This is a genomic window from Streptomyces sp. GS7 (assembly GCF_009834125.1).
Lineage (GTDB): Bacteria > Actinomycetota > Actinomycetes > Streptomycetales > Streptomycetaceae > Streptomyces.
This window is the reverse complement of sequence record NZ_CP047146.1, coordinates 5,892,204-5,949,051: the sequence shown is the minus strand read 5'-3', so window position 1 is coordinate 5,949,051 and position 56,848 is coordinate 5,892,204. Positions and strand designations below refer to the sequence as shown.

At 72.0% G+C, this 56,848-nt stretch carries 48 protein-coding genes and 1 riboswitch (2 of these 49 only partly in view); of the genes, 21 read left to right on the top strand and 27 right to left on the bottom strand.

All coding sequences use genetic code 11. The annotated features are described in order from the left end of the window. Window positions 1-129: the 5' portion of a hypothetical protein gene (locus GR130_RS25950; protein WP_159506950.1), read on the bottom strand. Its footprint begins 42 nt before the window's first position; only the first 129 of its 171 coding nucleotides appear in the window; its start codon is at window positions 127-129; the stop codon falls past the left edge of the window. Between the two features lie 730 nt (window positions 130-859). On the opposite strand from GR130_RS25950, the gene GR130_RS25945 reads away from it, so the two are divergent. The 3 genes from GR130_RS25945 (at window position 860) to GR130_RS25935 (ending at window position 2,553) form a co-directional block, all read left to right on the top strand. Beyond that, on the top strand, window positions 860-1,282 hold the full coding sequence (locus GR130_RS25945) for a YjbQ family protein (RefSeq protein WP_159506949.1): 423 nt from the start codon (window positions 860-862) through the stop codon (window positions 1,280-1,282). A 303-nt stretch (window positions 1,283-1,585) separates the two neighbouring features. Then, a complete protein-coding gene (locus GR130_RS25940; protein WP_328707567.1) occupies window positions 1,586-2,266 on the top strand; it encodes a ParA family protein in 681 nt (226 codons plus the stop codon). After that, entirely contained in the window at window positions 2,263-2,553 is a 291-nt protein-coding gene (locus GR130_RS25935; protein ID WP_159506948.1) for a hypothetical protein, read from the top strand. Before GR130_RS25940 ends, GR130_RS25935 begins: the two co-directional genes overlap by 4 nt. A gap of 114 nt (window positions 2,554-2,667) precedes the next feature. Here the strand turns inward: GR130_RS25935 and GR130_RS25930 are convergent, their stop codons facing one another. Next, on the bottom strand, window positions 2,668-3,720 hold the full coding sequence (locus tag GR130_RS25930) for a chitinase (protein WP_159510218.1): 1,053 nt from the start codon (window positions 3,718-3,720) through the stop codon (window positions 2,668-2,670). A gap of 306 nt (window positions 3,721-4,026) precedes the next feature. After that, complete coding sequence (locus GR130_RS25925; RefSeq protein ID WP_159506947.1) at window positions 4,027-4,410, bottom strand: DUF5997 family protein; 384 nt, start codon at window positions 4,408-4,410, stop codon at window positions 4,027-4,029. 58 nt (window positions 4,411-4,468) lie between these two features. Here GR130_RS25925 and GR130_RS25920 point away from each other — a divergent pair, with 58 nt between their 5' ends. Next, entirely contained in the window at window positions 4,469-5,278 is an 810-nt protein-coding gene (locus GR130_RS25920) for a LysR family substrate-binding domain-containing protein (protein ID WP_159506946.1), read from the top strand. 77 nt (window positions 5,279-5,355) lie between these two features. Here GR130_RS25920 and GR130_RS25915 read toward each other — a convergent pair whose 3' ends face one another. From GR130_RS25915 to GR130_RS25905, 3 genes are all read right to left on the bottom strand, one after another. After that, window positions 5,356-5,796 carry a thiol-disulfide oxidoreductase DCC family protein gene (locus GR130_RS25915; RefSeq protein ID WP_236573491.1) on the bottom strand — a complete coding sequence of 147 codons (441 nt, stop codon included), beginning with the start codon at window positions 5,794-5,796 and terminating at the stop codon, window positions 5,356-5,358. Window positions 5,797-5,951: 155 nt separating this feature from the next. Beyond that, window positions 5,952-6,515: a GNAT family N-acetyltransferase gene (locus GR130_RS25910; protein ID WP_159506945.1), complete on the bottom strand. Its 564-nt coding sequence runs from the start codon at window positions 6,513-6,515 to the stop codon at window positions 5,952-5,954. A gap of 114 nt (window positions 6,516-6,629) precedes the next feature. Further along, entirely contained in the window at window positions 6,630-7,868 is a 1,239-nt protein-coding gene (locus tag GR130_RS25905; protein WP_159506944.1) for a M20 metallopeptidase family protein, read from the bottom strand. A 144-nt stretch (window positions 7,869-8,012) separates the two neighbouring features. On the opposite strand from GR130_RS25905, the gene GR130_RS25900 reads away from it, so the two are divergent. Next, window positions 8,013-9,068, top strand: coding sequence for an Lrp/AsnC family transcriptional regulator (locus GR130_RS25900; protein ID WP_201304999.1), 1,056 nt, complete (start codon window positions 8,013-8,015; stop codon window positions 9,066-9,068). Window positions 9,069-9,093: 25 nt separating this feature from the next. On the opposite strand, the gene GR130_RS25895 is transcribed toward GR130_RS25900, so the two are convergent. Together GR130_RS25895 and GR130_RS25890 are read right to left on the bottom strand one after the other, a co-directional pair. Continuing rightward, on the bottom strand, window positions 9,094-10,383 hold the full coding sequence (locus tag GR130_RS25895) for a cytochrome P450 family protein (RefSeq protein ID WP_159506943.1): 1,290 nt from the start codon (window positions 10,381-10,383) through the stop codon (window positions 9,094-9,096). 32 nt (window positions 10,384-10,415) lie between these two features. After that, complete coding sequence (locus GR130_RS25890) at window positions 10,416-11,111, bottom strand: TetR/AcrR family transcriptional regulator (protein ID WP_159506942.1); 696 nt, start codon at window positions 11,109-11,111, stop codon at window positions 10,416-10,418. 578 nt (window positions 11,112-11,689) lie between these two features. Here GR130_RS25890 and GR130_RS25880 point away from each other — a divergent pair. Next, window positions 11,690-12,841, top strand: a complete 1,152-nt coding sequence (locus tag GR130_RS25880) for a PP2C family protein-serine/threonine phosphatase (protein ID WP_159506941.1) — start codon at window positions 11,690-11,692, stop codon at window positions 12,839-12,841. A 127-nt stretch (window positions 12,842-12,968) separates the two neighbouring features. Further along, on the top strand, window positions 12,969-13,409 hold the full coding sequence (locus tag GR130_RS25875) for an SRPBCC family protein (protein WP_159506940.1): 441 nt from the start codon (window positions 12,969-12,971) through the stop codon (window positions 13,407-13,409). A 94-nt stretch (window positions 13,410-13,503) separates the two neighbouring features. On the opposite strand, the gene GR130_RS25870 is transcribed toward GR130_RS25875, so the two are convergent. Continuing rightward, on the bottom strand, window positions 13,504-13,791 hold the full coding sequence (locus tag GR130_RS25870; protein WP_159506939.1) for a hypothetical protein: 288 nt from the start codon (window positions 13,789-13,791) through the stop codon (window positions 13,504-13,506). A gap of 250 nt (window positions 13,792-14,041) precedes the next feature. Between GR130_RS25870 and GR130_RS25865 the strand changes: the two genes are divergently transcribed. After that, window positions 14,042-15,178, top strand: coding sequence for a site-2 protease family protein (locus GR130_RS25865; RefSeq protein WP_159506938.1), 1,137 nt, complete (start codon window positions 14,042-14,044; stop codon window positions 15,176-15,178). 46 nt (window positions 15,179-15,224) lie between these two features. After that, window positions 15,225-15,965: a PP2C family protein-serine/threonine phosphatase gene (locus GR130_RS25860; RefSeq protein WP_159506937.1), complete on the top strand. Its 741-nt coding sequence runs from the start codon at window positions 15,225-15,227 to the stop codon at window positions 15,963-15,965. Window positions 15,966-16,086: 121 nt separating this feature from the next. Here GR130_RS25860 and GR130_RS25855 read toward each other — a convergent pair whose 3' ends face one another. After that, a complete protein-coding gene (locus GR130_RS25855) occupies window positions 16,087-16,974 on the bottom strand; it encodes a phenylalanine 4-monooxygenase (RefSeq protein WP_159506936.1) in 888 nt (295 codons plus the stop codon). A gap of 262 nt (window positions 16,975-17,236) precedes the next feature. On the opposite strand from GR130_RS25855, the gene GR130_RS25850 reads away from it, so the two are divergent. Next, window positions 17,237-18,310 (top strand): sugar ABC transporter substrate-binding protein, encoded by a 1,074-nt coding sequence (locus GR130_RS25850; protein ID WP_159510215.1) that lies wholly within the window; start codon window positions 17,237-17,239, stop codon window positions 18,308-18,310. An 11-nt stretch (window positions 18,311-18,321) separates the two neighbouring features. Here GR130_RS25850 and GR130_RS25845 read toward each other — a convergent pair whose 3' ends face one another. Both GR130_RS25845 and GR130_RS25840 read right to left on the bottom strand, forming a co-directional pair. Next, on the bottom strand, window positions 18,322-19,059 hold the full coding sequence (locus GR130_RS25845; RefSeq protein WP_159506935.1) for an HAD family hydrolase: 738 nt from the start codon (window positions 19,057-19,059) through the stop codon (window positions 18,322-18,324). A 66-nt stretch (window positions 19,060-19,125) separates the two neighbouring features. Further along, complete coding sequence (locus tag GR130_RS25840; protein ID WP_159506934.1) at window positions 19,126-19,614, bottom strand: Lrp/AsnC family transcriptional regulator; 489 nt, start codon at window positions 19,612-19,614, stop codon at window positions 19,126-19,128. Window positions 19,615-19,817: 203 nt separating this feature from the next. Between GR130_RS25840 and GR130_RS25835 the strand changes: the two genes are divergently transcribed. Next, window positions 19,818-20,348: a DUF6624 domain-containing protein gene (locus GR130_RS25835; RefSeq protein WP_159506933.1), complete on the top strand. Its 531-nt coding sequence runs from the start codon at window positions 19,818-19,820 to the stop codon at window positions 20,346-20,348. Window positions 20,349-20,355: 7 nt separating this feature from the next. Here the strand turns inward: GR130_RS25835 and GR130_RS25830 are convergent, their stop codons facing one another. After that, window positions 20,356-22,662 (bottom strand): glycoside hydrolase family 3 N-terminal domain-containing protein, encoded by a 2,307-nt coding sequence (locus GR130_RS25830; protein ID WP_159506932.1) that lies wholly within the window; start codon window positions 22,660-22,662, stop codon window positions 20,356-20,358. Between the two features lie 208 nt (window positions 22,663-22,870). Here GR130_RS25830 and GR130_RS25825 point away from each other — a divergent pair, with 208 nt between their 5' ends. Then, entirely contained in the window at window positions 22,871-23,404 is a 534-nt protein-coding gene (locus GR130_RS25825; RefSeq protein WP_159506931.1) for a GNAT family N-acetyltransferase, read from the top strand. A gap of 117 nt (window positions 23,405-23,521) precedes the next feature. Here the strand turns inward: GR130_RS25825 and GR130_RS25820 are convergent, their stop codons facing one another. Both GR130_RS25820 and GR130_RS25815 read right to left on the bottom strand, forming a co-directional pair. Beyond that, the gene (locus tag GR130_RS25820; RefSeq protein WP_159506930.1) at window positions 23,522-27,349 is read right to left on the bottom strand and encodes a non-ribosomal peptide synthetase family protein; all 3,828 of its coding nucleotides are present in this window, start codon (window positions 27,347-27,349) and stop codon (window positions 23,522-23,524) included. Between the two features lie 728 nt (window positions 27,350-28,077). Further along, on the bottom strand, window positions 28,078-29,952 hold the full coding sequence (locus tag GR130_RS25815) for a right-handed parallel beta-helix repeat-containing protein (protein WP_159506929.1): 1,875 nt from the start codon (window positions 29,950-29,952) through the stop codon (window positions 28,078-28,080). A gap of 98 nt (window positions 29,953-30,050) precedes the next feature. On the opposite strand from GR130_RS25815, the gene GR130_RS25810 reads away from it, so the two are divergent. The 3 genes from GR130_RS25810 (at window position 30,051) to GR130_RS25800 (ending at window position 34,180) form a co-directional block, all read left to right on the top strand. After that, window positions 30,051-30,995, top strand: coding sequence for a TetR/AcrR family transcriptional regulator (locus GR130_RS25810; RefSeq protein ID WP_159506928.1), 945 nt, complete (start codon window positions 30,051-30,053; stop codon window positions 30,993-30,995). A gap of 358 nt (window positions 30,996-31,353) precedes the next feature. Then, the gene (locus GR130_RS25805) at window positions 31,354-32,871 is read left to right on the top strand and encodes an FUSC family protein (RefSeq protein WP_159510214.1); all 1,518 of its coding nucleotides are present in this window, start codon (window positions 31,354-31,356) and stop codon (window positions 32,869-32,871) included. Window positions 32,872-33,022: 151 nt separating this feature from the next. Continuing rightward, window positions 33,023-34,180, top strand: a complete 1,158-nt coding sequence (locus GR130_RS25800; RefSeq protein ID WP_159506927.1) for a lactonase family protein — start codon at window positions 33,023-33,025, stop codon at window positions 34,178-34,180. Between the two features lie 57 nt (window positions 34,181-34,237). Here the strand turns inward: GR130_RS25800 and GR130_RS25795 are convergent, their stop codons facing one another. The 7 genes from GR130_RS25795 to GR130_RS25765 form a co-directional block, all read right to left on the bottom strand. Continuing rightward, complete coding sequence (locus GR130_RS25795; protein ID WP_159506926.1) at window positions 34,238-34,588, bottom strand: nuclear transport factor 2 family protein; 351 nt, start codon at window positions 34,586-34,588, stop codon at window positions 34,238-34,240. 355 nt (window positions 34,589-34,943) lie between these two features. Next, window positions 34,944-35,900, bottom strand: a complete 957-nt coding sequence (locus tag GR130_RS25790) for a sirohydrochlorin chelatase (RefSeq protein WP_443043659.1) — start codon at window positions 35,898-35,900, stop codon at window positions 34,944-34,946. Between the two features lie 93 nt (window positions 35,901-35,993). Next, on the bottom strand, window positions 35,994-37,088 hold the full coding sequence (locus GR130_RS25785) for a BadF/BadG/BcrA/BcrD ATPase family protein (RefSeq protein ID WP_201304998.1): 1,095 nt from the start codon (window positions 37,086-37,088) through the stop codon (window positions 35,994-35,996). After that, window positions 37,081-37,974, bottom strand: a complete 894-nt coding sequence (locus GR130_RS25780; RefSeq protein ID WP_159506924.1) for a phospholipid scramblase-related protein — start codon at window positions 37,972-37,974, stop codon at window positions 37,081-37,083. Before GR130_RS25780 ends, GR130_RS25785 begins: the two co-directional genes overlap by 8 nt. Before the next feature lie 40 nt (window positions 37,975-38,014). Continuing rightward, window positions 38,015-38,692, bottom strand: coding sequence for a uracil-DNA glycosylase (locus GR130_RS25775; protein ID WP_159506923.1), 678 nt, complete (start codon window positions 38,690-38,692; stop codon window positions 38,015-38,017). A gap of 162 nt (window positions 38,693-38,854) precedes the next feature. Further along, window positions 38,855-39,940, bottom strand: coding sequence for a WD40/YVTN/BNR-like repeat-containing protein (locus GR130_RS25770; protein ID WP_159506922.1), 1,086 nt, complete (start codon window positions 39,938-39,940; stop codon window positions 38,855-38,857). Window positions 39,941-40,031: 91 nt separating this feature from the next. Continuing rightward, a complete protein-coding gene (locus GR130_RS25765) occupies window positions 40,032-41,135 on the bottom strand; it encodes an NADH:flavin oxidoreductase/NADH oxidase (protein WP_159506921.1) in 1,104 nt (367 codons plus the stop codon). Between the two features lie 198 nt (window positions 41,136-41,333). On the opposite strand from GR130_RS25765, the gene GR130_RS25760 reads away from it, so the two are divergent. Further along, complete coding sequence (locus tag GR130_RS25760; protein ID WP_159506920.1) at window positions 41,334-41,705, top strand: ArsR/SmtB family transcription factor; 372 nt, start codon at window positions 41,334-41,336, stop codon at window positions 41,703-41,705. 16 nt (window positions 41,706-41,721) lie between these two features. On the opposite strand, the gene GR130_RS25755 is transcribed toward GR130_RS25760, so the two are convergent. Continuing rightward, a complete protein-coding gene (locus tag GR130_RS25755) occupies window positions 41,722-43,095 on the bottom strand; it encodes an FAD-dependent oxidoreductase (RefSeq protein ID WP_236573488.1) in 1,374 nt (457 codons plus the stop codon). 195 nt (window positions 43,096-43,290) lie between these two features. On the opposite strand from GR130_RS25755, the gene GR130_RS25750 reads away from it, so the two are divergent. After that, entirely contained in the window at window positions 43,291-44,052 is a 762-nt protein-coding gene (locus GR130_RS25750; RefSeq protein WP_443043658.1) for a DUF6214 family protein, read from the top strand. A 35-nt stretch (window positions 44,053-44,087) separates the two neighbouring features. On the opposite strand, the gene GR130_RS25745 is transcribed toward GR130_RS25750, so the two are convergent. After that, on the bottom strand, window positions 44,088-44,729 hold the full coding sequence (locus tag GR130_RS25745) for a TetR/AcrR family transcriptional regulator (protein WP_159506918.1): 642 nt from the start codon (window positions 44,727-44,729) through the stop codon (window positions 44,088-44,090). Window positions 44,730-45,340: 611 nt separating this feature from the next. Here GR130_RS25745 and GR130_RS25740 point away from each other — a divergent pair. Then, a complete protein-coding gene (locus GR130_RS25740; RefSeq protein WP_159506917.1) occupies window positions 45,341-46,642 on the top strand; it encodes a phage tail sheath family protein in 1,302 nt (433 codons plus the stop codon). Between the two features lie 133 nt (window positions 46,643-46,775). Here GR130_RS25740 and GR130_RS25735 read toward each other — a convergent pair whose 3' ends face one another. Both GR130_RS25735 and GR130_RS25730 read right to left on the bottom strand, forming a co-directional pair. Further along, window positions 46,776-47,507, bottom strand: coding sequence for an MgtC/SapB family protein (locus GR130_RS25735; RefSeq protein WP_159506916.1), 732 nt, complete (start codon window positions 47,505-47,507; stop codon window positions 46,776-46,778). 88 nt (window positions 47,508-47,595) lie between these two features. Then, window positions 47,596-49,251 carry an NRAMP family divalent metal transporter gene (locus GR130_RS25730; RefSeq protein WP_159506915.1) on the bottom strand — a complete coding sequence of 552 codons (1,656 nt, stop codon included), beginning with the start codon at window positions 49,249-49,251 and terminating at the stop codon, window positions 47,596-47,598. A gap of 303 nt (window positions 49,252-49,554) precedes the next feature. Continuing rightward, a riboswitch (M-box (ykoK) riboswitch) is annotated at window positions 49,555-49,728 on the bottom strand. Window positions 49,729-49,874: 146 nt separating this feature from the next. Here GR130_RS25730 and GR130_RS25725 point away from each other — a divergent pair. The 3 genes from GR130_RS25725 (at window position 49,875) to GR130_RS25715 (ending at window position 56,445) form a co-directional block, all read left to right on the top strand. Then, the gene (locus tag GR130_RS25725) at window positions 49,875-50,648 is read left to right on the top strand and encodes a hypothetical protein (protein ID WP_159506914.1); all 774 of its coding nucleotides are present in this window, start codon (window positions 49,875-49,877) and stop codon (window positions 50,646-50,648) included. 437 nt (window positions 50,649-51,085) lie between these two features. Further along, on the top strand, window positions 51,086-55,042 hold the full coding sequence (gene pls / locus GR130_RS25720; RefSeq protein ID WP_159506913.1) for an epsilon-poly-L-lysine synthase Pls: 3,957 nt from the start codon (window positions 51,086-51,088) through the stop codon (window positions 55,040-55,042). Beyond that, entirely contained in the window at window positions 55,039-56,445 is a 1,407-nt protein-coding gene (locus GR130_RS25715) for a M1 family metallopeptidase (RefSeq protein ID WP_159506912.1), read from the top strand. Before pls ends, GR130_RS25715 begins: the two co-directional genes overlap by 4 nt. A 64-nt stretch (window positions 56,446-56,509) precedes the next feature. On the opposite strand, the gene GR130_RS25710 is transcribed toward GR130_RS25715, so the two are convergent. After that, window positions 56,510-56,848: the 3' portion of a class I SAM-dependent methyltransferase gene (locus tag GR130_RS25710; RefSeq protein WP_159506911.1), read on the bottom strand. 315 nt of this gene lie beyond the right edge of the window; the window shows 339 of its 654 coding nt (coding positions 316-654); its start codon lies beyond the right edge, outside the window; it ends in the stop codon at window positions 56,510-56,512.

Sequence of the window (56,848 nt, the reverse complement as noted above, 5' to 3'; positions counted from 1 at the left end):
GTGGGCGTGGTGGTGATGGTGATGGTGCCCGTCGTCCCTGAGGGGCTGCGCATGGGCGGGCGCGATGAGCCCAAGGGTGAGGAGTGCACTTGCCGCCGCGATGGTCGTTATTCGGCGAAGACGCGTCATGGCTTGTTCCTCCTTGGCGGAATTCAGCGGCACCTGCAGAAAGGCGCGCTAGGGGCTACGCATTCACACAAAGGTACCCGTTTGGCGGATGTTGCCGTCAAAAGGCTGGTCCGTTCGCGTGAATCGCACACACCCTCAGCTGCGCTCCCGTTGGCGATGCGGCCCCCCTCGCGGGGCTCAGGGGTTGCTTACGGGCATGAGAGAGCCCCGGCGGGGGGCTGGCCGAGGGGGATTGGCCACAAAGGCAGCTTGTTCGACCCTGCGGGTGTTTGTCGCGGGTCCCGGTCGATGCCGGTGTAAGCGACTGAGTGTGGCCCTTGGTGGCCGGTGAGCGGGACGAGAGACCCGTGGCATCACTGAACACGGCCGGTTGGTCCGGGAGCGGGTTCCACGTGGACTCCCAGAGCGGCGCCAAGGGGCACGGCGTGACCTGACTTCCGTCCTGTCCGTGATCCCGAAGGGATTCCGTCGGTCCCGGGCGGCCAGGGAAGTGTCCACGGCGGCCGTGGACAACAGCGGCTCCCTGGTGGGCGCGGCAACGAACGACCGAGCCGGCGCCATCGACTCTCGCGGGGATTGACGGTGAAGCTGTCTGCATGGCAGGTGCGACGAATTCGTACTGGGTGGCGTCAGCTCCTGGTGTCAGGACCGTGGTGTCGGCGCACCTGCGGGGCCCCGCGGAGCCGCGTGGGTATCAGGTTGTGCTGGTCCGCTCTGGGAAGATCAACCCATGGCTGAAAGCTTCGCGACACGGGAGATCGACGTCAGGACCGGGTCACAGGAGACGGTCTACGACCTGACGCGAGAGTGCGAGTCCTTCTTGCGGGGCGTCGCCCAGGGCCGGGACGGACTGCTGAACGTCTTCGCGCCTCACGCCACTATGGGCGTGGCGCTCCTGGAGACCGGAGCGGGCAGTGACGAAGACCTGTTGTCCGCCCTCCACGATCTGCTTCCGGCGGATGACCGTTGGCGACACAAGCACGGCAGTCCCGGTCACGGTCGTGACCACGTCCTTCCCGCGCTCGTGCCTCCGCATGCCACGCTCCCGGTGATCGGGGGCGAACTCGCCCTTGGCACCTGGCAGTCGGTGTGTCTGGTGGACACCAACATCGATAATGCCAACCGTCGGGTGCGGTTGAGCTTCCTGGGCTGAAGAGCTTTGACCGCGAGGGTTATGGGCGAAGTCGAGGCCGTTCTGATGACGAAGGCCAGATTCAACTGGTCAGTGCGTCACCCGCGAGTCACGCGGGCTCGACCGCTGCCCGGCATCGTTGGCTTCATCGGCTGAGACGGGTCCAGCGCCCGCACGTGTGCGGCCACGCCGAGTTCCGGCGTCTGATGCGAGGAGCGAGCGCGCGTTCGAGGGGGCGTTGCCCTTCAGGCTTGCGGGTCGCCGTCTCCTGGGTGAGCCGATCGTTTCTCACTGCTTGCGGGTGAACCACGAAGCCACGCCCTCGTGGCGACCGAAACTGGACGATCGCGCCCGTTATTGTCAGTTCTTGTGCCGTTGAGCTGTGCGTTTGTGAACCTCAAGCCCGGCGTCGGAAAGACGACGAGTGCTGTGTGGCTGGCCCACGCGCTTCATGAGTCGGGTATGTCGCCGCTGCTGGTCGACGGTGACCCGGCCGCTTCCGCGCTGCGCTGGAGCGAGCTGGCCAGTGGCTTTCCGTTTCCGGTGATCGCCCTGCCGGTGGGGGACGTCCACCGTCGCGTGAACGACTTCCTCGGCAACCGGCAGGCCGTCGTGCTCGACGCGCCCCAGCTGGAGGACCATCCCCGCATCGCCCGCAGCATCATGAGGTACGCCGGCGAGTGGATCGTGCCCGTGACCCCCGCCCCCATCGAACTGGACCGGATGGCACCCATCCGTGGCGAGATGGCGGACGTGCAGTCCCTGCGTGCCGAGCCGGCTCGCTCGGCGGTCCTGCTCAATCGCACCAACCGTCCCGACGCCACGCGCACCGGGCCCGATGCGGACGCCCGCGAGGCACTCACCGAGCGGGGTTTCGACGTGCTGGACACCCAGATCGCGCGGCTCGACCTCTACGCCCAGTCTTTCGGGAGCCCGGTCCAGGCCAAGGGTTCGGCGTACATGGACTTCGCGGAGGAACTGATGAAGCGTCAGGACGAGGCATGAGCCAGCGCAAGGACAGCTACCGCGCCGCATTGCGGCGCGAGCAGGATGTCTCGGCACCCCGGTCCACCAAAGTCGCCAGGCTGAAGAGCAGGTACATCCGGGTGACCGTCGAGCTCGATCCCGACCTGCGAGGCGACCTGACGCGATGGATGGTACGGCCGGTCTCCTCGGTCGTGCTCGCCGGCGCGACCGTCCTGCGTACCCTGGCCGCCACCGCCGGCTGGGTGGCTCGGCCCGGAGACCAGGCTGCGTCCGTCCCGCGCGAGGTTCCGGATTCGGGTCGCTGACCAGGTGGCTCGCATGGCAGGGCGGCCCTGCCTGAGGCAGTCGTCAGGGCGCTGCGGCGGTGCCGCACTCAGGCGACGGGCGTCGGCCACGCCGGCAGTCCTCAACTCCGGTCCTCAACGCCCCTGCAGAGCTTTGACGTTGTCGCCGAAGGTCCAGTTCTTGGAGCCGTCCCAGTTCAGGGACCAGGTCATCAGGCCCTTCAAGCCACTGTTGTAGGTGTTCCATGCCTGGGTGACCAGGTCCGGTGTCATGTAGCCGCCCCCGGCGCCTGGTTGGGCGGGGATGCCTGGGACCTGCTGGTCGTAGGGGACCCTGATCGTGGTGCCCTGGACGGTCAGGCCCTTGTCGAGGCAGGTCGTCTGCGCGGTGAAGCCCTCGACCGTGCCGGCCTGGTACGAGTCGCCCGAGCAGCCGTACATGCTGCCGTTGTAGTACTGCATGTTCAGCCACCAGAGGCGGCCGTTGTCCGCGTACTTCCTGATGACGGGCAGGTACGCGCCCCAGATCGATCCGTAGGTGACGCTGCCGCCGGTGACATAGGCCGTCTCGGGGGCCATCGTCAGGCCGAAGCCCGGGGGCATCTGGGCGAGGACGCCGTCGATGATGCGTACGAGGTTGGTCTGGGAGGGGGACGGCTGGTTGATGTTCCCGCTGCCGGTGAGGCCGGTTTCGATGTCGATGTCGATCCCGTCGAAGTTGTACTTCTTGAGGATCGGCACGATGGTCTCCACGAAACGGTCGGCCACGGCCGTGGAGTTGAGGTCGATGCCGGCCGAGGCGCCGCCGATGGACATCAGGAGCGTGAGGCCGTCGCTCTTGGCCTGGCACATCTCGGCCGGGGTCGGCACCTTGACCGTGGCGTCCATTCCGTCCTCCCACAGCGCCGTGCCGTCCGAGCGGATGACGGGGAACGCGGTGTTGAGGACGTTGTATCCGTGATCGCGGATACGGGCGTCGGTGATCGGGGTCCAGCCGAAGGGCGGGTGGACGCCGTTCGCCGCGCCGTCCCAGTTCTCCCAATACCCTTGGAGGACCTTCCCGGAGGGGCGCGCCTTCGTGGCGCAGGTGTCGCTCCGGGGAGCGCTCGGGCTCCCGGCGCCCAGCAGGGGCAGAACGCAGGCCGCTGCCAGGCCGATCCTCAGTAGACGCGCTGTCCGACGACCGATCACGCGGTGCTCCCTTCACTTCGTGACGGGACGTCACGAGGAGTGCGGCATGCGGGAGTTCGGCGGATGGCGGGGCCGGCCTCGTCCCGGAGCGGGTGGTGATGCGCCACACCGTAAGTTGGTCCATACCTATGGTCAATAGGTGTGGACCAAACTGGTTGGGGTGGGTGGGAGGGAGGAGGCGGGGGAGGGGTAGCGGGCGCGGGGGGTGGGGGTGTCGGCTTGGGTGTTGCGGTGGGTTACAGCGGGTGAGGCCGGCCGTGCGGTCGGTGGGGCCCGGCCGGGCTCAGGGGGCGCGTCGGCTCGTTACGCGTCCTTCTTCTTGTTCTTCTCCTTGATGCGCGAGGCTTCCTTGCGGACCTCGGCCTGGGTGGCGCGCTCCTTCTGGAGCCACTCGGGGTCCTCCGCCTTCAGGGCGTCGATCTGCTCCGTGGTGAGGGCCTCGGTGATCCCGCCGCGGGCGAGACCGGAGATGGAGACGCCCAGCTTCGCCGCGACCACCGGCCGGGGGTGCGGGCCGTTGCGTCGCAGCTCCCGCAGCCACTCGGGCGGATCCGTCTGAAGGGCGTTGAGCTCGGTACGCGAGACGACGCCGTCCCGGAACTCGGCGGGGGTGGCTTCGAGGTACACACCCAGCTTCTTCGCCGCGGTGGCGGGCTTCATCGTCTGGGCGGTCTGGTGCGACTTCATGCTGTCCAGGGTATCGAGCGTGTGCGCGGTCGCTGACCACGGCCGGTAACCTGGCGGGGTGACAGGCTCGGAAGCATCCCCTTCGTTCCGGCTCGCGTACGTCCCGGGAGTGACGCCCGCCAAGTGGGTGCGGATCTGGAACGAGCGCCTGCCCGACGTCCCGCTGCATCTCGTGCAGGTGTCCGCCGCCGAAGCGGCCGATGCGCTGCGGGACGGGGGTGCCGACGCGGGTCTGCTGCGGTTGCCGACCGACCGGACGGACCTCAGCGCCATCCCCCTCTACACCGAGACGACGGTGGTCGTGGTCCCGAAGGACCACCTCGTGGCCGCGGCCGACGAGGTCACCGCCGAGGATCTTGCCGACGACATCGTGCTGCACCCCCTCGACGACACGCTCGACTGGGAGTGTCCGCCGGGCCGGCCGGCGATCGAGCGGCCCGCCACGACGGCGGACGCCATCGAGCTGGTGGCGGCGGGGGTGGGACTGCTGGTCGTCCCGCAGTCGCTCGCCCGCCTGCACCACCGGCGGGACCTCACCTACCGGCCGGTCACGGGTACCCCGGAATCGCGGGTCGCGCTGTCGTGGCGGGAGGACGGGACCACCGATCTGGTGGAGGACTTCATCGGGATCGTCCGCGGGCGGACGGTCAACAGCACCCGAGGCCGCCGACCGGCCGCATCGGCGGAGCAGAAGGACAAGCGCCCCGAGAAGAGCGGTGGGGGGCGCAAGCCCACGGGCGGCAGGTCGACCGGGAAGGCGGCGGGCAAGCCGGTCGGTAAGTCGGCGGGCAGGGCGACCGGGGGTGCGCGGCGGGGAGCCGGCGGCTCCAAGGGAGGCGGCGGCAAGCGGGGGAAGCCCCGCCGGTAGCCGGTAGCCGGTAGCCGGTAGCCGGTAGGTGGTCGTCCGGGGCGTCCGCGTCGTCGGTGGGGCGGGGCCGTGGACGGTCAACTCGGGGGAGTGGGCCTGTTGTTGGAGGGCAGGGCGCAGGCCGGGGTGCCGCCGGGCATGCGGTGGCGGTTGCGGGCGATGAGCCGGTAGGCGCCGTGGGCGAGCCAGCGCACCGGAGGCAGGGTGAGTACGGCGCCCACGACGGCCCATGGGCCGCCGGTGCGCAGCAGCAGCCTGGCGACGGCCTGGGCGCCGCCGTACACGGTTCCCGTCGGAGTGACCCAGAGCACTTCGTACTCCGACCGCTGCTCGGTGATCCCGAGCGCGTCCAGATCCGCGAACTGCCACGCCGTGACCCGGCAGCGGGGGCGGAGGTGCCGCTCGGCGAAGGCGACCGCGGTGGTGCAGAAGCCGCAGTCGCCGTCGTAGACGAGGACGGGGTCGCTCCGCGCGGGCGTCGGCGGCCGCGCGGCCGTCGTGGGCGTCATCGTCCTCATGCCTCCATGGTGTCGCGCACGCGTGTCGCGACCGTATCCGGTGGTGATGGGGAGGGTGGGGTGATCGGGGTGATCGGTGGGCAGTGGCGCCGAGGGGCCGCCCTGGGGGACTCGTCGGGTCAGGGCCTGTCCGACCCCGGCCCGTCGGACAGGCCCTACCCGGCCTGCCGGCGGGCCGACCACTCCTCGCGGGTCAGTACGTACTCCACGTCCCCGTGCTCGTCGCCCGCGACCGGATAGGGCCACTCCTCGTAGTAGGTGCGGGCGTAGGTGAGGCCGCACTTCTCCATGACACGGCGCGAGCCGGTGTTCACGGACATGGTGTTGGCGGTGATCCGGTCGAAGCCCAGCTCGCCGAACCCCCTCGCTATCAGGGCGAGCGCCCCCTCCGTGGCGAATCCCCTGCGCCACGCCGCCTTCCGCAGCCGGTAGCCGAGGTCGGCGGAGGCCGTCGGGCCGTCGGTGTCGGGGCGGAGGCAGTGCCAGCCGAGGAACTCGCCGGTCTCCCGCAGATGGGTCGCCCAGAAACCGCCGTGCAGCATCCGCGCGAAGGACTCGGCGCGGATCTCGGTCCGTGTCATCGGGCGGCCTCCGGTGATGTACCGCATCACCTCCGGATCGCTGTCGAGTGCCACGACGAGGTCCAGGTCGGCCTCCGTGTCGGCGAAGGGACGCAGGGCGAGGCGCGCTGTGGTGAGGAACGGGTCCGTGGGAGCCATGCGGTGATCCTCGGCACGGGAGCGCGCCCGCGCCAGCCGATTTACGGGACGGGCCGCGGCCCGGCCCCGTGTGTTCCGTGCGGTGTCCGGTGGGCCCGCGATGTCGGGTGGGCGCTACTGGGCGGCGAGTGTTCCGCGGTCCAGTCGTTGCGCCGCCAACGTCGCCAGCAGCGCGGCCTGCCGAGCCAGCACGGCGTCGTCGAACACCGCCTCGGGGGAGTGGTTCATCGGAGCCGTCGCGGGATCGGTCCCCTCGGGGACGGCGCCCACCAGCAGCATCGCACCGGGCACCTGCGCCAGTACGAGCGAGAAGTCCTCCGAGCCGCTGTGCGGCCGCGGGGCCAGCCAGACGTGTGCGTCGCCGAGCAGCGCCCGCGCCGCCTCCAGCGCGAACGCGGTCTCCGCCGGCTCGTTGACGGTGACGGGATACATCACCCGGTAGTCGACCTCGGCCTCCAGGCCGTGCGCCGCGGCGATACCGCGTACCAGCCGCGGCAGCCCCTCGGCCAGCCGCTCCTGGTTGGCCGCCGAATAGCTGCGGACGGTCGCCTCCAAGACGGCGGTCTCCGGAATGACGTTGTGCTGCGCCCCGGCGTGCAGACTGCCCACGGAGACCACCACCGGGTCGAAGATGTCGAAGGTGCGGGAGGTCCAGCCCTGGATGGCCGTGACCATCTCGCAGGCCACCGGCACCGGGTCGAGCGCGGAGTGCGGGGCCGAACCGTGGCCGCCGCGCCCCCGTACCGTCACCTTCAGCACATCCGACGCGGTCATCACCGTGCCGGGGCGGCTGGCCACCATGCCCTGCGGCACCTGGTTGGCGGCGACATGGAGCGCGTACGCGGCGTCCAGCGGCTTCCCGGCCGCCTCCAGCACGCCCTCCGCGATCATCTCGGCGGCCCCGTTGTGCCCCTCCTCGCCGGGCTGGAACATGAACACCACATCGCCCCGGAGCTGCGCCCGCCGCTCGCAGAGCAGCCTGGCGGCCCCCACCAGGCCGGCCGTGTGCAGATCGTGGCCACATGCGTGCATCCGCCCGGCCTGCTGCGAGGCGTATGCGACACCGGACGCCTCCTGCACCGGCAGCGCGTCCATGTCCGCCCGCAGCAGCACCGCTCCTCCCGGTTCGCCGCCGCGCAGTACCGCGGTCACGGAGCTGAGCCCCTTGCCGAGGGTGATCTCCAACGGCAGGCCGTCCAGCGCCGTGAGGACCCGCTCCTGTGTACGGGGCAACTCCAGCCCCAGCTCGGGCTCCCGGTGCAGGGCCCGCCGCAGCGCGACCAGCTCCTCCTGGATCTCTTCTGCGTCCGCCAGCAGTGACGACTCCGTGCCCGTTGTTCCCGTTACCGACATCCGTCTCTCCGATCCTGGCCTGCCGGCCCGGCTGCGGTCCGGCCTGCGCACCCGTCCGCGGTCCGCCTGCGCATGCCCCTACGCTGAAGCTGCCGCGCGCGTCGCGACCAGAAAACGCCGGAAAAACGCAGAGAGGACGCCCCGGTGCAGGATTTCGGCGGACTGGACGAGGTGGACTCGTCCCTCGTCCACGCTCTGCAGATCAGCCCCCGGGCCAGCTGGGCCCGGATCGCCGGGGTCCTCGGACTGGACGCGGTCACCCTCGCCCGCCGCTGGAGCCGGCTCACCGAACAGGGCGCGGCGTGGATCAGCTGCTATCCCGGGCCGGCGCTGGCCGTGTCCGGGCACGGCTGCCTGGCGTTCGTCGAGGTCGACTGCGCCAACGGCCGACTGCTGGAGGTGGCCGAGCAGTTGACGCGGCAGCCGGTGGTCTCGACCGTCGAGCACGTCACCGGCGACCGCGACCTGCTGCTCACCGTCATGACCACCGACCTGGCCGCCCTCTCGTACTGGTCCACGACCGTGCTGGGCGCCCTGCCCGGCGTCACGGCCCGCCGGATCCACCTGGCGGGCGCCATCTACGCCGAGGGCAGCCGCTGGCGCCTGCGCTCGCTGCGTCCCGCTCAGGTCGCCCGGCTCGCCGCGGACCAGCCGTCCCGCGGCCACCGGCCCGGCCCCCTCACCCTGACCGATCTGGACCGCCGGATCATCGTCGCGCTCTCCGCGGACGGACGGGCTCCCTACACCGCTCTCGCCGAGCGCTGCGGGGCGAGCGTCGACACCGTGCGCAGACGGACCCGGCGCCTGCTCGACGAGGGTGCCGTGCACGCCCGCTGCGAGATCGCCCGCCCGCTGTCGAAGCGCCCGGTCGCCGCCGTGCTGTGGGCCGGTGTCCCGGCGGACACCGTCGAGCGGGCGGCCCGCGGTATCGCGGGCATGAGCGACATCCGGCTCTGCGCCGGCATCACCGGCCGGCACAACCTGCTGATCATCGCGTGGGTGCGGTCGGTCGACGACATCCAGCGGCTGGAGAGCCGGGTCACCGAGAAGGTGCCGGGCATCGTCATCGGCGACCGCGCCGTCGCCCTGTGGCCGATGAAGCTGAGCGGCCATCTCCTGGACGAGCACGGCTACCGGCTCGGTACGGTCCCGATCGACGGCTGGAGCACGCGACGGGCCGGCGTACCCGGCAGCGGCTGACCGGCTCGTGCGAGGGACCGCGGTCTCAGCCCAGGCGCAACGGCAGCGACGCCAGCCGCCAGTTGCCCGGCGCCGGCACCCGTTCCAGCTCCTCCGGTGCCACCGCGAGCGACACCTCCGGATAGTGGGCGAGCAGCTTGCCGAAGGCGACCTCCCCCTCCTGGCGGGCCAGTGTGGCGCCCAGGCAGTAGTGCATGCCATGGCCGAAACCGACATGGTTCTCCGCCTGGCCCGCGGGATGGCGGGTCAGATCGAGCCGCGTGGGATCGGCGTAGTGACGGGGATCGTGATTCGCCGACACCAGGATGAGCTGCACGGCGTCGCCCTTCCGGATCCGCGTACCGGCCAGCTCGACGTCCTCGGTGGCGTACCGCAACTGGGTCATCTGCACCGGACCGCACCAGCGCAGCAACTCGTGGACGGCGCGCGGGAGAAGAGCCGGATCGGCCTTGAGCAGGCGCAGCTGGTCGGGGTGGGCGAGCAGCGCCGCCGTGCCGTTGCCTATGAGGTGGGCGGTGGTTTCGTGACCGGCGAGGACGAGGGTCAGGACCAGGGTGACCATTTCGACGTCGCTGAGCCGGCTGCCGTCGTCGTCATGCGTACGGATCAGTTCGCTGAGCAGGTCGTCGGTGAGGGCTTCGCGCCGGGCCCGAATCAGTTCGTGGATATGGTCGATCATCGCGGGGAACGCCTCGGCGAGCTGTCCCGGCTCCCGCGAGACGAGGTCGGCTCCCCATTTCCGCCATTGCGGACGGTACTCCTCGGGAATCCCGACCAGTTCGCAGATGACCGTGATCGGCAGGGGGTAGGCGAAATGCCGGATGAGGTCGACGACGCCGTCCTCGGCGTGCTCGGGGAGCCGGGTCAGCAGGTCGTCCGCGATCTCCTCGACGCGGGTCCGCAGACCGGTGATCTTCCGTGCCGTGAAGGCCCGCGAGACGAGCCGCCGGAGGCGGGTGTGATCGGGGGCGTCCATGGTGAGGATCGAGCGGGCCAGATAGACGCGCAGGTCCTCGGGCAGTCCCAGCATGTCCATGAGCCGTGTCGTGGGCGATCCCTCGCCCGAACTGCCCCGCGCGCAGGCCGGATCGTTGGCGAACCGCTGATCGCGCAGGACCTGCCGGACCTCCTCGAAGCGGGTCACGAACCACACCGGTGTGTCGTCCAGGAAGCGGGCGCGGATGACCGGGCCCTTCTCCCGCAGCTCGCCGTAGCCGGTGAACGGGTCGTGGAGCAGGTCGGGGTCCATGGAGTTCGGCTCGCCGGGGTGTTTGCCGACGTGCTCGGCGAAGGGTGACTTGCCTAATTGCGTCATGGTCTCTTTCTCCTTCGGTGGGAAAAGGTCGCTCAGTCGCGCAGCTGCCGGCGCATCTCCTCCGCGCTGCGCCTCTCGAACTCCTCGTAGAGCGCGATGACTTCGGGCGCGGCGGCAGCGGCCGCGTCAGGGGAGGGCGTCGTCTCCAGCATTCTCCGGACCGACTCGGCGAAGATCCCGCCGCGTATCTCCGGGGTGTCCGGCGCACGGTCGAAGAGCAACGCCTCCGCCGTGAAGAAGCCGGTGGCCGTGGCCATCAGCGCATACTGCTGATGCCGCACATCGGTGTCCGCGTACATCAGGCCGTGCTCGCGCAGCACTTCGAGATGGCGGCGCAGGACGTGGTCGCCCAGGGCCACGAGGTCGGCGAGCTCCTTCTTCGCCGAGTCGTTGAGCCGGCCGAGGACGTCGACGTCGTCGGTGTACAGGGCGCGCAACACCGGCTCGGCCAGGAAGTCGCCGTAGTAGGCGCCCATCATCCGGCTCGGCAGCACCTCCAGCGGATCGGCGCGCATCCGCGTCAAATTCCGCTGCAGGGCACGGGACTTGGCCTTGAGCACGACGGTCAGCAGCAGCGCGTCCTTGGTTTTCCAGTGCAGATAGACCGTCCCCTTGCCGACCTTGGCCCGGCGGGCGATCTCGTCGATCGTCACCCGCCCGTAGCCCCAGGCGAGCAACAGCTCCGCGGCCACCTCCAGGATGCGCTCGCCGCGCTCCGACCGTTCCACGGACCGTCTCCCTCCGCATCCGTCCCGATGTCCGTGACCGGATTTCGAATCCGGTCATGTGGTCAACGCTAGATCCGCCGCTGCCCGGCGATAAGACGGTTTCCGGCCAGCCGGCAGTGATGACGGGGCACCGGACATGCCCGGAGCGTGCTGGGTCCGGGGGCCGCCTTCGGTGCCGTACGGGAGGTGAACGGCCATGGACCACGGCGGCGTTCGTCGAGTCCGTGCCGACCGTGCCGCGGTGGCGGCGGCCCCGAGCCGGGGAGAACACCGGGCTGACGGCCTTCGCCGCCCCCGCGCCGCCGGACCGCCTTCGACGACTTCCCGGCCCGCCGGGCCGCCGACCCGGCGTACACCTTCCGGCAGCAGCAGTAGCTGCGGTGGGCGGGCGCGGTGGTGGAGGAGCGGGGCAGGGAAGAGAAGGGCGGCGGGGCGGCGGATGTGACATGCCGCCGATGGCGTAATCGTCGGGTTGGCTGTTCAGGGGCGTCAGGCTTGAAGGCCGTGGCACGGTCGTGGCAGGAGTCCGTGACAGGAGTCCGTGTGAACAGGTCGCGTGAGTGGATCTTCGAGCTGTGATGAGTCGGCGGGACCGTGGCCGTGAGGCCAACCGGCTCACCGGGCTGGTCGACAGCAACGGGTTCGAGGTTCCGACGGTGCCCACGTGGATGCGCTGGCTGCCGCCCGCCTATTTCGTCTTCGTGCTGCTGCTGGAATTCGTCACGCCCACGCAGTGGGCGGTGAGCTTCCTGCTGATCGCCGTGCCGGTGCTGGCGGCCTTCGCCTTCGGCCCGGTGGGCGTCGCCGTCGTCACGGTATGCGCCGTCGGACTGGAGGCCGTACTGGCGGGGACCCCGTGCTGTACGGGGCACAACATCCACGAGTTATGGGGGAACAACTACGTCGCCGCCTATATCTCCACCGGTGTCGTAGGGGTGCTCGGCGTGGCGCTGGCCGGGCACCGGCAGCGCCAGCGGCGGCAGCTGGTGCGGGCAAACTCGGTGGCCGAGGCGCTGATGCGGACCCTGCTGCGGCCGGTGCCGCACCAGGTCGGATCGCTGCTGGCCGCCGGGCTCTACCGCTCCGGTGAGGTCGGTACGACGGTCGGCGGAGACCTGTACGACATCCACGACACGCCGGCGGGCGAGCGGGCCATCATCGGCGATGTCCGGGGGAAGGGGCTCCAGGCCGTACGCACCGTCGCCGACGTCCTCGGCTGCTTCCGCGAGGCGGTCTACGAACCCGGGGATCTGCTGGAGGTCGCGTCCCGTATGGAGCGGCGGCTGGTGCGCGAGGCGGCGGAGATCCCGGACGACGAGCTGTTCGTGACCGCGGCGCTGATCGAGTACGACGCCGGGGCCCACCAGGTGACGATCATCAACCACGGGCATGTCGAGCCGGTGCTGATCTCCGGCGGCGAGGTGACCGTCCTCTCCGGACCGCCTGCCCTTCCGCTGGGGCTGGGCCGGCTGGCCGCCGAGCGCCCGACCGCGTACACGCACCGCTTCGCACCGGGCGACGTGCTGCTGCTCTGCACCGACGGGCTGGTCGAGGCACGTGATCAGGCAGGGGACTTCTATCCCCTGCTCGAACGGCTCGGCGACCGGTTTGCGGGGCGGCCCGCTCCCGGTCCCGCCGATGTCATCGACTTCCTCGACACCGATCTGCCGCGCCATACCCGTGTGCTCCACGACGATGTCGCGATCCTCGCGATCGCGCCGCGGGGGTAGCGGCGGCGGATCGGCACGCCGCTCGGCAGCGCCCCGCCCCGGAGCGCACTCGGGTCGCCTCCGGCCGTCGCGCGGAGGACTCTGGATACGTAGCGGGGGAGCCGTGAAACGAGCTGTGAGGTGTGCGATGAGCACTCTCGAAGAACACATCGACATCAGTGTTCCGGTCGACAAGGCGTGGGACTGCCTCCATCGCGCGGAGGTCTATCCGCGGTTCGTGAACGGTGTGCGCGGTGCCCGTTCGGCCGGTGAGCGGCGGACCCACCTGGACCTGGACGCCGCCGGCCCGACGCAGGAGCTGGAGGTCGAGATCGTCGACCGCGAGATGGAGAACGTGATGACCTGGCAGACCAGGAGCGGGCCGGATCTCGCCGGTACCTTCTCGCTGCTGCCCATCGACCGGGAGCACACCCGGCTCCAGGCCCGTTTCGAGTACGACCCGGGCACGATCAAGGAGACCTTCGGCGGTCCGAAGGGGTTCGCGCAGGCGGTCGCCATCGAGCGGAGCGTGCGCAGCGACCTGGAGCATTTCAAGGAGCTGGTGGAGACCGAAGCCACGCGCAGGTAGCGGGCGCGGGTGACGGGGGAGGGGAGAGGAGACGGGGAGGAGGACGGAAGTAGGGGCCGGCGTGCGCGGGCGGGACCTCAGGGGGCCGGGGGGCTCAGAGGTCGGGGCGTTCCGGCATGGGGTGTTCCACGCCGTCGAGTTCGAGCGTGCAGCGGGGGGCGACGGGTACGAGGCGGGGTTCGCGGATGCGGACGCGGAAGAGGCGGGCGGGGTCGTCGGGCAGTTCGCCGGTGAGCAGGTTCATGCCCGGGCCATGCTCCTTCTGGTAGGCGATGACCTTGCCGTTGACCAGGAGTTCGATCTCGCCTTCCCGTCCGGGGCCGACGTTCACGGTGATCGAGTGGTGACCCTGGTCGAGATGGAAGTGGTGGCTTCGCCCCATGACGATGCGCCTCCTGTGATGCCGCGCCTCCCGTGACGGCGCCCGTGCTTCCAGGTTAGATCGGCACCCCGCGGGCTCCCGAGGGGCGGCGCACCCGCGGGCCGCGCGCGCCGGACCGGCGGTCGTCGCCCCGACGTGTGCGGTGTCGCGAGCGACAATTGTGGTGAGTGCCGTGCCGGGCGGTTCGCGGAGTGCGGGGCGTCGAGGCCCTGCCCGGGCGAACCGGGTGCCGGGCCGGCAGGAGACGGTGATGAACGGCTCGGTCCGTATCGGACGTGTGGTCGGGGTGCCGCTGCGCATGCACTGGAGCGTGCCGCTGCTGGTGGTGCTCTTCGCGTATGGGCTGGGGCGGCAGACGCTGCCGGCGACGACGCCGGGGCGGTCCGCCGCCGTCTACGCCCTCGCCGGTGTCGTCGGGGCGGCGCTGCTCACCGGCAGTCTGCTGCTGCACGAGACGGCGCATGCCGCGATCGCGCGGCGCAAGCAGATCTCGGTCGAGGACGTGACCCTCTGGGCGTTGGGCGGGATGACGCGGATGGGGCGGCCGAAGACGGCGGCGGCGGCCTTCGCGGTGGCGGTGAGCGGGCCGCTGACCAGCCTGATGATCGGGGGTGTGGCGCTGGGGGCCGGAATCGGGCTGCACGAGCTGTCCCCGCTGTGGGCGGTGCCCGCGGTGGTGCTGGTGTGGCTGGGGTGGGCGAACCTGTTCCTGGGGGTGTTCAACCTGCTGCCGGCCGTGCCGCTCGACGGGGGACGGGTGGTCCAGGCGCTGCTGTGGTGGCGCACCGGCGACCGGGACCGGGCGGATCTGGCGGCGTCCCGCGGCGGGCAGGTCATGGGCGGGCTGATGGTGGCGGTCGGCTGGATCTCCCTGCTGCGCGGGGTCACGGGCGGGCTGTGGCTGGCGTTCATCGGGCTGTTCATCATGGTCGTCGCCGGGGCGGAGCGGCGGAATGCCGCGCTCCAGACGGCGTTGCGGGGCGTGCGGGCCGCGGATGCCATGTCCAGTCCGGTGGTGACCGGTGCGGACTGGCTGAGCGTGCGGCGCTTCATCGACGAGGTGGCGGTGACGGCCGGGCACTCCGCCGTACCGCTGCTGGACTTCGAGGGCCGGCCGAGCGGCATCGTGGAACTCCGCCGGCTTGCCGCGATCCCCGTGCCGCAGCGGGAGGAGCTGCGGGTGCGGGACGTGGCGACGCCGCTGTCCCAGTGCGCGGTGGCCGCCCCGGACGATCTGCTGACCGAGGCGCTGGACAAGCTCAATCTGCGGACCGGGATGCGGATCCTGGTCGTCGACACGGGGCATCTGGTGGGGATCGTCACCGGCAAGGACATCTCCCGGCTGATGCAGCGGCACACGCTGCGAGGTCGGCAGACGGCGGGGTGAGCGCGGGCGGCCCCGGGCCCCGCCCCGAGGAGAGGCGGACACGGCGATGCGGTACATCACGGTGACGGCGCTCAGTCACACGGGGCTGATCCGCGAACACAACGAGGACAGTCTGGTGGTGGGGCCGTGGACGCTGTGCGGCACGGTGACCGAGAATCCGCAGACGCTGGTGTTCCCGCTCGGCAAGCCGCTGGTGGTGGCGGTCGCGGACGGGATCGGAGGGCAGCCGGCCGGTGAGGTGGCCAGTGCGCTGACCGTCCGGCACCTGGCGTCCCTGGGGCCGTCGCTGGACAGCGAGGACGCGGTGCGTGACGCCCTGGTCCGGTGCAATCACGCGGTGTACGCGGCGGCCGACCGGGATCCCGCGCTGACCGCGATGGGCACCACGGTCGCAGGCGCGGTCGTCCTGCCCGACGCGCTGCTGGTCTTCAACGTCGGTGACAGCAGGGTGCTGGAGGCGGACGGGGACGGGGTGCGTCAGGTGAGCGTGGACGACAGCCCGCCGCTGCGGGAGGGGCAGCGCACCACCTCGCTCGTGACCCAGGCGATCGGCGGCGCGACCCGGTTCTGTGCCATCAGCCCGCATGTGACGACCGCGCCGCTCGCCGCGGGCAGCCGGTACGTGGTGTGCACGGACGGGCTGACCGACCCCGTCCTGGACGGCGAGATCGGCGCGCTGCTGCGGGAGTACGACGGCGGCCGGGCCGCCTTCGAGCTGTGGAAGGCGGCCATCGAGGCGGGCGGCCCGGACAACATCACGCTCGCGCTGATCGGCGTGCTGGAGTGAGCGGGGCGGGCCGTTCAGGGGCAGAGCCCGCGCGGGCGGCCCGCACCCGCTCCGCCGCGCCCGTGCCGGCCGCCTGAACCCCGCGTGAATCGGCCGTACTTCCCCGCCGCGCCGGGCGGTGTCATCTCCGGTTGCCGGGGAGTGACGGGATTCCCAGCCGGCGCCCGGTGTCCTCGTCGAATTCCGCGCAGAACGCACCCAGGGTGTCTTCGAGGTGTGCCAAGGACCGTGCGGCGAACAAAACCGGCTGATAGCCGGAAATGCGGTACGGGAGTGAGGCCGCGGCGCGGATGTCCAGTGACCGGACTTCCCGGACGGCATGTGCGGCGATCTCCCCGAAGGAGGAGAGCAGTGCCGCACCGAAAGCCTTGGGAGCACCGGATTCGGTGAGCAGACCGTATTCCAGGGTGAACCAGTAGACCCGGCTGAGAATATCCAGCGCTTCCTTGGAACGGACCCGGTTCGCGGTCCGCCCGAAGAGCCGGTACAGCTCCGCGACGCGCTGATCCGACAGATGAATGCCGTGCCCGAACACGTCGTGGATGACATCGGGTTCGGGGGTGTAGAGCGGCACGGCCGGATGGCGTACGAACTGCACCGCATGGAAGTAGCCGTGCTCCATCGCGCCCAGGAACCGCTCGTTGGCCACCACACCGCCGGCCAGCGTGAACACGAAACCGGTCCGGGCCCGCAGTCCCGGCGAGATGTCCGCGTGCTGCGGGATCCGCTCGGCGGGGATGTCCACCTCCTCCGCGGCGTCCTGTGCCTCCCGGCAGGCGTGCGCGCGGTGCGCCGGGCCGAGCGCGGTGTGCACCGTACGCCAGGTCCGGTGCTCCGCCTCGGTGTAGTCGACGCCCTCGTACGGCGCGCCGACCCGATGCCCCTTGGCGCGGGCGGCCAGTGCGTCGCGGCGCCGCAGATAGTCCTGGTCGTGGCGGCCGGGGTGCTCGTCGGGGAGGCCCAGCCGCCCCTCGGCGGAGATCGGGGTCTGCTTCCACACCGTGGTCATGGCCCTCATACCTGCCCCGCGGCGACACGAAGATCACCTGGCGTAGCGGGCCCGGAACCGCCCGTCGACGCCCGTCCCCTGCCGTCTTCGGACTCTCAACGCAGAACTCGCTTCCGTATCGTTATTACTTCGATTCTTGACGATCCGGGCCCGAGTGACGTTCACTCAGCCGTTCTGGGCCGAGTCAGGGCGGCCCCTTGCGGAGGTACCTTTCATGAAGGCAATGAAGGCGATGAGCACGGCGAACGTGACGAATGCAACAATGCGTCGCCGGGTCGCCATCAGTGCGGTGGCGCTTTCCCTCGCCGCACCGCTGGCGGCGTGCGGAAGTGATCATCCGGCCGCGGATCAGGGCAAGGACACGATCGGCCTGCTGCTCCCGGAGAGCAAATCCACGCGCTACGAGAATTTTGACCGCCGCATCATTTCGAGCAGAGTCGCGTCGCTGTGTCTCGAATGCAAGTTGGACTACCACAACGCCGAATCCAGCCCGGATACCCAGAGAACCCAGTTCGAGGCGCTGGTGAACAAGGGTGTCAAGGTCATCATTCTGGACCCGGTCGACGCGCAGGCCGCCAAGAGTTGGGTGGACGCGGCAGCCCAGAAGGGCGTGCAGGTCATCGCCTATGACCGGCTCGCCGAGGGCAACGTCAAGGCGTATGTCTCCTACGACAACGAGAAGATAGGACGCCTCCAGGGCGAGGGAATTCTGACCGCACTCGGTTCCCGTGCTTCCAGTGCGAACGTCGTCATGCTGAACGGTTCGCCGACCGACCCGAACGCCCCGTCATTCAAAAAGGGCGCACATGCCGTCCTGGACGGCAAGGTCCGCAAAATCGCCTTCGAGAAGGACATTCCCGAATGGTCCGAGGAAACGGCCAAGAAGGAGATGACCAACGCCATCAACACCCTCGGTGCGCAGGGCATCGACGCGGTCTACTCGGCCAACGACGGAATGGCCGGTAGCATCGCCGAAGCACTCAAGTCGGCCGGCCTCAAGAACATTCCGCTGGGTGGCCAGGACGCCGAACTCCCCGCGCTGCAGAGGCTGTTGAACGGAACCCAGGCGTTCACTGTTTACAAGCAGGTCCGGCCGGAGGCGCAAACCGCCGCCGAGATCGCCTTCCGCCTGCTGCGCGGCCAGAGCATCACCTCGCTCACCTCGACCACCGCCAAGAACGGCAGCACGTCGGGTATCCCCGCCAAGCTCTTCAACGCCCAGCTGGTCACCAAGCAGAACCTCAAGGACACCGTCGTCAGCGACGGCGCCGTCCGTACGGACCTGCTCTGCACCCCGGACCTCGCCGCCGAGTGCAAGTCGGCCGGAATCGAGTGACCGGCCCCCGGTTAGGCGGCCGGTTCCGTCCGCCCCAGCCACGCGTACGCGGCCCGCGCCGTGAACTCCCCCTGGCCGCCCGCGAAGAGCAGCCCGGCACCGGCGAAGGCCGGATCCCCGGCGGTCGCGGCCACATACGGGACCGCGATACACCGCATGCCCGCCCGGTGCGCCGCAAGCGCACCGGGCGCCGCGTCCTCCAGCACCACACAGGCGCCGGGCGCGACACCCATCCGGCGAGCGGCCTCCAGGAACACATCGGGCTCCGGCTTGCCGCGCGGCACCTCCTCGGCCGACACCAGCGTGGTCAGCTGCGCATCCAGCCCCGTGCCGGCCAGCACCGCCTCGATCGCGGCCCGTGACGAACCCGACGCCACCGCCATCGGATGCCCGCCCGCGGCCAGCAGCGCCACCAACTCCCGCATCTCCGGGAACACTTCGGTATGCGCCCGGGCCAGCTCCAGATAGGCGTGGTTCTTCCCGGCCAGCAGCTCCTCGACCGGTGCGTCGATGCCGTACTCGCGCGCCAGGATCTCCAGCGTCTCGCGGGTGCCGATCCCGATGAAGCGGGCGTGCCGCTCCCAGGTGAAGTCCGTGACGCCGTAGCCGGCCAGCAGCCGGCGCCCCGCCTCGAAGTAGTTCGGCTCGCTGTCCACCAGCGTGCCGTCCAGATCGAAGATGACCGGGGTCGGCGGGGCCGACGTGGTGGACGCAGCGGAGGGGGCCCGGGGGTCGCTGGAGGCGCTCATGCCGTCCAGCATGCCAAGCCGCCCGCCCGGACGGCCCGCGCACCCGCCCCGGTCAGACGCTCCGCGTCATGCCGTCCCCGGCTTCCCGGCGGCCGCGCCCACCGTCTCCACCAGCGGCAGCATCCGGTGCGGCACCCGCTCGCGCAGCGCCACCTCCGTCCGCGTCCGCACCACGCCCGGCAGGCTGATCAGCCGCTGGATCACGTCCTCCAGATGTGCCGCGTCCCGGGCCACCACCCTGGTCAGCAGATCCCCGCCGCCGGTCGTCGAGAACGCCTCGATGATCTGCGGCACCCCGGCCAGCGCATCGGCGACCTCCTCCAGGCGCCCCTGCGTCACCTCGATGTGCACGAAGGCCAGCACCGGATGCCCGAGCGCGGTGGGCGAGAGCCGGGGGCCGTACGCGGTGATCACACCGTCCCGCTCCATCCGGTCCAGCCGCGCCTGCACCGTCCCCCGGGCGACCCCGAGCACCCGGGCGTACTCCCGCACGCTGGTGCGCGGCTGCTCCAGCAGCAACCGGAGGATCTTCGCGTCCAGCGCGTCCACGGCCATGGCTCCACGGCCTCCTCAGGTCGGCGGGTGGTCGGCGAGCCGGCGGAGCGGTCCGCCAGCGGTCGGATCGTTCCGGGGGATAGATCCATTATCCCTGCGCGAGACCCCTCCCGGCACCGTCCGGAAGGACGATCTTCGGCCGGATTCGCACCCTTAGCGTGGTGCCGGCCACCCGATGCGATCCCGCAGTCTCCGGAGGACGTATGACGCACGACGACCCCGCCCACCGCCCCGCCGAGGACGAACTCGCCGCCCTGGCCGCGGAACTGGTCGGCATGGCCGCGGAGGACAACCGGACCGCGCACCGCGCCAACAGCGAGGACTTCGCCGACCAGTTGGTCTGGCGCCGGCTGACCGCCCGGCACGGCGACCGGCTCGGTGAGATCATGGACCGGTACGGCTGGCCGACGACCGAGCTGGTCGGCCCCGAGGCCGCGCGGAGCGCCTGGCTGCTCGCCCAGCACGCCGACCGCCAACTGGAAGTGCAGCGCCGGGCCCTGCGGCTGATGGAGCGTGCGGTGGCGGCAGGCGAGGCCGGCCCCAGGGAGCTGGCGTTCCTGCGCGACCGCACGCTGGTGAACGAGGGGCGCCGGCAGGTCTACGGCACCCAGATCGCCGGCGTACGGGACGGCGCGCCCGTTCCGTGGCCGTGCGAGGAGCCCGAGCGGATGGACGAGCGAAGGGCGGAGGTGGGCATTCCGCCCTTCGCCGAGTACGTGGCCCAGTACTCCTGAAGCGCCCTCAGGTGAGGGACAGCGTGCACCGGCCCTCGGCGGCCGAGCTGTTCCCCACGTAGATGTCGATGGCGCCGGGCTCCAGCAGGAACTCGCCGTGCGGGTCGTGGGTCCAGAACCCCAGGTCCTCGGCACCCAGCCGGAACCGCACCGTCCGGCTGCCGCCCGGCGCCAGCGTCACCCGCCAAAAGCCGCGCAGCCGGCGGACCGGCTGGGCGATGGTGGCGGCCCGGTCGTGGACATAGAGCTGGACGACCTCGTCGCCCTGCCGGGAACCGGTGTTGGTGACGGTCGCCGCGACCTCCACGGTGTCGCCCGCGCGGAGGGCGCTCACCGGGATCCGGTCGCGGCTCAGCGCGGGCGGCCCCGTACGGAACGTCGTATAGCTCAGGCCGTGGCCGAACGGGAACCGGGGCCCGTCGGGGAGGTCGAGGTATTTCGAGGTGAACTTGTCGTCGGGGTCGTAAGGGCGGCCGGTGTTCTCGTGGTTGTAGTGGATGGGGATCTGGCCGACCGTGCGCGGGAACGAAACGGGCAGCTTGCCACCCGGGTCGACCCGGCCGAACAGCACATCGGCGATGGCGTTGCCGGCCTCGATCCCGGGGTGCCACGCCTCCAGCACCGCGGGTGCGCCGTCCAGCCAGCCGCCGACGGTCAGCGGACGCCCGTTGACCAGGACGACCGCGAACGGCTTCCCGGTACGCGCGATCGCCTCGATCAGCTTCTCCTGCGCGCCCGGCAGGCCGATGTCGCTCCGCGCGGCGGCCTCACCGCTGAGCGCCGCGGGCTCACCGACCACCACGAAGGTCATCGCGGCGGAGCGGGCCGCCGCCACGGCCGCCGGAATGCCGCTGGTGTCGTCCCCCTGTGCCGCGACACCCCGCTCGTAGCGCACCGTGCTGCCCGGCACGGCCTTCCGGACGGCGTCGAGGACCGTCACGGCGGGGAACTTCTGCGCCGCGGGCGGCATCACCCAGGTCCCCAGCAGATCACCGGAGTCGCCGAACGGCCCCACGACCGCGATCGACCCCACGGACCGGCCGACCGGGAGCACCCCCCGCTCGTTCTTCAGGAGCACCATCGAGCGGGCGGCGGCCGTGCGCGCCGCCGCCCGCGCGTCCGGCGTCGGCGCCCCGATCTCGCCCCCCTCGTCCACATACGGACGCGCGAAGAGCCCGAGTGCGAACTTCAGCCGCAGAATCCGCGAGACCGCGTCGTCCACCCGCTGCTCGCTGATCCTCCCCTCCCGCACCAGCCGCTTCCCGTACGTGACCATCGTGGTGCTGGTCATCTCCATGTCCACACCGGCACGCAGGGCGAGTCGGGCGGCCTGCGCGCCGTCCTCCGCGACGCCGTGCGGGATCAGCTCCCGGACCCCGTTCCAGTCGCTGACCACCACGCCGTCGAAGGACCATTCCCGCTTCAGGATGTCGGTGAGGGTGTGCGTATCGGCGTGCGCGGGGACGCCGCCGATGGTGTTGAACGAGGCCATCACCGTGGCCACCCCGGCGTCGACCGCGGCCTTGAACGGTGGGAGGTACAGGTTCCGCAGCCGGGCCTCGGAGACGTCCACGGTGTTGTAGTCGCGCCCGCCCTCCGCACCCCCGTACGCGACGAAGTGCTTGGCGCAGGCGGCGATCCGGTCCGCGGCGGAGAGGTCCGCCCCCTGATACGCACGGACCTTGGCGGCGGCGAACGTGGCCGTCAGATACGGGTCCTCGCCGTTGCCCTCGGCGATCCGGCCCCAGCGCGGCTCGTGCGTCACATCCATCATCGGCGCGAACGTCCAGTGCACGCCGTTGGAGCGGGCCTCCTTCGCCGAGACCTCGGCGTCCCGCTCCGCGACCCGCGGATCGAAACTGGCGGCCTGGGCGAGCGGGATCGGAAACGTCGTCCAGAAACCGTGGATGACATCCAGCCCGAACAGCAGCGGAATGCCGAGCCGGGACTCCTCCACGGCGATCTTCTGCAGCGCGTTGCTCGCCCGCGCCCCGAAGATGTTCAGCACCGATCCCAACCGCCCCTGGCGCGCCGCCTGTTCGGCCTCCTTCGTGCCGGGCCCGCCCGGCCCGGTGTCGTACGTCCAGGGAAGCTGCTGGAGCTGGCCCAGCTTCTCTTCGAGAGTCATACGCGCCAGCAGCGCGCGGACCTCGCCGTCGTACGGTCCCGGGCGGTGCGCCGGGACGCCCGCGTCCGCCGCGGATCCCGCGGTCCGGGGAAGCGCGCGCGCCGGGTCGGCTCGGGTGCCCAGGAGCCCGGCGGTAGCCGCAGTACCCCCCGCGGCCAGCAGGGAACGACGTCGCAGCCCACTCATACCCGCACCTTTTCCCTCCATCGCGGCGTGAAGGTCGTCCCAGGGCGCCAAGAGCTGAAGTGAACGTAGATGGAGGGAAGTTGAGCGTCAAGACGGCGAACAGGCCGCGCCGTACGCGTACAAGAGGCGAAGGGGCGGCCGGGTGTGCCAGGGCCCTGCCGGAAGCCCGCGGTTGGCCGCCGTCCGCCCTGTGTCGCATCATGCGGGGATGATCGAGAACCCCCCTTCCGCGCTGCCACCCGTGGAGCGGCTCACCCGCTACACACCCGCCGACATGGCCGAGATCCTCGGCGACGGAGACGATGCCTTCGGCGTCGCCGAGTACGGCCTGACCTGGCTGCCGAAGGAGGAGCACTTCGGCATCCGGCTCGGCGGCCGGCTGGTGGCGCACGCCGGCCTGCGGCTGCTGCCGACAGCTATCGGCGGGGCCGAGACGCGGGTGGTGGGCGTCGGCGGTGTGGCCGTGGCGGCCGGCGTACGCGGGCAGGGGCTCGCCCGGCGGGTGGTGGCGGGCGCGCTCGAGCACGCGCGCACCCTGGGCCCGCGCTACGGGCTCCTCTTCTGCCGCGCTCCCCTCGTCGCCCTCTACGAACGGCTCGGCTGGCAGGCGCTGCACGGGGAGGTGCGGGTGGAGCAGCCCGCCGGCCCCGTGGTCATGCCGCTGCGGACCATGTGGACGCCCCTTTGCGACGGTGCCCACTGGCCGGCGGGACCGGTCCGGTTGCTCTCGCTGCCCATGTGACCCCGGACGGGCGGTGCCCTTCGGCTCATGACCGGTCTCCGGACCGGTTGAGCGCCCTCGGGAAGACGGGCCGGGGAATCGCTCCGCGGTGTGGCATCCCGGTGTCCCGCACGGGCTTCACGCGCGCAGACGGGTGTGGATGGCCGAGGCGAGTTCGGCGATGCCGGTGGTCCTCAGCGCGCTGTAGTGATCGGCGTCGAGTTCGACCACGGCCGGGGGTGCGGCGGAGTAGCCGGACCAGGTTTCGATGAACGAGTCGTCGTCACCAGTGGACTTGAAGAGCGCGACCCGTGCGTGGAGCCGCCGTTCGGACAGTTCGCGCCCGTTGTACTGGAACTCGTACGTCCGCGCGACGATCCGGGTGATCCGGCGGACCAACTGCTCGTCCAGTGCGGGGAGCAGACGGTGGATGAAGCCGACGAAGCCGTCCTCGTCGCGGACCGTCGCCACACACCGGTCGAGGTCGGGCCCGGTGACGGACCCCGTGAAGACGGAGAACAGGATCGTCAGGTACGCCGGGTTGGCGTAGGACGCCTGACGCCCGTAGCGGTCGGCGTTGGCGTGGTGGACCTTCGGGTTGCCGGGGCAGAGCAGCATCAGGTGGTCCACCGCCTGGCCGGCCTGTTCAAGCTGCCATGCGGCCTCGAAAGCGACCCGGGCGCCGAAGGAGTAACCCCACAGGGTGTACGGGCCCTCGTTCTGCACGTGCCGGATCTCGGCGAGGTCGGCGGCGGCCATCTCCTGGAGGGTCGCGTAGGGCTCTTCGCCGGGGTTGACGCCGTGTGCCTGGATTCCGTGGAAGGGTCGGCCCATGGCTGCCCGTCGTGCGAGCAGGCGCAGGTTCATCGGGTAGCCGCCCAGCCCCGGCCAGCAGAAGACGGGCCGTCCGGAGCCCGCGCCGTGCAGCGGCACCAGCCGGGAGGACGGGCGGGGGGCGCAGTCGGCGATGCGCGCGGCGAGGTCGGCCAGTTTCGGGCGCTCGAAGACGACCTGCAGCGGCAGCCGCGTGGCGAACGCACGGTTGATCGTCAGGATGAGTTCGACGGCGGTGAGCGAGTCGCCGCCGCAGGCGAAGAAGTCGTCCTCGACGGAGACGTGGTCGTACTTCAGGGCCTTGCCCCACGCCTCGGCGAGCCACTTCTCCTGCCGTGTGACCGGGGCGGCGTACGGGGTGGTGCGGTCCGCGGACCGCACCTGGTCGAAGGAGGCGAGAGCCCTGCCGTCGACCTTTCCGTTCGCCGTCAGCGGCAACCTGTCGAGCACCAGGACCCGGTCGGGGACCATGTAGTCGGGCAGGATGCGCACCAGCTCGTCCTTGATGATCTCGGCCGGCCCCTTCATGTGGACGGCGTCCTCGCGCATGCCCTCGCTACGGATCTGCTCGTCGCTGACCCTGCCGCCGAGGAAGAAGTACGTGGGGCCGGTGGGGATGCCGCAGGAGGTCAGTATGTCCTCGACGCGTCGGGCGGCGGGCAGCGGACGGCCGGTCTTCGAGCTGTACCCCGAGGACATCAGGCCGAGGCGCAGGCCGTTGCGTTGCAGGTGGTGGAGCTTCCTGCCCAGGACCAGGTACTCCAGCCACGGCCGGTCGGCGCGGCTCACGGCGGTGATGCCGAAGCTCGCTCGCCGGTAGACCTGCTGGTTGATGGCGATGACATGCTTCGGCAGCACGAGTTCGCCCGAGATGCGCTGCAACTCGCCACCGGTGTAGCGGTACTGGCCCGCGGGCAGGTCCTGAACGCGTCCCGGATGGGACTGCACATAGATCTCGGTGGGGTCCGGCCACGGTTCCCCGCCGGCGGCGCGGATGGCGAACGTGCCCAGGTAGTAGTCCTCGTCGGAGACGTCCAGGAGGTCCTTGACGGACCCGTCGTGGGCCAGCGGCCGGATGGTCAGCCCGTACTCCGGCAGCACCTGTTCGAAGAGACCGGCCATGTGCCCGGCTTCGATCTCCAGCACTTCCCGGATGTTGTTCCGGTACACCGGTTCGATGGCCTGCCTGCAGCCGAGGAAGTGGACCGACAGATGGCCTTCCGACCGGCGGGACGGGGGGCCGGTCCGCACCAGGGCGTGGTCGACGGGGTGGTAGTAGTACGTGCCCGGCTCAAGTCCCGCTGTTCCGCCGTCGGTTTCCAGGTACAGCTGCGTGGCGTACAGGGCCCCCGGGGAGGCGTAGCCGTACTTCGGCAGCAGCCGCTGGTCGCTGTGGTACGCCCCGAACCAGCGCAGCAGCTCGCCGAGTTCCGCGAACGTCAGCTCGTCCAGTCCCCGGGACGGGCCGCCGGCCGGGCGTTCGGCGAGCAGGGCCAGCACGGCGGTCCGGGTGACCGGGGCGCCGTCGTAGAAGCGGTAGGTCTTGCGGGCGAAGACCTCCCTGCGCTGCCGGGGCGTCTCCTGTCCGCCGGGCAGCTCCACCACGGGCCGGCCGGCGAGCCGCTCGCGGCGGCGCAGACCCGGGTTGGACAACTGGGCCTTCACCTGGAGCCTGTTGGCCTTGGACTGGTGGTGGGCACCGTGGTCGCCCTGGTCCATCAGTGCCGCTTCCTTGGGGTTCAGCTCGACGCAGGCGACCAGGCTCGCCGAGCCGGTGCGCGGGTTGTCGGCGACGACCACGGCCGCGCGCCGGACCCAGATGTGCTCCTCGACCGCCAGGGCGACCTCGTCGAGTTCGACGCGACAGCCGTGCAGTTTGACCTGGTTGTCGATCCGGCCGGCGAACTGGAGGGTGCCGTCGGGGTTCCAGTACGCCAGGTCGCCGGTCCGGTAAAGGCGTTCGGCGGGGGTGAACGGCGAGGTGATGAAGCGTTCCCGGGTCTGTTCGGGTTGGTTCAGGTACCCGCGGGCCAGTTGGGTGCCGCCGATGTACAGCTCGCCCGTCTCGTTGATGCCCACCGGCACCAGGTCGGCGTCCAGGATGAAGCACTGTGTGTCGCCGACCGGCGCCCCGATCGGCACGCTGCCCGTGCCGTCGCCGGCCGCGTCCGGGTCCACCGGGCAGGCGGTGGCGTTGATGGTGGCCTCCGTCGGCCCGTACAGGTTGACGAGCGAGGCCCAGGGAAGCTCGTCGGCCACGGCACGGGCGAGCCGCCACGACAGCACCTCACCCCCGGAGAACACCTGCCGCAGTGAGGTGCACAGCCCGAACTCCTCGGTGTCCAGCAGCGCTTGCAGCAGCGTGGGCACGCACTGCAAGGTGGTCACCTGGTGTGTGGCCACCGCGGCGACCAGGGCCTGCGGGTCCCGATGGACGCCTTGTGCGCCCATGACCACCCGGCTGCCGACGGCCGGGGCGAGGATCTCCCACTGGGCCGCGTCGAAACTCATCGGTGTCTTCTGCAGCACGGTGACGTCCTGGCCCAGGTACCCGTAGGCGTGCATCCACCGCATCTGGGAGGCGATGCTGCGGTGCTCGATCATCACCCCCTTCGGTCTGCCGGTGCTGCCGGAGGTGTAGATGACGTACGCCAGCGAGTCCGGCCGCACGGCCACCGGGGCGCGCGCGGTGCAGCGGTCCTGCACGTCGCCCGGGACGACGATCCGGGTGCCTGCCGGGGCGAGTTGGGCCAGCTGGGCCGCCAGGTGGTCCTGCGTGACGATGATGCGCGTCCGGCTGTCGTCGATCATGTAGCGGAGCCGGTCCTCCGGGTACTCCGGCGAGAGCGGCAGATAGGCGGCGCCGGCGAACAGGATCCCCCACACCCCGGTCATCAGCTCCAGGGACGGTTCGACGAACACCCCCACGCTCAGCTCCGGATCCGCACCGAGCCGACCGAGACACGCCGCCAGCCGGCGAGCCGACTCCGCCAGCTCGCGGAACGTCAGGCACCGGTCGCCGCAGACCACCGCGACGGCATCGGGCCGTGCCACGACCTGCTGCTTCAGCAGGTCGGGCAGGCAGTCCACGCTGGTGTGGTCGATCAGTGCGCCACGCGGTTCGGTCTTCACCGTCTTCTCTTTGCTGGCCGAGAACTGCTGGGACGGGACTGCGGCGGTCGCTCCGGCCGCCGTCCGGAGCGAGCGCCGCCGCTGGGGCCGAGCCGGTACCGCGGCATCGACGACAGGCGCGACGCCGAGCGGCTGCAGGGGAGTTGACTCCTTGCGCCGGGTGGCAGGCGGCCGCGAACAACGGACAGCAGACGGCGCCGGACGGCAGCAGTTCCGTCGTAACGGGGCATGCGCCGACCCGTGCCGACCGAAGCGGCGTCGTCAACCCACCGTCGCACGCCTGCCGGTTGCCCGGGATCCGGCACCGTATCCCCGGGCGGGCCCCACGGGTCCGTGACCGACAGTGCACACGTGCGCACGACACCATCTCCGATTCGCTGGGAGTACGCCGGACGACGCTGATCGCCACGCCGGCCCACACGTCGTGAACGGACGGGGAGAGGGGTCGGACAGGCGTCGCCGGCGACCCCGCCGCGGCATGAGGTCGCACCTCGGGTCCCCGACACCGACGTGGCGACCTCGCCCGGGCGTCTGTCTTCCCAACTCTCCGGCCGCACGTGCGGCTCAGACGAAATCAGCCCGCATCAGGCCCCGGCCGCTCGGCCGGGTTTTCGGTTCCCTCAGCGGAACTGCACTGATGTCTTCACTCAACGATACGCTCGACGCGGCCAAGCCTCACACTCTGGCGCTGCTCCCGGATCGGCGTCGGCCTTGCCCCTTGGGGAGGGTCACCCGGCCCGGTCGGGTCGTGGGCCGACGGGCGGAGCACCCCGGCCCGCGGACGCCAGGATGGCGGCGCCGGCGGGGTCGGCGGCAAGCGCCTCCTCGAAGCCGTCCTTCGGCAGCACCTTGTTCCCGGCGAGGGTGACTCCGTTCGGCGGGGTGTCGGCCCCGGCGGGGTGGTCGTCCCAGAAGTTGTCGCGGAAGGTCACGTTCTCCAGAGGGGGCGTCACCCGCAGCACGATCGGGGTGTCGCCGCGGTGGACGACGTTGCCCTGCACGGTGACCCAGGCGGCACCGTAGTCGGTGTAGAGGCCGAAGTTGTAGGGGGTGACGGTGTCGCGGACGACATTGCCCCGTACCAGGGTGCCGTCGGTGTAGGAGGTCCCCTGCCTGCCGTTGAGGTAGATGCCGCCGCCGTCGGCCAGCACCGTCATGGTGCGGTGGATGAGGTTCTCGGTGATCCGGACCCGGGCGGCCTGGTTGCCGCCGGTGACGACGATCCCGCTGTAGGGCACGTCGTGGATCTCGTTGTGAGCCACCGTCACCTCGCGTGCGTCCATCACCCAGATCGCGGGGGAGCCGTGGTACTCGCGGCCGACGCGGTGGATCAGGTTCTGCCGGATGCGGGTACCGGTGCCGGAGGTGACGGTCACGGCGCTACCGGAGACGTCCTCGATGTGGTTGCCGACGACCGCGTTGTCGCGGCCCGGGCCGGCGAAGCCGATCGCCCCGGCGCCGAGCAGGGTGAACCGGTTGTCGTGAAGTGCGACCCGCACGGCGGCGGTGAACTCGACGTTGGCGGGCAGGAACCGGGGTGCTGCCGGGATCGTCAAGTGGGCCTTCCCTTCCGCGAGTTCGACCTTCTGCAGCTCCCCGCCGCCGTAGTAGGTGGTGGCGAAGAAATGCAGGAACCCGTCAGGTCCGTCCGGTTCGGTCCAGCCGGCGTGGGAGAAGGTCAGGCCCCGCAGCGTCACATCGTGCAGCGGGTTCTCCTCGGTTCCCCGGCCGACGACGAGCTTCTCCAACACAGGGGCGACGACTTCGGCTTCGGCCGGGTCCTCACCGGGCAGCGGCAGATAGTGCAGCACGTGGCGCCCCGGGGTGCGCCGGTCGAGGACGAAGGTGCCCGGCTCGGTCAGAAAGCTCACGCTGTTCTCCGCCGCACTCGGCCGGGCCAGGCCGTCCCACCGTGTGTCCCGGCCGCTTTCGGCGCTCGCCGGCCGGTCGCCGACCCAGGTGGCGGTGTAGAGCTCGCGGGCCCGGTCGAAGGCGGGCTGGACGAGGGTGATGGTCGTGGACCGCGCATCGCCGGTGATCCCGGCGACCCGGCAGCGGGCCTCCGACCACGGGTACACCCACGGGAAGACGAACTCGATGCTCGTCGGGTCCTGCCAGCGCTGCGGCGCCGTACTGTCCGTGACGTAACCGGTCTCGGTTTTCGTCACGCTGCCGGGGATGCCGGGGCTGAGCGAGGCCCTGGGCGCGCGGCGGCCGTTCACATACAGCTGCCGGGTCTCCAGCGAACCCACTTCGGCCTGCCAGGCGCCGTCCACCTCGCTGGGACGCCACCCGGTGATCATCCGGCCGCCGCTGACAACGGCCTTCTCCTGCAAGGGAGTTCCGTAGCCGTGGGCCTGGTACACGACCCGGTGGCCGTTCTCTCCCGAGTCTCCCGCGGCCGGATCCAGGGTGAAGGGGGCGTCCAGGACGTACGTTCCGGCGCGGAGGTTGACCACGAGGTCGGAGCGCAGTGACGCGGTGCGGGCGCGGACGGCCCGCTGGGCGGCGGGCAGGGTGGCGAACGGCCGGTCGAGCGTGCCGGGCCAGGAATCGCGGCCCCAGGGCGCGACGTGGAGCTGGTCGGGCTGGTCGTCGAGCATGGATGTACCTTCCCCCGAGGAGGTTTATGTTGTACACGGCGGCGTACACCATAAACGCCGGGCTAGGGTGGGCGTCAAGGATGGGAAGGTGAGTGCGCATGGCCGAGGAGAACGCGGCGGCGGATCCTGGACGCACCGTCGAGCTGCTCTGGGGCGCCAAGGGGAGCCACGGCAGGACGGGGCTGAGCCTGGCCGGGATCGTCGCGGCGGCGATCGAGGTCGCCGACGCCGAGGGGCTGCCCGCGCTGTCCATGCGGCGGGTGGCCGAGCGGCTGGGCTTCACGACGATGTCGCTCTACCGGCATGTGCCAGGCAAGGCCGAGCTGGTCGAGCTGATGCGGGACGCCGCGGTCGGCGAACTCGACCTGGCCGCGCCCGACCGCCCCGGGCCCGAGGACGGCGACTGGCGCGCCGGCATGGAGGCCTGGGCCCGCGCGCACTGGGCCCTGCACCTGCGGCATCCGTGGCTCGTGCACACCGCCGGCAGCCGCCGGCTGCCCGGCCCGAACATCATGGCCGACTACGACCGCGCGCTGCGGATCGCCGAGGGGACGGGGCTGCGGGCCTCCGAGGTGGTCGCGGTGGTCTCGCTGGTCGGCGGCTTCGTGAAGACCGCCGCCCTGCAGGTCCACGAAGTCCTGCGCGAGGAGCGGGAGTCCGGCGTCTCGAACGCGCAGTGGTGGCGCGGCCGGGAGGAACTGGTCGAGCGTATGAGTCCGTACCCCGCGCTCGGCCGCCTGTGGCAGGCCGGTGGCTTCGACGAGCCTGAGGACCCCTTCGACTTCGGTCTGGCCCGCACGCTCGACGGCGTCGAACTGCTCGTCCGGCGCCACCGTGACGAAAAACGTGACGGAAGTGGGGTGCGGTCCAGCGCAGGGCGGTGCTCGGTCTGCGGTGCCGCGTTCGACGGGACGCGGCGGGGGCGTCCACGGGACTACTGCTCGCGCGCCTGCCGGCAGCGGGCCTACCGGCAGCGGCGAACGGCGAGCTCGGCGCCCGCCGGTTCCGGGGTACCCGCAGGTTCTACGGGCGACCCCCGCTAGCCAGGAGGCGTGCAGGTGGATGGCAGGTCAGGACCGGAGCCGGGGACGGGTGTCCCGAGCGGGGCGTGCGCGCCGCGGCCGAGGGGGTGGCATGGGCGGCGGCAGCGGCTCCGCCGGTGAGGGTGCGCGGAGGAGCGGCTCGGGGCCGGACGGTGGCGAAGTGCCTCGATGAGTGTTCCATTGGTCCGTCGATGGCAGGAGAGCGGCGGTCCTCACTGGACCATTGGCCCAGTACTGGCGGTTCCTATTGAGCAATCGGCCGCCCAGATGCTGAGATGTAGGCGTCGATGGCGCTGCGGATCCCCGCGGCGCCTTTCTCATGTCGCGGTGCACCTGTGTGCGGAAGGGTCGGGACGACTTGCTGAAGAAGGCGTTCATGGCGCCGGATCCGGGGCGTATGCGACTGCGCTCCGCGGCCCGGGCCGTGGTCGGGGTCGGGCTTGCCGTGGCGCTGTGCGGCTTGGCCGGGCATGCGCTGGTCGCCGCGATCACCGGTGGTCTGGCCGCGCTGCTCGCCTTGTTCACGGTGACCGATCCGACGGTCCGCGGCCAGGCCGTGACGACCGCGTTGCTGCCGGTCGTCGGCCTCCCTCTGCTCGCGCTCGCGGCCCTGCTGCACGACGTGCCCGTCGCGCGCGACCTGGCGTTCCTGGCGGTCGTGGGGGCGGGGGTGTACGCGCGCCGGTGGGGGCCGCGCGGGCACTCGCTGGGCGTGTTCGCCTTCATGGTCTTTTTTGCCGCGCAGTTCCTGCACACCGCTCCCGGCCAGCTCCCCGAGTCGTCCGCGGCCGTGCTGCTCGGGCTCGCGGCGTCGTCGGTCGTGCGCTTCGGGGTGTGGTGCTACGAACGGCGGCTGCCGGCGCCCGCCCCGGTGGCCGCCCCGACCGGGGGGACGGGGCTCGCGCGGATCACGACGCGGCAGGCCGTGCAGGCGACCGTAGGGGCCGCTTTCGCCCTGGGCCTCGGGCAGGTGCTGTCCGACCAGCGGTGGTACTGGGCCGTGGGCGCCACGTGGTGGGTGTTCGTGAACACCACCTCGCGGGGCGAGACGCTCGTGCGCGGGTTCCGGCGGTTCCTGGGAACGGTGCTCGGGGTCGTGCTCGGCTTCGCCCTCGCCGTTCCGCTGCACGACGAGCCGATCGCGGCGGCCGTGATCGTCGCCCTGAGCGTCTTCGGGATCTTCTACGCCGCCGCCGTTTCCTACACCTGGATGATGCTCGCCGTGACCGTGATGGCGAGCATGCTGTACGGACTGCTCGGCGTGCTCGATCCGGCGCTGCTCGCCCTGCGGGTGGGCGAGACGGCCGTCGGGGCCCTGGGCGCCCTGCTCGCGGTGTTCCTCGTCCTGCCGGTGACCACGCACTCCGTCACCGACGAACGGGTCGGGCAGGCCGTGCGGCGTGTGCACGCCTGCACGGCGAAGGCCGCCGCCCGGCTCGCGGGACATCCGGATGCCGATCCGGCGCCGCTGGTCGCCGAGCTGGAGGCGATCCTGGGCGGGGTGCGGCTGTCGCTCGTACCGCTGCTGCACCCGCTCAACCCGCTGCGGCACCGCAAGGCGCGCGCCCGGCAGGTCGTGGCCTACCTGGACGAATGCGCCGCGCAGGTACGGGGCCTGGCCGAGGTGGCTGCCGATCCGGCGGCCTCGCACGACGCCCGGCTGATCGCCGCCTGCCAGCGCGTGGAGGCCGTGGTGGGCACGCTGTTCGCGCCCGGCGGGGAGTCTGCGACCGCGCCCAGTGGGTGGGCCGCCGCGCCGGCCCACCACCCCGGCGCCGAGCGGGCACTGGCGCATCTGCACGGCCTGGAGTTGGCGCTCACCGCGCTGGCACAGCCCGTCCGCAGCGCACCGCGGGCGCCGTTCGCGGCGTCCTGACGGGCGCGGGACGGCGGTTGCCAGCCAACCCGGCACGCTACCCGCCCGGCGCTGCTAGCGTCGCCGGAACAGCGGGGCACTCCCCGGCCGCCACACGGCGTCCCCGGGGCGGGCGGCCGCCAATCGGCAGGCGGACGAAGGGCGGCGAGCAGTGGGGACGACCCGGTCAACGACGCAGGCGGCAGCGGACGGGACGGCGTCGGGCGGGCGGCGGGCGTACCGGGCCTGCATCGGATCGTTCACGGCGGCCGGCGGGCGGGGCGTCACCACCGCGGACGTCGACCCGGAGTCCGGGGCGCTGACCCCGCTGCACTCCACGGACATCCTCGCCAACCCCTCCTACCTGGCGCCGGGTTCGGACGGCCGGCACCTCTACGCGGTCAGCGAGATCCCGGACGGCGCTGCCGCCGCCTTCGCCCTGACGCCCGAGGGACCCGTACTGCGCGCGCCCGCCGTCCCCGTGGGCGGCGCCGGCCCCACCCATCTCACCCTGGCCGCGGGCCATCTGGTCACCGCCAACTACGGCTCCGGCAGCGTCAGTACGCTCCCCGTGCGTGCCGACGGCACGCTCGGCGGCCCGGCCCGGGTCCTGCAACACCAGGGCAGCGGCCCCCGGGCCGACCGCCAGGAGGGCCCGCACGCGCACGCCGTCCGTCCCGACCCCAGTGGCCGCTGGCTGCTCGGCGTCGACCTGGGCACCGACTCGGTGCGGGTCTGCGCGCTCGACGCCGCGAGCGGGGAGCTGACCGTACGGGGCGAGACACGGCTGCGCCCCGGCAGCGGGCCGCGCCAACTCGCGTTCCACCCGCGCGGCGACCTCGCCTGCGTCATCAACGAACTCGACCCGACGGTGACCCTCTGCCGCTGGGACGCGGACCGCGGCACGCTCACGCCCCTGGGGGAGACCCCCCTCCTTCCGGACACCCGGGCGGCCGCGGCCGGCGGCAGCGGGGACGGAGCGAGGGCGCCCCGGCCGACCTTCCCCTCCGCCCTGGTCATCTCCCCGGACGGCCGGTTCGCCTGGGCCGCCAACCGGGGCGACGACAGCATCGCGGTGCTCTCCCTGGACGCGCGCGGCGCGACCGCCGCCCTGGTCACGACCGTGCCCTGTGGCGGGCACTGGCCGCGCGACCTCGCGCTGCACCCCGACGGGCGGCACCTCTACGCGGCCAACGAACGCTCCGGCGACGTCACGTGGTTCACCCTCGACCCGGAGACCGGTGTTCCCGCGCGGGGCGGCTCGATCGCGGCGCCGGCCGCTTCGTGCGTGGTGTTCGTCCGCGGCGGACCGGAAGCCGCCCGGCCCTGATCCGTCGGACGGGCCCTGTGTGCGGGGCCGTGGGCGCGGGGCGGGCGCCCGCCGGCGTCATCCCTGCGGGAAGCGCCCGCCGAAGTAGACCTGCGTCTCGGTGAGCCGGCCGCCCCGGACCGTCATCACCTCCACGTTGCGATGGCGTTCCCCGGTCTTCAGCTCGTACTCGTAGCGGACGAAGACCTGGTCGTCGTCGAGGGCGACGGTGTCGAGGAGCTCCTGGGAGCGGACCCGGTCCGCGGTGGGGAAGCAGACCTCCAGGAACGCGGCCTTGCCGATGTGGTCGTCCTGCGGGCTCGTGAAGACGAACTCGTCGGCGAGCAGCCGCTCCATGGCCGTGCGGTCCTGGGCCAGGTAGGCGGCGAAACAGGCGCGAACGGCCTCGACGTTGCTGCGGTGCGTCATGGGCTGCCTCCTGATGGGGGGACGGGGCCGGCGCCACGACCGTAGCGGAGGCGGTGCGGGCATCCCCGCGGACCGCCGCCGGAAGGCGCTGAGCCGCCCGCTCGCGCGCCCGCGGACCCTCCGACGCCCGCGGGGTGTCCGCCGCCCTTACGGGCCGCCTGGCGGTCGTCTGGGCTGCTCAGCGCCCCGTCCGGCCGCGAGGTGCCGCACCCGTGCGTCGGACCAGGTCACCGGACACCGGTCACCGGACGATCCCGGCGGCGCCGCCCCTCACCCCGGCCCCGGACACGCCGAGGGCCGCCCCGCGCGATCGGCGCGGCGGCGGCCCCTGTGCATGCGGCGCGGGCGGCCGGGCCTACCGGACCGGCGCCCCCACACCCTGGCCCGGCAGCCTGATCCCCACTGCCGACGCGTAGTTGGACAGCACCAGCCGGCCCACCGTGCCGTACGCGCCCAGCGTCTCGGCCGAAGCGCAGCCGGCCTCCGCCGCGGCTGCCCCCAGAAGGCCGTCGGCGAGTTCGGGGCCGATCAGGTACGGGGCCAGCGCCAGCTGCTGCGAGCCGGAGGAGCGCAGCTGCTCGGCGGTACGGGCGATGGCGCCCTCCTCGTCGAGGCCGGCGGCCAGTACCGGCACGGCCAGCCGGGCGGAGAGCAGCATGCCGGTGATCCCGGCGGCCTGCACCGCCTCCTCGCCGCCGACGGTGGCGAGGATGATGCCGTCCGCCGCGGTGGCGACCGTGAACAGCCGGGCGCGGTCGGCGCGCGCCAGCCCGGCCTCCGACAGGCGGACGTGCAGCGCCTCGGCGAGCAGCGGGTGCGGGCCCAGGACGTCGGTCAGCTCCGCGGCGGAGGCGCTGTTCATGATGGCCTGGCGTATCCGGCGCAGCAGCGCGCTGTCCGGACCGGCCAGCAGCGGCACGACGACCGCGGCCGGACCGGGGTCGGACTGCCCGGCGTTGGCGGCGCGGACCTTCTGCTCGGCGGCGGCCTGCGCCAGTACGGCCTCCAGGGAGGGGAACTCGTCGTCTCCGCCGTCCACGTAACCGATCCGCGCGTCCAGGCCGGGCAGTTCGGAGCGGGCGATGCTGGAGACCTCCTCCGCCAGGCTGCGCGAGCCGGCGGTGGGAGTGCCGGGCACGGCCAGCACGAGGGCGGGTGCGCCCTCGGGGGCGGCCAGCGGCTCCGGCCTGCGATGGCGGCCGGACTGCCGCGCGCGCGGCATACGTACAGGCAGGCCGGGTGCGGCTCCCGGGCTCGGGGATTCGGCGTCAGAAACGGGCGAGCCAGGTGCGGGCCCAGTGGGGGAACTCATGGCGCCGCATGCTAACGCCTCGATGTGTCCCGCCGCCGAGGGAGGGTTCGGTCGAGCGGTATCCGTCCCGATTTATCCCGCGCGTCACGGCGGCTACCGCGCCGCAGGCCGTGTGATCTGCAACAACCTCGGATCGGCGGGCAGCGTCAGGCGGCCCGCCGCCAGTGCGGTGGCGATCGTCAGCGCCCCGTCGAGCGGGGTGCCGGCGGCCGTGACCGGGCGGGCGCCGGGCAACCGCTCGGCGAGCGCCGTACGGAGCGGGGAGAGCAGGGGATCCCCGAGGGCGAACAGCCCGCCGGTGTACGCAACGGGCATTCCGGGGCCGGGCGGACAGGCCGCCGCCGCGGCGTCCGCGATATGGCGTGCGGCGTCGGCCAGGATGCCGGCGGCCACGGCGTCGCCGACGGTTCCCGCGCTCCCGACGCGTCCGCGCTCCCCGCTGTCCCCGGTGGCGCAGTGCGCGACCTCGGGCGCGAACGAGGCCAGTACCGCGGGCCGGTCGGGTCGCGGATAGAGCGCACCGGGCAGTCCGGCCACCGGCCCGAACACCGCCTCCGCACGCGCCAGAAGGGCCGGCGAGCCGCCGGGCCGCCCGTCGTGCGCGCGCATCGCGGCCTCCAGCCCGGCACGCCCGATCCAGGCACCGCTGCCGCAGTCGCCCAGCAGATGGCCCCAGCCGTCGGCCCGCCGCCAACCGCCCGTCGGGGTCAGGTCCGTCCCCACGGCGACCAGGCCGGTGCCCGCGGCCACCACGACGCCGGGCCGCTGGCCGAGCGCCCCCGCGTACGCGGTGACGGCGTCCGCGGCGAGGGCGAGCCGCCGCACTCCGAAGGCGCCGGCCAGCGCGGCGGGCAACCGGGCGCGCAACTCGTCCCCGAGGGTGCCCATACCCGCGGCGCCCACGCACACCGCGGCGAACCGGTCACCGCCCACCCGGCGCCCCAACTCCTCACCCGCGGGGAGCAGTTGGCCGAGCATATGGTCCGCGTCGATGCCGGCGGGACCGGTGCGTACGGGCTCCCGCGAGGTGTACGCGGCCAGCGGCCGGGCATGCGGGTCGCCGGCCCGGGCGACGGCGATGCGCAGTCCGGATCCGCCCGAGTCGACCCCCAGGACCAGGTCCCCGGGACGATCGGCGCTCCCGGATCCCCGAGGGTTTCCGGCGGTCGTGCCGCCGCGCTCAGCCAAGGCCGCGGGCGTCCTGCTTGAGCGCGGTGTCGACCGTCAGCGCGGTGGCGACGACCAGGCTCAGCAGCGGGTCGGGGAGCTGGTGGTGGATCTGCAGGACGTAGTTGTCCGCGGTGGTGAACATCGTCTTGGCGAGGCCCTCCCAGGTCTTGGTGATCCGGGCGATCTCGGTGTCCGCGTGGTCGACGATCGCGAAGTTCCAGGCACGCCAGTTCTCCGCCTTGATCGCGCCGACCTGCTGCCCGTTGACCAGCATCGCGAAATTGATCTTCCCGATGGCGTTCTGCTGGACGATCTCGCCGACCGGTGAGCCGTCCGGACGCGACACCAGCACTTTGGACTTGAGCAGCTTCGCGGGCCGGGTCAGCACCAGCTGCGGCCGCCCGTGGGCGTCGCGGATCTCCAGCTTGTGGGTCATGTACTGGTCCAGGCTGGAGACCACCCGCAGCACCTTCTTGGCGGTGCTCTGCCCGACCTCGACGACCGCGCCGAGGGTGTTGCCGTTCTGGTCGTAGACGGCGTACTCGTTGCTGACCTCGATCAGCTTCGCCTTCTGGTTGACCACCAGCACCGGCTCGGTGAACAGGGTGCCGCCGCCCGGCCCGGTGGGTGCGACGCCGGCCTGCTGCTGCACCTGGCGCTGGACACCGGCCTGCCGCTGCGCCTGGTGATGGAGATCGGCCGGGCTGACGCCCGGCCCGCCGTACGGAGCCGGAGCCGGGGCCGGTTGCTGCGGTACCAGCGGCTGCGCGGCCGGCTCCTGGACCTGCGCCTGCTGCCCGGGATGGGTGTGCGCCGTCCACTGGGAGCCGTCCCACCAGCGGAGTTGGTGGGGGGCGCCCTGTGGGTCGGCGTACCAACCCGCAGGGATGTTCGCATGCGTCATGCCGGGAACACTATCGCCCGCAATCCGGCCCCGCCGGGCCTCAGGGCAGCCGCCAGTCCACGGGCTGCGCCCCCTGACGGACCAGGAGATCGTTGACCCGGCTGAACGGCCGCGAGCCGAAGAATCCCCGGTCCGCGGACATGGGGGAGGGGTGCGCCGACTCGACGGCGGGCAGGTCACCGAGCAGGGGCCGCAGGTTCCGCGCGTCGCGCCCCCACAGCACCGCCACCAGCGGACCCCCGCGCGCCACCAGTGCGCGGATGGCCTGCTCGGTGACTTCCTCCCAGCCCTTGCCGCGGTGCGCGGCCGGCTTGCGGGGCGCCGTCGTCAGCGCTCTGTTCAGCAGGAGTACGCCCTGCCGGGTCCACGGGGTCAGATCGCCGTTGGACGGCCGGGGCAGCCCCAGGTCGGAGTGCATCTCACGGAAGATGTTCTCCAGGCTCCCGGGCAGCGGGCGGACGTCCGGCGCCACGGAGAAACTGAGCCCGACCGCATGCCCCGGGGTGGGGTACGGGTCCTGTCCGACGATGAGCACCCGCACCTCATCGAAGGGTTGCTGGAAGGCGCGCAGAACGTTGTTGCCGGCCGGGAGGTAGGTCCGCCCCGCGGCGATCTCCGCCCGCAGGAAGTCGCCCATCGCGGCGATCTGTCCGGCGACCGGCTCAAGTGCCTTGGCCCAGCCTGGTTCGACGATGTCTTGGAGAGGTCGTGCAGCCACGGGATCACCCTACTGGCCGCAGCCCGCTTCCCCTCAACCGAAGGCCAGCGGTCCGGACCCGGACCGGAGTTCCGGATGCCCCACCGGGCGCTCCGCACGCCGTCACAACTCCCCGCCACCTCCGCTCCGTTGGGCCGGATCGTCCGATCGTCCCCGGCCGGCTCATGCGACGGCGGCCGCGCGGACGCACAGCACATCGGGCAGGTGGGAGGCGAGCTGCCGCCAGGTGTCGCCGTCGTCCGCGCTGGCGTACACCTCGCCGTTGCGGTTGCCGAAATACACCCCGGCGGGGTCGGCGTCGTCGACGGACAGGGCGTCTCTGAGCACCGTGCCGTAGTGGTCCTCCTCGGGGAGGCCGTCGCTCAGCGGCTCCCAGCTGCCGCCCGCGTCGCCCGTGCGGTACACCCGGCAGCGGTGCTCGGCCGGCACCCGGTCGATATCGGCGGTGATCGGGAAGAGGTAGGCGACATCGCCTCTGCGGGGGTGCGCGGCCACCGCGAAGCCGAAGTCCGAGGGCAGTCCGCCGCCGATGTCCGTCCACGTCGCGCCGGCGTCGTCGCTGCGGTAGACGCCCCAGTGGTTCTGGAGGTAGAGCCGGTCGCGGTCGACCGGGTCCTGGGCGATCTTGTGGACGCACTGGCCGAACTCGGGGTGCTGGTCGGGCAGGAAGACGGCCTTCACGCCCTTGTTGGACGGTTCCCAGCTGGCGCCGCCGTCGACGGTGCGGAACACCCCGGCCGCGGAGACCGCGACGGTGACCACGTCGGCGGCCCGAGGGTCGGTGACCACCGTGTGGACGGCGAGCCCGCCGCCGCCCGGCATCCACTTCCCGCGGCTCGGGTGGTCCCACAGGGCCCGTACGAGGGTGAAGGTCTCGCCGCCGTCCTCGGAACGGAACAGGCCGCCGGGCTCGGTGCCCGCGTACACCACATCGGGTGCCGCGGGGCCGGCCGGATGCAGCTGCCAGACCCGCTCCAGCGAAGTCCCGGTGTACTCCGGGTACTTGACGGCCGGGCGGGACGGCTCGCGCCAGGTCTCGCCCAGGTCGTCGGAGTGGAACACCGACGGGCCCCAGTGCGCGCTGTCCGCCCCGGCCAGCAGCCGGGGCCGCTCGCGGCGGGTGTCGATCGCGAGGGAGTACACCGCCTGCGCGGGGAAGTGCGGGCCGCTCACGTCCCATCTGCCGCGCCGCCGGCGGCCGATGAAGAGCCCTTTGCGGGTGCCCACCGCGAGTAGTACGTCCGTCATGCCGGAACACCTCCAAGACGCCGTTGTCTCAGCTGCCGTCAGTGTGCACCCCGGCACTGACAACGGCGTCCCCGTACGGTGTCCGCGCAGGTCAGACGGCCCGGTGGTACGGGCTCGGGATATGTGCGGAGGCGCCGAGTTCGCGGGCGGCGTGCTGCGCGAAGCTCGGCGAGCGGAGCAGTTCGCGGCCGATCAGCACGGCGTCGGCCCGGCCGTCCGCGACGATCTTCTCCGCCTGCTGCGCCTCGGTGATCAGCCCCACGGCGCCCACCGCGAGGCCGGTCTCCTTCTTGACCCGCTCGGCGAACGGCACCTGGTAGTCCGGCCCGGCGCTGATCCGGGCGTCCGGGGCGTTGCCGCCCGTGGAGGTGTCCAGCAGGTCGACGCCGTGCTCCTTGAGGTCCCGGGCGAAGCGCACCGTGTCGTCCGCCGTCCAGCCCTCGCGGTCGTCGGTCTCGTCCTCGCTGAGCCAGTCGGTCGCCGAGATCCGGAAGAAGAGCGGCAGCTCCTCGGGCCACACCGCCCGGACGGCGTCCACGATCTCCAGCGGCAGGCGCGTCCGGTTCTCGTACGAGCCGCCGTATTCATCGGTGCGCCGGTTGCTGTACGGGGAGAGGAACTGGTTGATCAAGTAGCCGTGCGCGCCGTGGATCTCGGCCACCTCGAAGCCGGCCGCCAGCGCCCGGCGGGCGGTGTCCGCGAACGCGGCGACGACCTCGCCGATCTCCTCCCGGGACAGCTCCGAGGGCGTGCTGAAACCGTCCGCGAACGCCAGCGGGCTCGGCCCGACCGGCTGCCAGCCGTAGCCCTCACCGTGGCGGATCGGGCCGCCGCGGTTCACCCAGGTCCGCTCCGTGGACGCCTTGCGCCCGGCGTGCGCTATCTGGATGCCGGGGACGCTGTGCTGCTCCTTGAGGGCGTCGGTGATCCGGCGGAACGCCTCGGTCTGGGTGTCGTTCCACAGCCCGAGGTCGTACGGGCTGATGCGCCCTTCGGGGCGCACCGCGGTCGCCTCGGTGAGGATCAGGCCGGTCCCGCCCGCCGCGCGCGCCACCAGGTGCTGGTAGTGCCAGTCGCCGGGCGCGCTCGCGGCCGGCCCCTCGGGGGCCGCCGAGTACTGGCACATGGGGGCCATCCAGAGGCGGTTCGGGATGGTCAGCGACCGAAGGCGGAGGGGTTCGAAGAGTGCGCTCACGGCAGGCTCCTGTACCTGAGGGCGAACGGGTGGTCCGGGGTCCCGCTGGATCCCGGCTCATACGATAGGCGTCGTAGTACGGTGAATGTCAAACTACGATGTCCCTCGTACAATGGATCCCTCAGAGACCGCGGCGCTCACCCGGAGATCGCGGGCGAGCGCGCCGCCGGTCGCCAGATCCGCAGCCCAGGAGCCGCCATGCCGACCGTTACGACAGCGACGGGCACCCCCGCGGGCTCCCGGTCGCTTCCGCATCCGGCCCGCGAGGACATCCGGCTCGCCGATGTGCTGCACGCCCTCGCCGACCCGATGCGGCTGCGGATCGTCTGTGCGCTGGCCGCCGCCGAGGGCGAGCTGAACTGCGCGGACATCGAGCTCCCGGTCAGCAAGTCGACCTGTACACACCACTTCCGGGTGCTGCGCGAGCACGGCGTCATCCAGCAGATCTACCGGGGTACGGCCAAGATGAACGGGCTGCGCCGGGCCGATCTGGAGGAGCTGTTCCCCGGTCTGATCGACGGCGTCCTGCGGGCCGCCCGGCTCCAGGAGCGCCGCCTCGGCGAGCGGTGACCGAGGACCGCCCGCCTCAGCGGCCGACCATCGCCGAGCGCGCCGCGGTCAACAGCCCTTCCCAGTCCGGCAGTTTGACCGTCCCGCGCCCCAGGCCGCGGCCCCACTCCGCCTCCGCGGCCTCGATGGCCAGCCAGCCGCGCCAGGGCACCGGCCGCTGCCCGGCCCGCTCCAGCGCCGCCACCGGGTCCCCGGCCGGCAACCGCCGTGCCAGGTCGGCGGCATCGGCCAGCAGCGACGCCGCGGTCTCCTTGGCGCACGGCCGGTTGGTACCGATCACCCCGGTCGGGCCGCGCTTGATCCAGCCCGCTACGTAGACACCGGGGTCCGGCGCCCCGTCCCGCAGGACCCGCCCGGCCAGGTGCGGTACCGTCCCGGTCGCCTCGTCGAACGGCAGCCCCGGCTGCGGCAGCCCCCGGTAGCCGACCGAACGCAGCACCAACTGCCCCTCGATGTCCTCGAATTCGCCCGTTCCCGTGACCCCGCCCCGCCCGTCGGGCACGGTCCGCTCGAACCGCACCGCGCGCACCCCCGTGGCCTCGTCCCCGAGCAGTGCGGCCGGCCGCAGGAAGAACCGCAGATGGATCCGGCGCAGCCGCCCCACCCCGGCGGCCATGGCCACCGGACGCTCGGCCCAGCCGCGCAGCACCTCGACGTTGCGCCGCAGCGGCGCCGGAAGTTCCGCCGGATCGCGGTACGCCGGGTCCAGCGCCAGCTCGTCGGGCCGCACCCGCACCTGCGTACCGGGCAGCGACCCCAGTTCCCGCAGCTCCTTGGTGGTGAACTTCGCCTGCGAGGGCCCGCGTCGGCCGACCATCCAGACGTCCTCGACGCGGCTGTCCGCGAGCGCGCCCAGTGCCCCCTGCGGCATATCGGTGGCGGCGAGTTCGGCGGCGCCCCGGGACAGCATCCGCGCCACGTCCACCGCCACGTTCCCCACGCCGATCACGACGGCGGAGCGCGCCCCCAGTGTGAAGCCTTCGGCCGGTGCGTCGGGATGCGCGCTGTACCAGGCGACGAACTCGGTGGCCGGATGGCTGCCGGGCAGCTCCTCGCCGGGGATGCCCAGATGCCGGTCGGTGGCCGCGCCCACGCAGAACACCACCGCGTGGAAGATCTTGTGCAGCTCCTCCAGGCTCACCCCCTGGGCGCCCACTTCCACGTTCCCCAGGAAGTGCACGCGTGGATGCTCCAGCACCGTCCGCAGGTTGTTCTGCAGCGATTTGATCTTCTCGTGGTCCGGTGCCACGCCGTAGCGCACCAGCCCGTAAGGGCAGGGCAGCCGGTCCAGGACATAGACCTCGATGTCCGGGACGGCCTCTTGCTCGACCAGCGACTGGGCGGTGTAGACACCGCTCGGTCCGGAACCGATCACTGCGACACGAAGCACGGGTGGCCCCTTCCGCGGAGTACCCCCAGGATCGCACCGGCGGGCGTGCGGCGGGAGAGCTGAGCTATCGGGGTTGCTCCCGGTCCGATGAGCGTGCCGCGCCCCTTGGCCGGGTCGGCTGGAGGCTAGGTTTTTTTTGTGTCGGAAAGTGACTTTTATACCGTTAATCACCGATATAAAGCCCAGGACGCGGCATTGGAGTGGCCCAGTTGGGAACTTCGGGCCCACGGCTCGGCCGCGCCCGAACTGGGCCCCTGGTTCAGCGCCCGGCTCACCTTCACCGACGGCGCCCGGATCGATGTGCTGGTGACGGCGTCCGACGACCACCTCACCGTCGAGGACGTACGCGCCGATCCCCCGCTGACGCTGGACGCGCTCGCCGCCCTCGCCCGCTGGATCGACGGCCCCCTCGACGACGCCTGCCGCGCGGCCACCGGCCGCCCCCCGAAGCGCCCGCCCGTCCCGGAGCCGACGGTGGGCGCCGTGGCGGGGAGCGGCGACGGCGGGGTGCTGCCGGGGGAGCAGCGATCGGGCACTTCAGGGGACGACGCACCGGCCGAGGACGTCGTCCGCGGTGAGGGAGCGCTCTGCGGAACGGGCACCGGCACTCCGCTCGGCGCACCGGCCGATCCGGAACCGGGGACGACCGGACCCGAGGCGCCGGCCGATCCGGCCGATCCGGCCGACGCCGCCGACACTGCTGAGGTCGCCGACGCCGCCGATACCGCAGCGGTGGGCGACTCCTCCTCCGCCGTCCGCTCCGCCGTCCTCGTGCGATCGCGGGCCAGCGAACGCCGCAAGCTTGCCGCCGACGCCTACCGCGCGGCCCAGAAGGAAGGCCGGGACCCCGTGCTGGCCGTCATGACCGCCACCGGCCGCAACCGCCGCCGGGCGCTGCGCCTGATCGCCGGAGCCCGCGACGCCGGCCTGCTGACACCGCGCCACAACAAGCGCTAGTGCGCATCCCGGCCGGCGCCGGCCCGGGCTTTCGGCTAGCGCAGCCCCTGTGTCGTCGACCCGGCGGGTGGCCGTTCACCGGGCGGTACCCCCAACTCCCAGGTGAGCCCGTAGCGTTGGAACAGCTCGGCGCGCAGCCGGATGCGCGGCATCTGCGCTCCCGGGAGGAGCATGGGCACCACCGACCCCATCAGCAGCGCCCGCAGCAGCGGGTAGTCGGTGTCGGGATCGGTCGACCCGTACGCCACCACCGTGTCCCTCAGCAGCTGGGCCAGCCGCTGCTGTTCGGGGCACTGGACGAAGCCCGCGGCGGTCAGGATCCCCGCCATGTGCGTGCGCATCAGGAGCGGCTCGTCGTGGGCGAGACCCAGGATCGCGTCGATGGCCCGGGCCATCAACTCCCGCCCCGCGTCCGGTCCGGCGGGCCGCGGTGCCCGCTCCAGCGCTGCTTGGAGCGTGCGGTGCATCAGCCGGTGTACGGCGGACTGGAGCAACTGGTGCTTGCTGGGGAAGTAGTACGAGATCAGCCCGCGCGCGGCCCCCGCCCGCTGGGCGATGTCGCCCAGCGTCGTGGCCTCGTAGCCACGCTCGCCCACCAGCTCGACCGTCGCCTGCAACAGCCGCTCGCGGGAGCGCCGTCGCAATTCTTCATTGACCGATGCGCTGCGGGGGGACATCCTATAACTCCTGCGTTGACTGGCTGAGAGCCAATATACTCAGCGCAGCTGGGGATGTCCGACCCGAGTGGTTCGGAAATCCGGCCAGGCTGCCTGGTTCGGGCGACGCGGGGGATCGCCCGAATCGGGTGGGAAGGGGCCGGGACGGTCGTCGCGCACCGCTCACCGCGGTGCCGCGAGGATCGTTCCGGCCCCTGTTGCGATGCGGTGCGATCACGCCCGATCGCCGACGGTCGTACGGGCGCACCGAAACCGCGCACACATGCGAAATGCCCTCACTCCCAAGGGTGGTTACGGGGAGGGAGGGCGGCCGGGAGGTGGGGCCGGCGCCGAGCGGGGGTACGGCTTCCGGCCGGTGCACCTGACGCCTCGACAGAGAGGGCCCGCCGCGATGTCCGAAGGTCTGCCGGCGCCTGGCGTCCTCGTCAGGCAACTCCCCGGCGGAGTCCGGACCACCGGCGAACTCGGCACGTTCCGGGCGGAGACCGTGCGGCAGGTATCGGGACTCACCCTGGAACAGGACGTGGTGGAGATCCGGCAGGTCCCGGCCACCGGTGAACTCCTCGTACGCGAACGGCCGGGGCCCGCCGCCCGGAGAAGGAGCACCACCCATGACACCGCCCGATCCGCCCGGGGCCCACGTCACGGAGAAGCCCGGTGGCGTGCGTACGATCACCGGCGCGAGCACGTCCGTTCCGGCCTTTCTCGGCTATACGCGCGTGTCCCCGAAGGACGATCCCCATGCGGCGGTCGCGTCGTACACGGACGCGGAACGCCGGACTCCGCGACTGGTCCGCGGCTGGCGGGAGTTCGTCGTCCGCTACAGCATGGAGGGGCTGACGCAGGAGCGGGCGGAGGTCACCACACCGAAGGACCGCAACGCCCTGGAACGGTGCTTCACTCTCGCCGAGGCGGTCTACGGCTTCTTCGCCAACGGCGGGCAGTCCTGCTACGTCGTGGGGTTCACCGATCCGACGAAGCCGGTGACCGCCGCGGCGCTCGCCGGCGGCGCGGTGGACCGCACCGGACTCGGCGGGCTGGTGACCGAGCCCGGGGTCAGCATGGTCGCGGTGCCCAACCTCTGGGAGATGACCCGGGCCGTTCCCACGGCCGAAGACCCCGTCGCGGTGAATCCGGCGGACGGCAAGGTCCTGATCGAGGCCGTACTGAAGCACTGCACCGAGATGGGCAACCGGCTCGCGCTGGTGGATCCGCCGCCGGGCCTGCTCCCCGGCGCGGTGGAGACCTTCGCGAACGGGCAGTTGGCGGCGCCCACCACCGACGACGCGGCGTTCACCGCGCTGTACTACCCCTGGGTCGCCGTCCCCGGTATCGAGGGGCGGCGGCGGACCGTGCCGCCGTGCGGTCACATGGCGGGGGTGTGGGCCCGTACGGATGCCGAGCGCGGGGTGTTCAGGGCCCCCGCCAACGAGGCGCCGCGCGGCGTACTGGAGATCCCGGTGCTGCTGACCGACGAGGAACAGGGGGCGCTCAACGCCGTGGGCGTCAACTGCCTTCGGGCGTTCCCCGGGCGGGGACTGCTGGTGTGGGGTGCGCGGACGCGGTCGACGACCAGGGACTGCAAGTACCTGAGCGTGCGGCGGCTGGTCTGCTTCCTGCGCGACTCGATCGAGCAGTCGTCGAGATGGGCGGTGTTCGAGCCGAACGACGAGCGGTTGTGGGGGGCGTTGCGGCATGCGGTGTCGACGTTTCTGATGGATCAGTGGCGGCAGGGGGCGCTGGTGGGGCGCACCCCGGAGGAGGCGTTCCACGTCGTCTGCGATGAGTCGAACAATCCGCGGGAGAAGCGGGACGCGGGGGAGGTGCACTGCGACATCGGGGTGGCGCCGGTGCGGCCCGCCGAGTTCGTGCACTTCGGCATCGCGCAGATCGCCGGGCAGCCGGGGAAGTAGGAACGGCCGGGCGGCGACGCTCACGTACACGTACGAGGGCGCTGCCGCCACCGATTCCGTGTCCGCGCCCAGAGACGATCCGCCGCGGCCGACCTCTCTCGGAGGGCCGGGCCGCGGCGGATCCCCGGATTGCTCAGGCCAGTACCCGCTGCTCCGCGGTGACTTCGCCGTCGCTGAGGTGCCAGTGCAGGTCCCGTACGCCGGGCTCCAGCGAGAGGCGGGTGATGACCTGCTCCAGGGCCTGGGCGATGTCGCCGGAGACGGTGACCGCGGCGCGGAAGCCGGTGGTGTCCTCGGACTCGCGCCGGGCCCGGAGGCCCGTGGGGGTCAGCCCGGAGGCGGTCAGTGCCTGGAGCAGGAGGGCGCGGATGTGCGTCTCGGCGCGGCGCTCGCAGACCACGTGGACAGTGGCGTGGACGGCCGCGTCCGGGTCGGACCCGGAGGCCGGGGCCCGGTCCAACAGCCGCCCGGCCGGGCGCAGTACGAGGTGTACGGCCAGGACCGCGACGGTGCCCAGGACGGCGAGCGCCAGCCGGCCGGAGGCGGCGAGCACGCCGACCGCCGCGGAACACCACAGCGTGGCCGCGGTGTTGAGCCCGCGCACTCCGGCCCCGTCGCGCAGGATCACCCCGCCGCCGAGGAAGCCGATACCGGAGACGACGTAGGACGCCACCCGGGTTGGGCTGCCCGAGTCGCCGACGGCCGTGCTGTAGAGGACGAAGAGGGTCGCGCCCGCGGCCACCAGGGCGTTGGTGCGCAGCCCCGCCATCCGGGCACGCCATTGGCGCTCGACGCCGATCAGCGCTCCACAGGCGACGCCGGTGGCGAGCCGGATCAGGAAGTCGATGATGGTGAGGGTGTGCATGGTGCACCTCCTTCGGTGGCCGGGACCACGAGTGCGGGACAGGACGGTTGCTCCTGGACAGGGAGCGGGGGAGCGGGCGTTGGGCGCCCTACTGGTGCAGCGCGACCTCGACGATCTTGAGGACGACCAGGGCCATCGCGATGAGCAGATACGTCCGCAGGGCACCCATGCCGATCTTGCGGCCGGTGGAGAAGATCGGCTTCGGCAGGGTCTCCAGCGGCGGCATCCGCCAGTCGTCCTTGCCGCTGCGGTCGATCGGCCGGCCGCTGAGGGCCCAGCCCTTGTTCCGGCGGCGGACCTCCGCGTAGCCGATCGCGAGGACTCCGGCGATGCCGCAGGCGGCCATGATGTCGAGGATGGTGGTGGCGCTGATGTCCGGGAAGAGGACGGAGGCGGTCAGGATGATGGAGAGGGTGACGAGGACGCCGACGACGGTGGCGGTGAAGGCGTTGGTTTTGGGGCCGTTGGTCCAGGGGCCGAGGACGGTGCGGTCGTTGCAGAGCAGGAGGAGGAAGACGGTGGCGGAGGGGAGGAGGACGCCGGCGAGGGTCTGGACGCCTTCGGTGAGCAGGCCGAGGGGGGAGCCGGGGATCAGGACGATGGTGGCGGCGACGGCCACCACTCCGGCGTAGATGGCGTAGAAGCCCTTGGCGCCTTTGATGCCGCGGTGGAGGGAGTGCTTGATGCCGAAGACGTCGCCGATGGCGTAGGCGGTGGAGAGGGAGACGGCGAAGGCGCCGATGATGGAGGCGTCGAGGAGGGCGATGGCGAAGAGGATGCCGGCGAGTTTGCCGGCGTGGGCTTCGAGGCCGGTGGCGATGCCTGCCGCGTCGGTGAAGTTGCCGAAGCCTTTGGTTGCGGTGAAGGCGGTGGCGGTGAAGCCCATGATGGCGGCGGCGCCGATGACGACGATGGCGATGCCGATCCACAGGTCGGCCTTCTCGTAGCGCATGAAGCGGGGGGTGATGCGCTTGTCGATGACGTAGGACTGCTGGAAGAACAGCTGCCAGGGGGCGACGGTGGTGCCGACGATGCCGATGATCAGCAGCATGACGGTGGCCAGCTGACCCGATCCGCCGGGCATGGTGGGTACGACGAAGTCGTGTGCCATCTGCGAGGTCTTGGGGTGGATCATGAAGTACAGCGGGATGAGCAGCAGTGACCCCGCGCACAGGAAGATGGCCACGCGCTCGAACCGGCGGAAGGAGCCGGTGAAGGCGGCGGAGACGATGACCACGGCGGCCAGGATCACCGAACCGGCCTTGGGCAGCCCCAGGTAGCCGGCGGCGAGGGTGATGCCGATGAACTCGGTGACCAGGGTGAGGGCGTTGAGGAGGAAGAGGTCGATGACGGAGAAGGCGCCCCAGAATTTGCCGAAGCGTTCGAGGATGAGGCGGGCGTGGCCGACGCCGGTGACGGCGCCGAGGCGCAGGACCATTTCCTGGTTGACGTAGAGGACGGGGATGAGCAGGAGGAGGGTCCACAGCAGGTGGGTGCTGTAGTTCTGGCCGGCTTGGCCGTAGGTGGCGAAGGCGCCGGCGTCGTTGTCGCCGACCATGACGATCAGGCCGGGGCCGACGATGGCCAGGAGGGTCTTGAGCTTGGCTGACAGGCCGGTGCGGGGTGCGGTGTCGTCGAGCTTGATGGTGCCCAGTGCACCGCGGATGTCGCCTACGTGTGCGTCATCGAGAACGGCGGTGGGGCGCTGGGTCGGGACCGCGGTGCGGACGGTCGTGTGGGTCATGGCGTACCTCCCAAGTCCCCCCGGAGGGAGAGGTATTGGGGGCACGCGGCAGTCATCCCCCCTGCGCGGGAGCGCAGCACGGCAACCCGTGATGGCGCCTGGCCATACGGGGCGTGACACGGCGGGGAAGCCGCGCAGGGGAGGTGGTTACCGCGTGCCGGAAGAGTGCGAGGACAGGCGGACGGCGGGCCGATGATGGCCCGGACTACTGCAACTGCAATCCATGTCTCTCGCCTCCTTCCGGCCGGGGCGCCTGGTGCGCCGTCGTCGACTCGGCAAGGAGCGGACCAGTCTCCGTCGACTGGCTCACCCCAACTCGTCAGAGCTTTGGCACTCCACGGCGTAATCCCCTTCGCGAGGGCAGCCACTTGGGGTCACCCCTTGGGCCGGGGAGACCTGTCCTGATCCGGAGCGTCTCTCGACGGGTGGGATCAGTGGCCTGTGTCCGTGAAGACGCCTCACCGAACGAGGTGACCTCTTCGCTTCAAACCTGTACGAGTGTAGACCCACACTTGCGCGGCAACGCAACCTGTTGACTGACTCTTAACCCGGCGGTCGGTAGTGGGCTCCCCCACAGTTCGGGTGCTGGACACCCCCCGCGGCCGGCGGCGAGCATGAGCCGCATGTCCCACCACCCCGAGCCCGGCCGACCGGGCAACGTCGACTCCGAGCGGCTGGCCCGTATCGAGGCGCTGCTGGCGCCCGCCGTCACGGGCATAGAGGAGGCGGGCCGCCGGCTGCTGCCCGCCTGGCGGCGGGTGACCAAGGGCGAACCGCGCTGGCCCTCGACACTGGCGGTGCTGGCGGCGGTGGCGTTGCAGTTCACGCTGCCGGAGCGGCTGGCGATCCATCCGGAGTGGCTGCTGCCGACCCTGGAGACCGCGCTGCTGATCGCGCTGGTCGCGGCCAACCCGTACCGGATCGAACGGGGCTCGACGCTCTACCGGTGGGCCGGGCTGGTGCTGATCGCGATGATCAGCGCGGCGAACGGCTGGTCCGCGGTGCATCTGGTGATCGGTCTGGTGCGCGGGACCGAGGGCAGTGACGCGGGTCCGCTGCTGGCGACCGGCGGCAGTATCTGGCTGACGAACGTGATCGTCTTCGCGCTCTGGTACTGGGAGTGGGACCGCGGCGGCCCGGTCGCGCGGATACACGCCGAGCGGACCTATCCCGACTTCCTCTTCCCGCAGATGCAGACACCGGAGCTGGCGCCGGAGCACTGGGAACCGCAGTTCCCTGACTACCTCTACCTTTCCTTCACCAACGCCACCGCCTTCAGCCCGACCGACGTGATGCCGCTCACCCGCTGGGCCAAGATGCTGATGCTGCTGCAGTCGGCGGTCTCGCTGCTGACCGTCGTCCTGGTCGTGGCCCGCGCCGTGAACATCTTCAAGTAGCCGGGGTCCGCAGAGATTTGGCGGACGGAGGTGTGACTGCGGCGTTTCGAGGGTATGGCGTCGTGGTGACAGGTTCATGAGGCGGCCATGAGAACTCAATGAATAATTGCGCGGTTGCGCAATCTATTGGCCAAGGCTTGACCGGTGAGGCCGTAACCGATCGCCAGCGCGCCCCTGACCTGCGATTTTGTACTGATGGGTCGTCACGGCCCGAAAACAACCCCCGTAGCAAGTCAATTTTTCCTAACGCGGCGGTCAGGGGTAAGGGGCTGTCACGCGGTGCCGCCTGCCGAAGCGGCGGGCGGGCGTGTTCACAACATGTTCGATTTGCGGATTTCTGGTCCGGCACGCGAACCTCGCGCCTGGTCAGCGGCATCTGTAGGGGCGAACGTCCGAGGGTCTTTCACCCACCGGCACCGAACAACAGAGGCATATCGATGTCGTCGCCCCTTCTCGAATCATCCTTCGAGCAACCAGAGCACCTGCCCGACCGGGCCGTATACCGCACGGCCACCACCCCGCACCCGCGGACCCTGCTCGACGTGCTTGACGCAACCGCCGCCGCACACCCCCAGGCGACCGCCTTGGACACGGGCTCCGAGGTGATCACCTACCGCGACCTGTGTATCGAGACCGAACGCCGCGCACGGCAGCTCAGGGATTACGGGATCGGCCCCGGCGACCGCGTGGGAGTCCGGGTGCCGTCCGGTACCGCGGAGCTGTACCTGTCGATCCTCGCCATCCTGCGCAGCGGCGCCGCCTACGTACCCGTCGACGCCGACGACCCGGACGAGCGGGCCGCCACCGTCTTCCGGGAGGCCGCCGTCTGCGGTGTCCTCGGACCGAACCCCCAGCCGCCGGGCCTGGCCCGGCCCCTGGGAGCGCAGCGGCTCCCCGGTCCCGAGGACGACGCCTGGATCATCTTCACGTCGGGTTCGACCGGCGCGCCCAAGGGCGTGGCCGTCAGCCACCGCTCCGCCGCCGCGTTCGTCGACGCCGAGGCCGCGCTGTTCCTCCAGGACCGGCCGCTGGGCCCCGGCGACCGGGTGCTGGCCGGCCTGTCCGTCGCCTTCGACGCCTCCTGCGAAGAGATGTGGCTCGCCTGGCGGCACGGCGCCTGCCTGGTGCCGGCGCCCCGCTCGCTGGTCCGGGCCGGCCATGAACTCGGCCCGTGGCTGGTCGAACGCGGCATCACCGTGGTGTCCACCGTGCCCACCCTCGCCGCGCTGTGGCCGGACGAGGCGATGCGCCGGGTCCGGCTGCTGATCGTGGGCGGCGAGGCGTGCCCGGCCGGGCTGGTCGACCGCTTCGCCCATACCGGGCGCGAGATGTGGAACACCTACGGCCCGACCGAGACCACCGTCGTCGCCTGCGCGGCCCGCCTGCTGCCGGGGGAGCCGGTACGCATCGGCCTGCCGCTGGAGGGGTGGCAGCTGGCCGTCGTCGACAAGGCCGGGCAGCCCGTGCCGTACGGCGAGGAAGGCGAGCTGCTGATCGGCGGCGTGGGCAACGCCCGCTACCTCGACCCCGTCAAGGACGCCGACCGCTTCCGGCCGGACCGCGTCCTGGGGACCGCGCGCGCCTACCGCACCGGCGACCTCGTCCGCGCCGAGCGCGCGGGCCTGCTGTTCGTCGGCCGCGCCGACGACCAGGTCAAACTGGGCGGGCGGCGGATCGAACTCGGCGAGATCGACGCCGCGCTCGGCGCCCTGCCCGGCGTCCGCGGCGCCGCCGCGGCCGTCCAGACCACCCCGGCCGGCACCCAGGTCCTGGTCGGCTACGTCGTTCCCGAGCAACGCTCCGGCGACGGCTCCAGCTTCCAGCAGGACAAGGCCAGAGCCCTGCTCAAGGAGCGGCTGCCGGGCCAGCTGGTGCCCGTACTGGCGGAGGTCGAGAGCCTGCCGACCCGGACGTCCGGCAAGGTCGACCGCAAGGCGCTGCCCTGGCCGCTGCCCTCCGCGCACGACGCGAGCCGCGACCACGCCGGCCCGGCGCTGCACGGCACCGCCGCCCGCCTCGCCGACATCTGGGAGAAACTCCTCGGCGTGCGGCCCGGCCCGGACAGCGACTTCGTCTCCCTCGGCGGCACCAGCCTGGTCGCCGCCCGCATGGCGTCCATGCTCCGCGAGCACCACCCCGGCGTCTCGGTCGCCGACCTCTACCGGCACCCCGTGCTGCACCGGATGGCCGAGCACCTGGACTCGCTCGGCGGCCCGGTCGACGAGGCCCGCCCGGTGCGCCCGGTCCCGCGCGGTACCGCGGTCGTCCAGTTCCTCGTCCAGACCGGGCTGTACGGAGTCGCCGGGCTGCGCGGGCTCGTCGGACTCGCGCTCGCGGACAACATCCTCGGCTGGCTCGCCCCGCAGGCGTGGGCCCCGCACACCGCCTGGTGGCTGATCATCGTCGGCTGGGTGGTCCTCTTCAGCGCCCCGATGCGGTGCGCCATCGGTGCCGTCGGCGCCCGGGTGCTCGCCGGCTCCATCAAGCCCGGCGCCTACCCGCGCGGCGGCGCCACCCACCTGCGGCTGTGGACCGCCGAACGCGTCGTCGCGGCCTTCGGCATCCCGTCCCTGCTCGGCACGCCCTGGGCGCGGCTGTACGCCCGGACGCTGGGCTGCACCGTCGGGCGCAACGTGTCGCTGCACACCATGCCGCCGGTCACCGGCCTCGCCGAACTCGGCAACGGCTGCAGCGTCGAGCCCGAGGCCGACATCTCCGGCTGGTGGCTCGACGGCGACACCCTGCACATCGGTGCGGTCCGCATCGGCGCCGGAGCCCGGGTCGCCCACCGCAGCATGCTGATGCCCGGCGCCGTGGTCGGCCAGGGCGCCGAACTCGCCGCCGGCGGCTGCCTGGACGGCGAGATCCCCGACGGCGACTGCTGGACCGGCTCCCCGGCCCGCCCGGCCGGCGCCGCCGAGCGGATCTCCAACACCGCGTGGCCCGCCCCGCGTTGGCGGCGCTCGATCGGCTGGAGCGCCGCCTACGCGCTCTCCCTGCTGGGCCTGCCGCTGCTGGGGCTGGTGGCTGCTGCGCCCGCGCTGGTCGGCATGTACTTCCTGCTCCGCCAGAGCGTCGCCTTCTCCACCGCGGCGGGGCGGCTGCTCGCGGCCGCACCCGTCTTCGCGATCGTGACCACGGCATGTTCGATTTTGGTGACCGTCGCTCTGGTGCGGCTCCTCGGCCGCGGCATCAAGCCCGGTCTGCACCCCGCGAGCGGCGGGGTCGCCTGGCGCGCCTGGCTGGTCACCCGCATCCTGGACGGCGCCCGCGGCAGCCTCTTCCCGATCTACGCCAGCCTCGCCACCCCGCACTGGCTGCGGCTGCTCGGCGCCAAGGTCGGCAAGCACGTCGAGATCTCCACCGTGCTGCCGCTGCCGTCCCTGCTGCACGTCGAGGACGGCGCCTTCCTCGCCGACGACACCCTGGTCGCGCCCTACGAAATCCGCGGCGGCTGGCTGCGGTTGGGCCACGTCCGCATCGGCCGGCGGGCCTTCGTCGGCAACTCCGGCATCGTCGACCCCGGCCACGACGTGCCCGACCACAGCCTGGTCGGTGTGCTCTCCAACGCCCCGGCGAACGGCGAGCCCGGGATGTCCTGGCTGGGCCGGCCCGCCATGCCGCTGCCGCGGGTGGCGGCCCAGGCCGACCCGGGGCGCACCTTCGCGCCGCCGCGCAAGCTGGTCATGGCCCGCGCCGCCGTCGAGATGTGCCGGGTGCTGCCGGTGATCTGCGGAGTCGCCCTCGCCGAGGGCGTGTACCTCGCCGAGCAGGCCGCCTTCACCAACGGCGGCCTCGGCCTCGCGGCGCTGGTCGGCGCCCCGCTGATGCTGGCCTCCGGCCTCGCGGCGCTGCTCATCACGACCCTGTCGAAGTGGCTGCTGGTCGGCCGGTTCACCGCGAGCGAGCATCCGCTGTGGTCGTCGTTCGTCTGGCGCAACGAGCTCTACGACACCTTCGTCGAGTCGCTCGCCGTGCCGTCGATGGCCGGCGCGTTCACCGGCACACCGGTGCTCAACTGGTGGCTGCGCACCCTCGGCGCCAAGATCGGGCGCGGGGTGTGGCTGGAGAGCTACTGGCTGCCGGAGACCGACCTGATCACCGTTGAGGACGGCGTCAGCGTCAACCGCGGCTGCGTCCTGCAGACCCACCTCTTCCACGACCGGATCATGCGGCTGGACACCGTCCACCTCGCCGAGGGCTCCTCCCTGGGCCCGCACGGCATCGTGCTCCCCGGGACCGCTGTCGGGGCCCGCGCCTCGATCGCACCGTCCTCCCTGGTCATGCGCGGCGAGAGCGTGCCCGCACACACCCGGTGGGCCGGCAACCCGATCGCCGGCGAGCGCGCGGCGCGTCCCGCCGGGGCCCGCTCGGAAGGCGGTGCGGCAGCGTGACCCGATGCAGTCGGCGCGCCCTGATCAGGGGCGCCGCCCTGCTGCCGCTCGCCGCGACGGTCGCGGACGGCCTCGCCGGACCGCTCACCGACCGCTACTTCCCCCGCCATGGCACCTACGCCCACGACACCGCCTCGTACGACCTGCACCTGGCCTACCACCCGGTCAACGCCAGCCTGAACGGGCGGGCCCGGATCAAGGCGGTGGCCAACCGGTCCCTGGACCGGGTCGAACTCGACCTGTCCCGGCTGTCCGTGCACAGCGCCCGGATCGACGGGAACCGGGTCCGCACCCGGCAGAAGGACGGGAAGCTGTTCCTGGACACCCCGCGCCCGCTCGCCAAGGGGGCGCACTTCACGGTGGAGGTCGGCTACAGCGGCCGGCCCAGGCCGGTCCGCTCCCCGTTCGGCCCGATCGGCTGGGACCGGACCGGCGACCCGCACGACGGGACGCTGGTCGCCTCCCAGCCGCTCGGCGCCCCGTCCTGGTTCCCGTGCAACGACCGCCCGGACGACAAGGCCGCGTTCACCTTCCGGATCAGCGTCCCGCACGGGCACCACGCGCTCGCCAACGGCACCCTGCTCGAACGCCGCCGCACCGGGCACCAGGAGTGCTGGACCTACCACCACCCCGGTCCCATGGCCCCGTACCTCGCCGCGCTCTACACCGGCCGCTTCCGCCACGACAGCGGAACGGTCCACGTCGGCACGGCGGACGCGCCGATCGCGCTGCACAACGCGTACCCGGCGTGGATGGCCGATGACGCGGAGCACGATCTGGCCCGCCAGCCGGAGATGCTCCGCGCCTTCAGCGGCTACTTCGGGGCGTACCCCTTCGAGGCGTACGGCGCGGTGGTGGTGGACGCCGAACTCGGCGCCCCGGTCGAGAACCAGACGCTGTCCGTCTTCGGCAGCAACCACATCGACGGCCACCGCGGCTCGGAGACCCTGGTCGCGCACGAGATCGCCCACCAGTGGTACGGCAACAGCGTCAGCCTGCGCGACTGGCGCGACATCTGGCTGAACGAGGGCTTCGCCACGTACGCGGAGTGGCTCTGGTCCGAGCACATCGGCGAGGACGACGCCGCGCAGATCGCCCAGCAGTCGTGGCGTTCGCTCCAGGCACGCAACCAGGATTTCCGGCTCGCCGACCCCGGTCAGCGCCGGATCTTCGACGACCGGGTCTACGTCCGCGGCGCCTGTGCCCTGCACGCGCTGCGGACCGCCATGGGCGACAGCCGGTTCTTCGCGATGCTCCGCAGCTGGCACGACACCCACCGCGGTGCCAGTGCCGACACCCCGGCGTTCGTCGCGCACGCCGAACGCTCCGCGGCGCACTCGGTCCGCCCGCTGCTGCACTCCTGGCTGTACGAGAAGCCGCTGCCGCGCCTCGCCGCGGCCTGACGGGCCCGAGGACACACGGCCGCGCGGCGGCGGGCGCCCTGCCCGCCGCCGCGCCGGCCGCCGGTCAGCCCCGGCGCCGCACCTTCAGCGCATTGTCCGTACGGGTGGTCGGCCGCCCGTCGGGAGCGTTCTGGATCCGCTCGTGCTCCTCGCTGAGCTGGACCTCCCACTCGTCCTCCCGGAGCGCGAGGGCCGCCAGCACCTCGTCGGGGGTGGGGAAGTGCGCCTCCTCGTGGTCGTGCTCCTCCCAGGCGGGGAATCCGGCGTGCCCGACGATCAGCAGCACGCCGCCCGGCGCCACCGCACCGGACGCCCGCCGCAGGATCCGCTCGCGGAAGATCTCGCCCGGGTGGTGCAGGAACTGCACCGAGACCAGATCGAAGCCGCCCTCGGGGAACGACTC

Coding starts and splice junctions, on each gene's coding strand:
- GR130_RS25945 (WP_159506949.1), top strand. CDS start 860: ATGGCTGAAAGCTTCGCGACACGGGAGATCGACGTCAGGACCGGGTCA.
- GR130_RS25935 (WP_159506948.1), top strand. CDS start 2,263: ATGAGCCAGCGCAAGGACAGCTACCGCGCCGCATTGCGGCGCGAGCAG.
- GR130_RS25925 (WP_159506947.1), bottom strand. CDS start 4,410: ATGAAGTCGCACCAGACCGCCCAGACGATGAAGCCCGCCACCGCGGCG.
- GR130_RS25915 (WP_236573491.1), bottom strand. CDS start 5,796: ATGAGGACGATGACGCCCACGACGGCCGCGCGGCCGCCGACGCCCGCG.
- GR130_RS25910 (WP_159506945.1), bottom strand. CDS start 6,515: ATGGCTCCCACGGACCCGTTCCTCACCACAGCGCGCCTCGCCCTGCGT.
- GR130_RS25905 (WP_159506944.1), bottom strand. CDS start 7,868: ATGTCGGTAACGGGAACAACGGGCACGGAGTCGTCACTGCTGGCGGAC.
- GR130_RS25895 (WP_159506943.1), bottom strand. CDS start 10,383: ATGACGCAATTAGGCAAGTCACCCTTCGCCGAGCACGTCGGCAAACAC.
- GR130_RS25880 (WP_159506941.1), top strand. CDS start 11,690: ATGAGTCGGCGGGACCGTGGCCGTGAGGCCAACCGGCTCACCGGGCTG.
- GR130_RS25875 (WP_159506940.1), top strand. CDS start 12,969: ATGAGCACTCTCGAAGAACACATCGACATCAGTGTTCCGGTCGACAAG.
- GR130_RS25870 (WP_159506939.1), bottom strand. CDS start 13,791: ATGGGGCGAAGCCACCACTTCCATCTCGACCAGGGTCACCACTCGATC.
- GR130_RS25865 (WP_159506938.1), top strand. CDS start 14,042: ATGAACGGCTCGGTCCGTATCGGACGTGTGGTCGGGGTGCCGCTGCGC.
- GR130_RS25860 (WP_159506937.1), top strand. CDS start 15,225: ATGCGGTACATCACGGTGACGGCGCTCAGTCACACGGGGCTGATCCGC.
- GR130_RS25855 (WP_159506936.1), bottom strand. CDS start 16,974: ATGACCACGGTGTGGAAGCAGACCCCGATCTCCGCCGAGGGGCGGCTG.
- GR130_RS25850 (WP_159510215.1), top strand. CDS start 17,237: ATGCGTCGCCGGGTCGCCATCAGTGCGGTGGCGCTTTCCCTCGCCGCA.
- GR130_RS25845 (WP_159506935.1), bottom strand. CDS start 19,059: ATGAGCGCCTCCAGCGACCCCCGGGCCCCCTCCGCTGCGTCCACCACG.
- GR130_RS25840 (WP_159506934.1), bottom strand. CDS start 19,614: ATGGCCGTGGACGCGCTGGACGCGAAGATCCTCCGGTTGCTGCTGGAG.
- GR130_RS25835 (WP_159506933.1), top strand. CDS start 19,818: ATGACGCACGACGACCCCGCCCACCGCCCCGCCGAGGACGAACTCGCC.
- GR130_RS25830 (WP_159506932.1), bottom strand. CDS start 22,662: ATGAGTGGGCTGCGACGTCGTTCCCTGCTGGCCGCGGGGGGTACTGCG.
- GR130_RS25825 (WP_159506931.1), top strand. CDS start 22,871: ATGATCGAGAACCCCCCTTCCGCGCTGCCACCCGTGGAGCGGCTCACC.
- GR130_RS25815 (WP_159506929.1), bottom strand. CDS start 29,952: ATGCTCGACGACCAGCCCGACCAGCTCCACGTCGCGCCCTGGGGCCGC.
- GR130_RS25810 (WP_159506928.1), top strand. CDS start 30,051: ATGGCCGAGGAGAACGCGGCGGCGGATCCTGGACGCACCGTCGAGCTG.
- GR130_RS25795 (WP_159506926.1), bottom strand. CDS start 34,588: ATGACGCACCGCAGCAACGTCGAGGCCGTTCGCGCCTGTTTCGCCGCC.
- GR130_RS25790 (WP_443043659.1), bottom strand. CDS start 35,900: ATGAGTTCCCCCACTGGGCCCGCACCTGGCTCGCCCGTTTCTGACGCC.
- GR130_RS25780 (WP_159506924.1), bottom strand. CDS start 37,974: ATGACGCATGCGAACATCCCTGCGGGTTGGTACGCCGACCCACAGGGC.
- GR130_RS25770 (WP_159506922.1), bottom strand. CDS start 39,940: ATGACGGACGTACTACTCGCGGTGGGCACCCGCAAAGGGCTCTTCATC.
- GR130_RS25760 (WP_159506920.1), top strand. CDS start 41,334: ATGCCGACCGTTACGACAGCGACGGGCACCCCCGCGGGCTCCCGGTCG.
- GR130_RS25745 (WP_159506918.1), bottom strand. CDS start 44,729: ATGTCCCCCCGCAGCGCATCGGTCAATGAAGAATTGCGACGGCGCTCC.
- GR130_RS25740 (WP_159506917.1), top strand. CDS start 45,341: ATGACACCGCCCGATCCGCCCGGGGCCCACGTCACGGAGAAGCCCGGT.
- GR130_RS25735 (WP_159506916.1), bottom strand. CDS start 47,507: ATGCACACCCTCACCATCATCGACTTCCTGATCCGGCTCGCCACCGGC.
- GR130_RS25730 (WP_159506915.1), bottom strand. CDS start 49,251: ATGACCCACACGACCGTCCGCACCGCGGTCCCGACCCAGCGCCCCACC.
- GR130_RS25725 (WP_159506914.1), top strand. CDS start 49,875: ATGTCCCACCACCCCGAGCCCGGCCGACCGGGCAACGTCGACTCCGAG.
- pls (WP_159506913.1), top strand. CDS start 51,086: ATGTCGTCGCCCCTTCTCGAATCATCCTTCGAGCAACCAGAGCACCTG.